This window comes from Acinetobacter gyllenbergii CIP 110306 = MTCC 11365, assembly GCF_000413855.1.
Taxonomy (GTDB): Bacteria; Pseudomonadota; Gammaproteobacteria; order Pseudomonadales; family Moraxellaceae; genus Acinetobacter; species Acinetobacter gyllenbergii.
The window spans coordinates 57,672-115,342 of record NZ_ATGG01000017.1 but is presented as its reverse complement, the minus strand read 5'-3'; the positions used below and the strand labels follow the sequence as shown (position 1 = coordinate 115,342).

The window sequence follows — 57,671 nt, the reverse complement described above, 5'->3', positions numbered from 1 at the left end:
CGCCTTGTGGTCGGTGGTTTTGAACGTGTTTTTGAAATCAACCGTAACTTCCGTAATGAAGGGGTTTCAACACGTCATAATCCAGAATTCACCATGATTGAGTTCTATCAAGCCTATGCTGACTATAAAGACTTGATGGTACTGACTGAAAACATGCTGGAAAAATTGGCAGTTGATATCTTAGGCTCTACTGATGTGCCATATGGTGAAGAAGTCTATAGCTTCAAAGGTCCATTCAAAAAAATCTCAATGTTTGATGCGATTCTTGAGCATAACCCAACATTTACACCTGAAAATGTCAATGACCGTGAGTTTTTGGCGAAGTTCACTCAAGATGTGTTGAAAGAGAAAGTAAAACCAGGATTCGGTTTAGGTAAGTTACAAACCATCGTATTTGAAGAAACTGTAGAAACGCAATTACGTCAGCCAACATTCATTACGGAATATCCAGCGGAAACTTCTCCATTGGCACGTCGTAATGATGATAACCCACATATTACAGATCGTTTCGAATTCTTTATTGGTGGTCGTGAGTTGGCAAATGGCTTCTCCGAGTTAAACGATCCGATTGATCAAGCTGAGCGATTCCAAGCACAAGTGGCCGAGAAGGATGCGGGTGATGATGAAGCCATGCATTACGATGCCGACTTTATTGAAGCGTTGGAATATGGTTTACCGCCGACAGCTGGTCAGGGCATTGGTATTGACCGTTTGGTGATGTTATTTGCGAATGCACCAAGTATCCGCGATGTCTTGTTATTCCCGCATATGCGCCGTAAAGATTAAGCTTTAGATGTATTTAAAAAGCCACTTCATTGAAGTGGCTTTTTTTCTTTACCGTTAAAAAATGTAATTGTTTCGTTTGACGATTGAAAAGTATGCATAAACCAACGATCATGTGTGCATAAATATATTTGAGAACAGTTTGGACATGTTTTTAAAAAAATCGCTTTATATGGCGTTATTTGCCTCTCTTTCTTCTCCTGTATTTGCTCAGGGTCTGGTGTTAAATGATCAAAATTTAAGAACGGACCTGAATTGGTTAAACCAACAAGGTGTTATACAAATCAGTACATCGACTTGGCCAATGAGTGGTGACGAAATTCAACGTGCTCTATCTCAAGCTAAGGTGAGCAATACGACTCAACAAAAAGTTATTGATTCAGTCGTGCATGCACTGCAAGCGGATAACGCAACTGTAAAAGCTGGTTTACATGCAGGTACTGATCTTAAAACGATTCCTCAAGCATTTGGTGATAATCAAAAATCACAATATCAAATTGCCGCTGAGTTTAATGCAGGCGGTGAAAACTGGGATGCTAAACTCCGTGTGAATGGTGAGAAAGATCCACTGATCGATAATGGACATGATGCCAATGTTGAAGGCTCATATATCGCAGGTAAGCTTTGGAACCAGTGGGTCATTGCGGGTCAAATTCCAACCTACTGGGGGCCAGGTCATGACGGCAGCTTGATCCGTGGTGATGCGAGTCGTCCAGTGTATGGTGTCACTGTTCAACGTGCTGTTCAAAATGCCTTTGAGACCAAATGGTTGTCTTGGATTGGGCCTTGGCAATATCAACTATTTGGAGGGCAGCTAGATGATTATAAAGCTGTTCCTGATGCAAAACTGCTAGGTTTACGTGTTACCGCACAACCTTTTCCTGCTCTTGAGCTTGGTGCTTCCCGTGTCTTACAATGGGGCGGAGAAGGGCGTTCAGAAAGCCTTGACTCACTTTGGAATGCCATTAAAGGGAATGATAATCTTGATTATGATACGGATAAATCGAATCAAATTGCAGGATTTGATGTTCGCTTAAATACACAACAATTATTGCAAGTACCTATCGGTTTGTATGGGCAATATGTGGGTGAGGATGAAGCTGGGTTGTTACCTGCTAAAAAAATGTATTTGGCTGGTATAGATTTCTCATCTGCTTATAAAAATATGCCATATCAACTTTATGCTGAATGGGCAGATACTCGTACAAATGGAAAAGTAGATGCTGTGTCATATAACCACTATGTTTACACAGATGGTTATTACCAACATGGTTTTTCATTAGGCCATGCTATTGGTGGGGATAGTCAGATGTATTCGGTTGGTGGAGATATTCGTTTTGATCTCATGAACCGTTTAAATGGTCGTGTGATTTACGCCAAAGTGAACCAATCTAACTTATCTATTAACGCAGCATTTCCAAAAGAAGATACCGTAAAAGGCCTCGATTTGACTTGGACGCATTATTTAAAACCGACTATTCCTTTAAAAGTGAATGGTTGGGTCAGTGATTCTGATCTAAATGGGCGTGATGGTGGCGTTTCTGTTGGTGTAGAAATTCCATTAGAGCGTAAAATGTTTGGTTTTTGATAGAAGCTAAATGATTGAAAAAAGAAGCCTTTAGGCTTCTTTTTTTGTTTTTGATTTATGTGAAATTGGTTGTATTGATATTCCAGAATCTTATTTTCATATCATAATTTTGCATATTGATATGAAAAAACAAGCTAAAGAACTCAATCTAAATTATTATAATGAATAACCTTTACTCAGTAGCAAATTCTACTGCAAGTAAGAATATCGATATCATGAAAAATTGGAGTTGTTATGGCACTCGTTCCTCCACACAGTCTTCAAAGTGGTGGTTTAATATCACTTATAGATTTTATGGATAGCATGGATAAGGAGGAAATTGTACATGACTGAAAATAGATTGACTCACCTCAAACAACTTGAGGCAGAAAGTATTCATATTATTCGTGAAGTTGCAGCTGAATTTGAAAACCCTGTGATGCTTTACTCGATTGGTAAAGATTCAGCGGTGATGCTGCACTTGGCATTAAAAGCATTCTATCCAGCAAAACTGCCATTCCCGCTACTGCATGTAGATACCGGTTGGAAGTTTAAAGACATGATTGCGTTCCGTGACAACATGGCGAAAACGCATGGCTTTGATTTGATCGTGCATCAAAATGTAGAAGGTCGTGAGGCTGGGATTAACCCGTTCGATCACGGCAGTTCAAAATATACTGACATCATGAAAACCCAAGGTTTAAAACAAGCTTTGGATAAGTATCAGTTCGATGCTGCTTTTGGTGGTGCACGTCGTGATGAAGAAAAATCTCGTGCCAAAGAACGTGTTTATTCTTTCCGTGATAATAAGCATCGTTGGGATCCTAAAAACCAGCGTCCAGAACTTTGGAATCTTTACAACGGTAAAGTGAACAAAGGCGAAAGTATTCGTGTATTCCCATTGTCGAACTGGACTGAGTTAGACATCTGGCAATATATCTACTTAGAGAATATTCAAATCGTTCCGCTTTATTTCTCTGCCGTTCGTCCTGTGGTAGAACGTAGTGGTACGTTGATCATGGTGGATGATGAACGTATGCGTTTAAAAGAGGGTGAAGTTCCACAAATGAAATCGGTACGTTTCCGTACGCTTGGCTGTTATCCGCTAACGGGTGCAGTTGAGTCTGAAGCAGATACCTTGCCTGAAATTATCCAAGAAATGCTTTTGGCCACGAGCTCAGAGCGTCAAGGTCGTATGATTGACCATGATGAGGCGGGCTCGATGGAAAAGAAAAAGCAAGAAGGTTATTTCTAAGCTGCTTGGCAAATTCGATTTCAAAAATTTTGTGGAGTTTTGAGCAATGTCTCATCAATCAGATCTTATTAGCCAAGACATCTTGGGCTATTTAAAACAACATGAGCAAAAAGATTTATTGCGCTTTTTGACTTGCGGTAACGTCGATGATGGTAAAAGTACCTTAATTGGTCGTTTACTTTATGATTCAAAATTGATTTATGAAGATCAATTGCAAGCGGTGACCCGTGACAGTAAGAAAGTGGGAACCACAGGTGATGCGCCTGACCTTGCCTTACTGGTCGATGGCTTGCAGGCTGAACGTGAGCAGGGCATTACCATTGATGTCGCTTATCGTTATTTCTCTACAGAAAAGCGTAAGTTCATCATTGCAGATACACCAGGACATGAACAATATACGCGTAACATGGCAACCGGTGCATCGACAGCTGATCTTGCGATTATCTTGATTGATGCGCGCTATGGTGTGCAAACACAAACGCGCCGTCACTCATTTATCGCAAGCTTGCTCGGTATTAAAAATATCGTGGTTGCGATTAACAAGATGGACTTGGTGGAATTCTCTGAAGCGCGCTTCAATGAAATCCAAGTTGAATATGATGCTTTCGTCAGCCAACTTGGTGATCGTCGTCCTGAAAATATTGTGTTCGTACCGATCTCGGCACTGAATGGCGATAACGTGGTGAATCCATCAGCAAGTACGCCGTGGTACAAGGGTCAAACCTTGATGAGCATTCTTGAATCAGTGGAAATTAAACGTGAATCAAATAAACATGAATTCCGTTTCCCTGTTCAATATGTGAATCGTCCAAACCTCGATTTCCGTGGTTTCGCGGGAACCATAGCGTTGGGTGAAATCAACGTTGGTGATGAAATTGTTGCTTTGCCATCTGGCAAAAAATCAACGGTGAAAGAAATCGTCACCTTTGATGGCAATCTTGAACAAGCTGTTGCTGGTCAAGCCGTGACGTTAACTTTAAACGATGAAATTGATATTTCTCGTGGTAACGTTTTGGTCCGTGCAGGCGAGCAACCTTTGATTTCACGTAGTGTACGTGCTTCAGTGGTGTGGATGAATGAACATCCGTTGGTGAAAGGTAAGCTGTACAACGTTAAAATTGGCACGCAAACTGTTCCAGCAAAAGTCACTGCAATTAACTTCCGTGTTAATGTGAATACATTGGAACATACGCAAGTTGAAGAGCTTGAGTTGAATGCAATTGCGGATGTTGTGGTTGAGTTTGATGCGCCAGTGGTCTTCGATCAATATCAAGATAGCCGTTACACTGGTTCATTTATCTTTATTGACCGTCTCAGCAATGTGACTGTTGGTGCAGGTATGGTTGAAGCTGCAGTTGAATGGACGGCGCATAGCAATCCTGTGACTGCAGAAGATCGTGCGGCACGTTTAGGTCAAAAACCTGCGGTAATTGGTGTGTCTGCATCGTTGATCGAGAAAGCTCAAGCATTAGAAAGCTTATTGATTCAACAAGGTGTAGTTGCCATTGCAAAAGCAAATTTAACGGTTGAGCAGATTGCCTTGTTACGTGAAACGGGCGTTGTTATTATCACAACGACTGTGGATGGTACAGATACAGAGATTGCTGCTGAAACGGTTGAAGAAGCCGCTGAGAAAGTGGTGGAGTTAGTTCGTCTTTAATCGACTGAATTGATTTTGAAAAACCCGCGTAAGCGGGTTTTTTTATCTTTACATAAATCATCTGATGACGTTTGTGAGGTTGAGAGTTGATTGTTTGTGTCTGTTTAGATAATTAGGGTGAAGTATCTTTGGAGCCTTCTAATGCTACGATATTATTACTTTTAATGGTTTTTCGGTATACCAAATAAACCCCACTCAATATTGCGATAATTCCAACATAGTCAAACCCAGAGAGTTGAGTGCTAAAAATAATAAAGTCGAGTACTAAGGTCACAAGCGGTACAAGATAGAATAAGCTGGTTGTATTCACCAGATTGCCTGATTGTAATAATTTATAAAAAATGAGTTGAGCAATAACAGAAACAATAATGCCTTGATATAAAACAGGAATCCAAAAGCCCCAATTCATCTCAAAATTAAATGATTGAAAAGGAATGATAAAAATAATGAAAATCAAAGAAATGGCATATTGTAGTGGTAAAACATGCCATGGTTTTTCAGAAATTTTTCTTTGTAGAATCACACCTGTCGTAATACATGCTAGGCACATAATTGAAGCAAGCGTTGCCCATAAAGATAATTTATTGATAAACATATTGTTATAAACCAAACAAATGATTCCAAAAAAACTAAGCAGTAGCCCTATAAGCTTAACTTTGGAAAAACTTTTCTCAGTTATAAAAAAGGTCAAAATAGGCTGTAATGCAAGGATGGTGGAAAGGAGGCCTGGGGAAATTCCAAATTCAAGCGATAAAAAATAAAACAGGGTATAACCTGTAATTAAAAAGCAACCGGTAAGAATGACATATTTAAAAGAGGTATTTTGTGGATAAAAAGGCTGTTTTGAAATTGCACAAAAGAATAAAATTAACGCTGTAGCAATTAAAAAGCGGAAAAACAGGAAGGGGATTGCTGCACCATGATGAAGTCCCCATTTGGTAAAAATTGCAGCACTTCCCCAGAGCAAAACAAATAGACCAATATAAAGGAAATTTTCATTCTTAAGTTTGGCCATTGAACTTGTCCTTTTTATATCTCTATTTTTAGATCTTTGAATAGAATTTTTATATGACGACTAAATAATGATTGTCATTAAATGTTTGTAAAATGCTCTACCATTTGAAATGAGTAGAGCAAGTTATTTTAACAGATGATAAAAAGAATGCATTTAGAAAATATGACGTGTTTTGAAAACTAAATATTCTTTTATATCTTTAGGATAATCTTTAATTAATTTTAAGAAAACCTCTTGATCCCCCTGATATAAAGCACGGGTTGCTTCTTCATAATTTGGCATATTGCCTAACATCGCAGACATAAAGCGGTCAGTAGCTTGTTTGGCAAGCATGATATTACTTTCAGAATTAGGATCATTCAGCTCTTTATCAATCAACTTGCGGATCACAGCCGATGCGCTGGCACTTTGTTGATCTAACCAATCCCAATGCTTCTTCTGTAAAGTGATTTCACGAGAAATAACCCCAAGTTTAGGCCTTCCAACTCGTTTAGTTGGCTCAGGTTCGCTATAGCGTTGTAATAACTCTTGTTCAGAACCCGAAAGGTCAAGATCAATTTGTTGACCTGTTTGATCATTAAAAATCAAAATATTTTCATTTGCCTGAGATAGATGTCTGATCTTGATCGCAAGCTCAGTCGGCTGGCCAGTTGCGACCTGTGTACTGCCATTAAATGCAGTGTAGGTGGTTTGAGTATTCATTTTAATCACATATTTTTATCTGGGTAAAATAATATTATCGGGGTAAAATGTATTTGGCAAATAAATAAACAATAATTAAAAAAAGATCTGATTTCATAAACCTGAATTCTAGAGTAAGTGCCACAAATACAGTAAAGACGGCAAACCATTTTAAATTTTTATTCTGCTTTAATATTGCTTTTATGAGACAATACTTTTTTATTTTTGTGTATTAGGACTCCCATGATTGAGCAATCTCCTGAATCTTTAAGCGATATCGAAATTTTAGACATTTTACAGTCTATGAAAAAAGATAAGCTGGATACGGAAGCAAATGAGATGATCCGTAGTGGGGGAAAAGCTGGTCGCCAAGAAGCACATAAACAGGCTTTGGTTGCACTCAGTACGAGCTTTGAAGAAAAATTTGTCGAAGCAGTGACACTGGCATTGGGCTTGAATGCAGGTCAGGCAAAAAAGATCCGTTATAAAAAAGACCGTATTCGTATTCTCAAAGTGCGTGGTATTGATTATTTAGCAATTGATGGTGCTGAAACGGCTCAGGTATTAGCACAAGTTGCACAAGCCATCGGCCGTGAAGATGCGACAGTTACACACGATTTGCATAATATTTTCCCATTCTGGAAAGAAGGCTGGCCGATGGTTCAGTTTGATAATGCTTATAAAATCCTAGCAGAAGATATTGGTATTCATTATCAAGCCGTACTTGATGAGTTGATTTCATTGTATGGTGGAAATTAAGCGATTCTAAACATCCTGCTCTGATGTGGTTTCCAATAGAAAATAACAAGGATTGTTAATTTTATGACCTTAGCACCGAAGATTCCGCCAGAAGCGCTCAATGTGCTTAGAGCAGGGCAATTGATTGATGCCATTAAGATCACGCGAGAAAAAACAGGTTTAGGTCTCAAGGAATCTAAAGACTTAATTGATCAGTATCTGCAAGATCATCCACAAGAACAGGCACAGATCCAAGAGCAATTGGTACAGCGTAGTCGTGGTGGAATTAAAGTCTTGGTTTTGATCTTCTTAATTTTGGCTGCTCTGATCTGGTTTGCCATGAAATAAAAAAAGCCCATTGTTGGGCTTTTTTTATGAACTGTTCAGCTTAGTCTTCTTGCATCGCAGATGTGTCATTTTCCAGACTAGGGATAATTTGTGTGACCAGCAATTGGTCAATTTTATAGTGGTCGATATCGACTACTTCAAATTTAAAGCCAGCATATTCAACCGCATCTGCAGGGCGTGGGATCTTGCGCAGACGATACATGATAAAGCCAGCAATGGTTTCGTAATTTTCATTTTCTGGGAATTCTTCAATTGCCAGCGCATGTTTTACATCTTCAATTGGAGTGCTGCCATCAATCAGCCATGAATGATTATCACGTTTAATGATCTGTTGTTCTTCATCCATCGGGGTCACCCAGTCGCCCATAACCGTGATCATAATATCACTGAGGGTAATCACACCGACCACTAAGGCATATTCATTGATTACCACTGCAAACTTCTCTTTAGTTGAGCGAAAACGGTCAAGAAGTTCTGATAGCGTAAGGCTGTCTGGGATAATTAAAACGTTGCGGATAATCGATTCATTCAGTTGCGTAAAGGACTGATTATTTAAAATACGGACTAAAATATCTTTGGCATCGACATAGCCAATAACTTGGTCGATATGTTCATTACAAATTAAGAATTTTGAATAAGGATGATCAGCCAGCTTTTGACGAATACTATGCTCAGCTTCATTCAAAGTGAAATAAACAATGTTTTCTCGTGCTGTCATGCTGGATGGCACGGTACGCTCTTCAAGCTCAAATACATTTTCAATGAAATGATGTTCTTGTTTTTGTAAGACACCTGCTTGCGCACCTGCATTTACGATGGCAGAAATATCATCAAAGGTCATGCTGTCGTCGCGCTTGGTATCAATTTTAAAAATTCTAAAAATTGAATTGGCAATGATATTAATAACCCATGCTAAAGGTCTACAGATTTTAATGAAAATGGTAATGGGATTGATAACTTTGATTGCCAGTTTTTCTGGGAAGATCATTGCCAAGCGTTTTGGCATTAAGTCAGCAAATAAGATAAAAAGGGAGGTAACGGTTAAAAAAGATAAACTAAATCCAATCGTGTCTGCCCAAGGTCCTGGATAAAGTTCAGTTGCCAAATTGTGGAAGTAAGGACGTAATGAGGATTCACCGACAATACCGCCCAAGATCGCAACAGCATTAACACCCACTTGGGTTGATGCAAAAAAGTCTGCTGAGTTTTCTTGTAACTCAATGACTTTATTTGCACGTTCTTCGCCACTTTCGGCAATGAGTTTCAGTTTGAGTTTTCGTGATCCAGCAATCGCGATTTCAGATAAGGATAAAAAGAATGAACATGCGACTAGAATTACTAGAATCATCATGCTTTGGAAAATATCCATACATCACCTTTGTTGGTAGGACACAGCCTATACGTTCGCTTATGCAAATAATTGTCGGTTAGGCATTATTTCACTCGCTTATTCTTTAAGAGAATATAATCTATCAATAAGTAAAAGAAATAAGTTTTTATTGATATTATTATTAAAACAATCAGCCACACCTAAGATATGGCTGAAATTTCATCTAGCTAATCCGCTCAATTAAAAAAAGCTATGCGGTAATTGTGAATTGCCATTATTCAACAAATACTCGCGGTTTTCTTCCTCGATCATTTGACGTGCAACAAAAAGAATTAATTGTCTGAGCCAACGATGCGCAGGATGATGGTGTAATAATGGACACCAAGCCATTTTTAATTCAAATTCTGGAATATAGAACGGTGGATCCTTTATAACCAGTCGTGGATTCTGAGTTTGCAAACGCGCCATACGGGTTGGTAAGGTTGCGATTAAATCTACATTTTGCGCCAGTAGTGCTGGCATTTGATAATGGCGGGTAAAGACCGAAATTTTGCGACGTTGGCCAATACGTTCCAAAGCCTGATCGATCCAGCCTAGACCTGCTTGTTTCTCAGGATTGACACCAAAGCCTACACCCATACCCGTTTTAGACACCCAAATATGTTGTGCATCTAAATAGCTTTTTAAATTAAGGTGAGTTACTGCAGGATGTTTGTCGTTCAGAATACAGCTAAAACTATCGCGCCATACTAAAACTTGATGGAAGCTTTGCGGGATTTCATTGAAGCGGTTAATGGCTAGGTCAACTTTGCCTTGCTCCATATCGCGATAAGACACATCACTAGGCGTCAGAAAGTCTAAAACGACATTCGGTGCTTCTGAGCGTAATGCTTTCACTAAGCGTGGAACAAGTGTGGCTTCAGCATAATCGGATGTCATAATCCGGAACACACGATTACTGGTATAAGGGCGGAATTCGGTACGTGGCTCAAGAATCATTGAAAGGTCTGACAATGCATCTCGAATACGCGGTTGTAATTCTAATGCACGTTCAGTTGGCGTCATGCCTTCAGAAGAGCGAATGAGTAGGGGATCATTAAACAAATTACGTAATCGACGTAAAATATTACTCATTGCAGGTTGGGTAACACCCAATTGCTCCGCTGCACGGGTGACATTTTTTTCACGAAGAAGTACATCAAGATAAATTAATAAATTGAGATCGACCCGCTCCAGATTCATAAAAAAAATACCGAAAATAAAATCCTTGAATTGCCTTGAATTATGACATATCCAAAGGGATTTGTGTAACTTAATCCTACATAAAAGCAACAGCGACAATGCTTATGCTGCAACTTGGCACATTCTGTTGATTTATTTAATTTAGCCAGTTTCTTGGAGGGTATCTACTGGGTGTAAATTAGACAAAAGCGCAGAAAAAAATTGGCATTTTTTAGGGTTTGAATCGTCAAAATTTAGGTTTTTATGAACTGATGAGTCTAGAAAATAGGTCTAAAATTTGATGATCAACTTAAGTTGTGTATTTTGTAAGGTTAATAAAAACAAATATTTATATGGTGTTTTTTGCATTTTTGAAAAATGGTTATGCATATATTTTTTTAGAAAATACTGAAGATTAAGCCAGAATATTGGATAAATCGCTTGCCAAAGACTAAGCTTTGAGACATGTTGATGGGGCGCTTGAAATCTAGACTAACTAAAATCAGGATTTCCTAGCCCTCATTCGATGCCAATCCTCAAAGGAATATATCATGACTACATATCAAACAGCGATTGATGCAATCCGCGAATTAAAAGCAAAATTTGGCAACACTTGGGCAGATATTAGTCCTGAAGATGCTGCTCGTATGCAATTGCAAAACCGTTTCAAAACTGGTTTAGACATTGCTAAATATACAGCTGCGATTATGCGTCGTGATATGGCTGCTTATGATGCTGATTCTAGCAAATATACTCAATCATTGGGTTGCTGGCACGGTTTTATCGCGCAACAAAAAATGATCGCGAATAAAAAATACTTTGGTACAACTGAACGTCGTTATATCTACCTTTCTGGTTGGATGGTTGCTGCACTTCGTTCAGAATTTGGTCCACTTCCTGACCAATCTATGCACGAAAAAACATCTGTTCCAGCATTGATCGAAGAAATCTACACATTCTTACGTCAAGCTGATGCGAAAGAATTAAACGATTTATTCCGCGCACTTAAAAAAGCAAACGAAGCGGGTGATACGGCTAAAGCTGCTGAAATCACTGCTCAAATCGACAACTTTGAAACTCACGTTGTGCCAATTATTGCGGACATCGATGCAGGTTTCGGTAACGAAGAAGCAACTTACTTACTTGCTAAGAAAATGATCGAAGCGGGTGCTTGTGCACTTCAAATCGAAAACCAAGTTTCTGATGCGAAACAATGTGGTCACCAAGCTGGTAAAGTAACTGTTCCACACGAAGATTTCATCGCTAAAATCCATGCATTACGTTATGCATTCTTAGAAATGGGTCTTGATGATGGTATCATCGTTGCGCGTACTGACTCTGAAGGCGCTGACTTGACTCAAAAAATCCCAGTGGTTAAAGAGCCAGGCGACATCGCTTCTCAATACATCAGCTACTTAGATACAACTGAAATCGACATCGCTGATGCGCAAGAAGACGAAATCCTAATCAAACGTGATGGTAAATTACACCGTCCTAAGCGTTTAGCTTCTGGCTTGTATCAGTTCCGTGCTGACACTCAAATTGACCGTGTTGTACTTGACTGTGTATCTAGCCTTCAAAATGGTGCTGACCTTCTTTGGATCGAAACTGCGACTCCAAACGTAGAAGAAATTGCTCACATGGTTAACCGTGTACGTGAAACAGTTCCAAATGCGAAGCTTGTTTATAACAACAGCCCATCATTCAACTGGACTTTAAACTTCCGTCAACAAGCTTACGACCGTTGGGTTGCTGAAGGTAAAGACGTTTCTGCTTACGACCGTGCTAAATTAATGAGCGCTGAGTACGATGCGACTGAATTAGCGGCTGATGCTGATGCTAAGATCCGTACTTTCCAAGCTGATGCTGCTCGTGAAGCGGGTGTGTTCCATCACTTGATCACACTTCCGACTTACCACACTGCTGCGCTTTCTACTCATGAACTTGCACAAGGTTACTTCGGTTCTGAGGGTATGTTGGCTTATGTTGCTGGCGTACAACGTAAAGAAATCCGTGGTGGTATCGCTTGTGTTAAACACCAAGCAATGGCGGGTTCTGACATCGGTGATGATCACAAAGAAATCTTCTCTGGTGACAACGCTCTTAAAGCGCACGATGATGCTAAAAACACAATGAACCAATTCGCTGCTCACTAAGCACTGAACTGATTCAAAAGAAAACCCTGCGAAAGCAGGGTTTTTTTATTGCTTAAAAATTTGATGTATTGTGGTGATTTAGAGCTAGTGCTAGGGGTGGCTGAATTTAAGTTTATTATTAGGGCGGGGGCTTTTGCGAGCTGAGATAAGAGGGCGGCTTTTAAAACAATTGAACGGTGTGAGTATCAATTAAACTTAAGTTTTTCATTCTAATTGTAGTCAGGTTGGTTTGCTCTGATGGATGCTAAATCGCATCGCAAAAAAAACTGCTCATCAAGAGCAGTTTTTTATTCAAGAAATAATCAATTATTTCTCAACACCTGCTGGTTGACCTGCAAGTTTTGCATTTGCATAGTCCCAGTTTACTAGGCTTTCTAAGAAAGTAGCGATGTATTTTGGACGTAAGTTACGGAAGTCGATGTAGTAAGCATGTTCCCAAACGTCGATGGTTAATACTGCAACTTGACCATGAGCAAGTGGCGTATCTGCATTGGCAGTTTTAGTAATCGATAATTTACCGTTTACTTCATCAGCAACTAACCAAGCCCAACCTGAACCGAATTGAGTTGTTGCAGCAGCAGTGAATTCTTCTGCAAATTTTTCGTAGCTACCAAAAGCTTCTTCGATTTTAGCTGCAATCGCACCTGTTGGCTTACCACCACCATTTGGTTTCATGCTGTTCCAGTAGAATGTATGGTTCCATACTTGCGCAGCATTGTTAAAGATACCTGCTTTAGATGCATCGCCAGCAGATGCTTTGATGATTTCTTCTAAAGTTTTACCTTCAAGGTCAGTACCTTTGATTAGGTTGTTTAAGTTAACAACATAAGTATTGTGGTGTTTATCGTGATGGTATTCTAAAGTTTCGCGAGTGATGTGTGGCGCTAAATCATCATAGCCATATGGAAGTGCAGGTAAAGTAATGGTTGTCATGTTTCATTCCTTGCAAATTTGCTGGGTTTTACATTAAGTGCCTTTATTGTAAATGATTCTATAGACAATAGGGCAGTCTTTTAATACACAAAATATGCAAAAAATTTCTTTATGAGACATATAGCATACAACAATGATTAGAGTTTTTAGCTCAGTTGGTGAACGTTGCAAAAAACTCTAACTTATTTTTGTAGAGATGCTGATTTAACTTGGACTACTATGAAAATTACTGAGTTTTGGCTTGTAATGCATCATGATAACGACGATTGACTTCATCCCAATCAACCACATTATAAAAGGCAGCAATATATTCAGGACGACGGTTTTGATATTTTAAGTAGTAGGCATGTTCCCATACATCTAAACCTAAAATAGGGGTATTACCATGCATCAAGGGCGAGTCTTGATTGCCGCTACTTTCGACCACTAATTTGTGTTCAGGTGTGACACTTAGCCATGCCCAACCACTGCCAAAACGACTAATCGCTGCCTTGGTGAATGCATCTTTAAATGCATCGAAACCACCCAGTTGTTGATCAATTGCTTCAGCAACAGCTCCTGTTGGTTGTCCACCCCCTTGTGGGCTCATGATCGTCCAAAAAAGTGAATGATTGGCGTGTCCGCCACCATTGTTAATCACCATATTTTTAAGACCAGCAGGGACGTCATTCACTTTGGCAACCAATTCTTCTACAGGGAGTTTTTCCCATTCTGTTCCTTCAATTGCACCATTGATATTATTGATGTAGGTCTGATGATGTTTGCTATGGTGAATTTCCATGGTTTTGGTATCAATATTGGGTTCAAGTGCATCGTAAGCATAAGGAAGCGCTGGTAAAGAATAGGCCATGTGTTTGATTCCTTTTAATCAAAATGATTTTATTAGCATAAGTTAAAGCGCCTTCATTATTTATTTAAAAGCAAATGAGAATCAATATCTTTTAATTTGCTTTTATCTATATAAAAAGGGATAAAAAATAAATTTTATTTATCATTGCTTTTATTAGGTCTTGAATTGGCTGAGCAATACGAACAAGTCTTTGATTCTTAGTCTATTAAAAGTAGACAGAGGTATTGCAGTGAGAAATACTTGATTATTTCAATCACTCAAGTTACACAGGTATTGGTTTAAATATTGAGTTGAAATATAAAGGGAAGGAGTGAAACGAACTTCACTCCATTCAACATTGGATCGGGTTAAATCGGGTTGTTGAGCTCAAAATACTCAGTTTCGATTGAAAATTGTTGGGCAATGGCTTGTGCCAAACGCTGCACGCCATAACGTTCAGTGGCATGGTGACCACAGGCGAAATAATGTACCCCCAGTTCTTTTGCCTCATAGAAGGTACGTTCGCTGACTTCACCAGAAATATAAGCATCACAATCTGCTTGAGCTGCTTTGGCGATAAAGTCTTGCGCACCACCTGTGCAGAAGCCTACTTTTTTGATTAGCGTTTTATCACTCGGCAGATGAATCACATTAAAGTCAAAAATGCTCTGTAACTTCGCTTTAAATTGTTCAGGACTCAGTGAATCGCCTAAATAGGCGATATTACCGATAGGGTGTTTTTCGCTTGGATCTAATGCTTCTAGATCGTGTAGACCAATCAAATCGGCAATAGCGATGTTATTGCCTAAAGTTGGATGTGCATCCAAAGGTAAATGATAGGCAATCAGGGAAATATTATTTTGAATCAGTTTCTTGATGCGATTGCCGCGCATTCCTGTAATTGGGTAGGGTTCACCTTTCCAAAAATAGCCATGATGAACCAATAAGGCATCTGCTTGTTGGGCAATTGCAGCATCAATCGCATCTTCAGATGCAGTCACAGCACATACAATTTTATTGACTTCGGGCTTGCCTTCGATTTGTAAGCCGTTTGGTGCATAGTCTTTAAATTCATTGGCTTTTAAAGTCTGGTTACACCATTGCACAAGGTCATGCAAATTTGCCATGTGATTCCTCAATTTTTTTACATCTTTTCTCAGCAACCATAAGAACATATTTTTAAATGTAACTAAAGCTAGACAAAACTTTTTTAACTTTTGCATTGATTTTAAGCAATTTACTTTACAATAGTGGAAACTTCCAGTTCTTCAATAAATTACGTTCATCACATAATTTCGCCTAGAGGATAATAGACGTGCGCCGTGCATTTACATGGTTACCTTGGGTATTACTCATTCTTGTTATTTTTAGTTTTCTGGCTTGGCAGAAATCACATCAACCGAAGCCAACAGTGGCTGCTGACGGGGTGAAAATGCCCGCAGAAAAGGTTGAGCCACTGATTGATACCACGCGTACGGGTGGGGTGGTTTCATATAGTGCTGCGGTGAAAGTGGCAGCGCCTGCTGTGGTCAATATTTTTACCACGCAAAAAGTGAAACAGATGAATCATCCATTGCTGAATGATCCTGTGTTTCGTGAGTTTTTCGGCAATCAAATGCCGCAGCAACCTCAAAATGAAAACAGTTTGGGTTCAGGCGTAATTGTACGTGCGGATGGTTATATTTTAACCAACAATCATGTGATTGCACAGGCTGAACATATTGTTGTGGCTTTACAAGATGGACGCCGTGCTGAAGCGACCGTGATAGGAACTGATCCAGACACCGATTTGGCGGTAATCAAAATTGAATTGGACAAATTACCAGTGTTGCCATTTAAGCTCAGTGGCAATGAAGTGGGTGATGTTGTGCTTGCGATTGGTAACCCATTTGGTGTTGGTCAAACCGTAACGCAGGGGATTATCTCCGCAACTGGACGTTCGGATTTGGGTATTAATACCTATGAAGATTTTATTCAAACGGATGCTGCAATTAACCCAGGTAACTCGGGTGGTGCATTGATTGATGTTGCGGGTAATTTGATAGGGGTCAATACGGCTATCTTCTCGCAATCTGGTGGCTCCCTTGGGATTGGTTTTGCGATACCAGCCAAAGTGTGTCAGCAAGTTCTTAATTCAATCTTGAAAGATGGTCGTGTGGTACGTGGCTGGTTAGGGATTAGCTTAATTCCAAATAACCTTGATGAAGATGTTTTGACCGCTAAACCGATTGGTGTCACTGTTGCCGATGTCTTACGTGGTGGACCATCTGATTCTGCAGGTATTAAGCGTGGCGATAAGATTATTCAAGTGAACAATGAGCAAATTTCATCGGCATCACATTTGATTAATTATGTTGCGTTACAAGCACCAGAAAGTTTAATTGATGTGGTGATTGAGCGTGAAGGCAAGCAACAAACTTTACAGGTTAAAGTTGGAGAGCGTAAAGTGCAGCAGAATGCACAATCGCAATATATTCCATTGCCTAAGCGTCAACAACAGTAATGTCGCTTGGATGATAAATAAAGGCTGCCGATGCGCAGCCTTTATTTATTTGAAGGCATAAAAAAAGCTTGTTGACCAGTTGATCAACAAGCTTTTTGCATTTTATCGAATTTTTTATTTTTTATTAAAGCATCGAAATTTGATGGTTTGATGACAGAGCTTTGATGTTTATATGACAATGATAAAGCACGAGCTGTCTGCTTCAATGCGCACAAAATGCTTGATTGAAGTACTCAAATAAATCAGGGGTTTGAAACCAGATTAAGATCGAAAGACTCATCAAGCACAGAAGCGTGACAAACAATACCCACTTAAAATGACGTTCTATATTAGTCATGAATCACAGCCTCTTCATTCACGAAAAGATGGATAACCACACCAAAAGCACTCAGTACTAAACAGGCAAGCCAGATCATATTGTAGTTGCCTGCAATATCATGATTGACCCCACCAAGCCAGCCGCCAAAGAATGAGCCGATTTGATGGGTAAAGAACACAATACCACTGAGCATGGATAAATATTTGACCCCAAACATATTGGCCACGATCCCGTTAGTGAGCGGGACAGTGGAAAGCCAGAGTAGTCCCATAATGACCCCAAAACTATAAACGGTCAATGTACTGAGTGGGAGCAAGAGAAAAGCAATAATGGCAATGCCACGTAAACCATAAAGCAACATCAGCAATCTTGGTTTTGAGTAGCGATCACCTAACCAACCAGCACCATAGGTGCCCACAATATTAAATAGACCGACCAGTGCCAAGAATATCGTACCTGTTGTGGCATCAAAGCCATGATCAATTAAATAACCAGGTAGGTGTACCCCTAAAAATACCACTTGGAAACCACAGACCAGAAAGCCGAGGGATAACCACCAAAACGGTTTGTGTTTTCTTGCGATGTGTAAAACCTGTTTAAAGCTTAGACTTGGCTGATTCAGCGCTTTCGGTGCTGTAGAAGAAGGGGATTTCAATAACCAAGCCAAGGGAACAATGAATGCAATAGCAAAGGCACTCACCAGTAAAGCAGAAGACCAACCGATGGTTTTAAGAAGTAACAGAGTTGAAGGCAGCATAATAAACTGGCCAAAGGAACCCGCAGCACTGGCAATCCCCATCACCATACTGCGTTTCTCTGGTGGCGCAGCGCGACCAACTGCAGAAAGCAATACTGTAAAAGAGGTCGCAGATAGGGCAAGTCCAATCACGAGCCCTAAGCTGAGGTTAAGTAATAGTCCCGTAGAGCTAAATGCCATAAGGACTAATCCAATAGCATAGAGTACGCCCCCCGCCATCACGACTTTCTTAGTACCGTACTTGTCAGCAATCGCACCGGTAAAGGGTTGTGCTGCCCCCCAGATCAGGTTTTGCATGGCAATCGCAAAACTAAAAATATGATGGCCCCAACCAAAACTATCGCTCATGGGCACCAGATATAAACCAAAGCCATGGCGTACACCCAAGGAAAGTGCAAGAATCAGCGCACTTCCGATCAGCATATAGACCAATTGTTTGGAAAATTGAGCGTTTGACATTGTTGTTGTAATCTTGGAATAAGTGAAAAGTATTCTAAAATACTTCGACCAATATTTCGATTCTAATCAAAAATAATTGTACTTCAATGCTCAACAATATAAGCGGAACAATAGAATATTGACCGCTTATATTGAAAATCTAAATTGTGTTTAGAACTTCAATTCCAAACCGAGCCCGACAACGGGTTGCTTGTCTTTTTTATCTGCTTGTTCAAGTGTTAAATAACCTGCATAACCATAACTTTTCACCTGCTTATTAAAGGCATAGTCAGCCCCAAGCATGATTTGCTTGGCTTTAAAATCAGCTGTGTTATTTTTAAAACGGGTATCATTCTGGCTATATTGTGCTTTCAGCATCCATTTTTTTGCGCTTGGAAGAATATATTCGGCACCCACTAACCAGCCTTGAGCATCATCAATACTATTGGCTTTTGTGGCCCATTTTGTTGCTTCCGCGGGGTCTGCATAGTTGCTTTCTTCAATATCGGAACGTTGATACAAGCTTTTAATCGCCAAGCCTTCAATCGGATTTAAACGTCCGATGGCACGTATGGTATTTGCTGCGGCAAAAGCTTGTGTGTCGGCTGTATAAGCCTGTCCTGTGGCAACATTGAGAAAACCACGTCCTGCAAAAGTGCTTGGAATGGCTTTGTCATAGCCAAGTCCTGCGACAAAAAATGGATGTTCATAAACCAGACTGGCAGACCATGCATCGCCTAAGCCACGACCAGCAACTTTTGCACCACCACTCGAACTTTTAATTCCAGAGGATTCTCCACTGGCGAGCAAAGCATTGAGTTTAATCATACCTTTCGAGAGGCGAATGGCTGGCGACTCATAGAGCACAACATTATCAATTCGATTTTCTCCAGTCAGAATACCGCCGATATCTGCTTTATTGGCCACATAATTGTTGAAAATATCAACTGTACTTGAGAGCTGTTTAACTGGGGTATCATGTTTCCCCACTTTGAGCGTACCGAATTGACTATCCTTTAAGCCGACAAAGCGGTTTCGTTGTGTCCAGTCTGTTCCATCACCATCAGCACTCAATCCCCATTCAATTGCATAGACCGCACTTAGGCGCTCAGTCAGTTTCTCATCTCCTTTAAGACCGAGATAGGAACTATTGGAGCTCACTTCCCAGACATCTTTATCCGAACGATGAGCATTTTTTTCTGGTAAATAATCGATACTTGCATCAATTTCCCCATAAAGTGTAGGTGCTGCAAAAGTAGTCGTGGTTAAGCATCCAAGCATGGCAAAGCCAAGAAGATTCAATTTCATATTGAGACCCCTGAAAAATGGTGTTGAAGTATTTAATTTGGAAATCGTGTGGGAGGGTTTATCCCACACAAAACGTGTTGTGATTACGCGAGAGAATTACGTTCTAATACAGCTTGCTCGAACAATTGTTGTTCTTTGGCTTTATGTTCGACAGAGAAGCGAATAAGGATGACACTGAATGCGGCTACGGTCACCAACGCACCTAAAATCATCAGGCAGGTTTGTATATCCAGTAAACCTTTGAGTAAGAAGCCTGCAGCAACAGCACCGACATTACCGCCTGCACCAATGATACCAGCAACACCACCTAGAGCATTGCGATCAATAAATGGCACAAGCGCGTAAGTTGCACCACAAGACATATGGGTAAACAAGGCAAAAACGGTCATGCTAATAATGGCAAGCGTTAATGTATTCATTTGTGAGAATAGAATTAGAAATAAACCTTCACACAAAATGAGAATAAACAAGATTTTAGTACGACCATCTAAACCTTTAGTGATCGCAACTTTATCTGAAAGATAACCTCCGAGCGCACGGGCAAACAGGGCGAGCAGACCAAAAATACCTGCAGTTAAGCCGGCTTCCTTTAACCCCATATTGAAGTGATCGACATAGTACATTGCGGCAATGTTGTGAATAAAAATCTCGATACCAAAGCATGCAGCATAAGAGACAAATAGAATCCAGACACGATAATTACGTGCAGCTTGCATCAGAATCGCAACGCCGCCTTTTTTGCCAGCACCAACTTCGATACCTTGTTCACGAAGCTCTTTAAAGTTTCCTTGAGGGCAATCTTGAGTGAGTTTCCAGTACAGTACGCCAACGATTAGCATCATGATGCCTGGCACAAGTAATGCAATTCTCCAACCCATCGCTTGTTCAACACCAAACATGACAATCGCACCTAAGATAAGCGGCATAATTGCTTGAGTCGCACCACCACCCGCATTGCCCCAACCCGCTGAAGCTGCATTGGCTGTACCCACAACATTGGGTGCAAACATCACACTGGTATGGTATTGGGTGATGACAAAGCTTGCACCAATTGCACCAATCAATAAGCGGAAGAACAGGAAGGATTCATAGGTATTGGCCGCAGCAACACCAAAAACAGGAATACTGCCAAGCAGTAAAAGAGCAGTGTAGGTCTTGCGTGGGCCGTATTTATCACAGAGTGGGCCAACGATGAGGCGAATTAAAATAGTAATCGCAACCGCAGCAATGTTGATATTGGCGATTTGGTCTTTGGTTAAATTGAACTCGCCTTTGATGACTGGCATGAGGGGAGCACAGGCAAACCATGCGAAGAAACAGACAAAGAATGCCAGCCATGTCATATGGAAGGCACGCATGGCAGGCGTAGAAAAGCTAAATAATTTTATTTCTGTGGCTTTTTTTGCATCAATATTTATTGGTGAAGACATAACTTTCTCCTGAACTGCACGTCATTTATTTTGCTTAGTCATTACGCTGATTAAGCAAATCGAACAGAACGGACGTCGTTGGCCGTCATCAAATATGTTTATGAATCGTCGTTGATTCCATGTGTTTGATATATAGCAAGTGCCGTGCCAGAAAAATAAATTAACCAAATGAATAATTTAAAATGTTAATCATCAAGGTGTTTATGCGTAGATTAAGTTAATTAACAACATTGTGATTGATGTACAGGAAGCAAAAGGAGTGTCTATGTCAGACAAATTAATAAAAACTGCTTATTCATAGTGCGTGATTTTTGATCGTAGTGCTTTGAGAGGTTGCATAATAAAAAAAGCAGCGAGTGCTGCTTTTTTTATTAAATAGAGTTTAGAAACGGTAACCGACACCGACATAGGTAATGAGTGGGTCAATATCAATTTTAGTATTGGCACGAATCAATTCTTTACCTGTGTTAGAGTCTGAAATGGTAATTTTTGCATCACTACTCATTGGTGCATAGGTTACAGAGCCAACGGCGAACCAGTTAGGCGTGAAATCGTAGGTTGCACCTAATGTTGCCATTGGTGCCCATGCATCATCTGCTTCGACCTTAATTTTAGGGTTTGCCGATGATGTTTTACCGTCAAGAGCTGCACCTGCTTTGTTATCAAGTACATTCTGAATCATATGCCCAGCAGCGACTAAGTCATTACTGACATTATCTTCTAGTTTGAGATGGGTAAAATGAGCATACATTACACCGACACCAATATAAGGTCGGAATTTATTTACACCTGACTTACCAAATTGATAATGAATTTCTGCTGCTGGTAACCAAGCAGTTGCAGAAGCGGCTTTTTTATTCTGTGATAAATTCGTAATTGGAATATCTTTTTTAAGAGGTAAATCTCCACCAATAATCAGCCCAGCATCGATTATTCCTGCAACTTTTCCTGGTTTATCTGTTCCGCTTAAGGGTGCTGAAATTTGTCCCTGTCCCTTTATGTTAACCTTGGGTGGTATGCCAGCTTTAAATTCTAAAGATACGTTATCAGTAAAGTGGTAATTAGCCATTATGCCTAGCGTATCAACATTATCAGCGGTTAATCCCGTTCCTTGGGCTTGCCAACTAGATAGGCCATTAATAGTTGCTTCTCCAGCGACTTCACCGTTTAAATATCTTTTCCCGTCTGAACCTTCATGAGTGATAATCGGTTTCGTGATTATGTTGTTGACCAAACCCTCTAATTTATCGTGTTTTGTCTTACCATCTGCGGTGGATTGATCTATAGCGCCAAGAACAGAGTCTACAGTGATATCACCAACTTTAGATTTTGTTCCTTCAGCTACACTGGTATTGATATTAATTGGATTACCATTTCCTTGTGGCATGGCATGTAACCAGCCTGCAGAAACCGAAAAGCGTTTAAACCCATCTCCATCTTTCAAACTAAAATAAGGTGAGTCTGCGAAAGCAAGTGTCGGTAGGGCACATACGCCTGTAATCAGGCAAGCGAATGATTTCTTCATCATTTTGGGACTCCATGTCCAGAAGTTTGTTAGGATTTTTCTTGCGCCCACCATAACGCTATTTTTACGCAGGCTTTGTTTAGTTAAATTTTATAATTGTTATGCTTATGAATATTTTTGTTTGATTTAAATAAATTGATGAAGAAATTGTGAAGAGATAAAAAAAGCCACCGAAGTGACTTTTTAAAAATAATTCAAAGATTATGAATTACATAAAGCGTGACAGATCTTCTTCAGGGCGAGCGGTAAGTACTTCGATCCCTGTTTGTGTTACCAAAATCGTATGTTCATATTGAGCAGATAACTTGTGATCTTTTGTGACAACCGTCCACTTATCACCTAAAAGTTTAGTCTGCCAAACACCTGCGTTTACCATTGGTTCAATAGTAAAGGTCATGCCAGCCTCTAGACGCATACCTGTACCTTTTTGCCCATAATGTAAAACTTGTGGTTCATCATGGAACACATTGCCAATGCCGTGACCACAATATTCACGCACCACACTAAAGCGTTCAGACTCAACATATTGCTGAATAGCATAACCAACATCGCCAAGGTATGAACCATCTTTTACCGTTGCCATACCACGGTACATGGCTTCTTGTGCGACTGAACATAAACGATTGGCAAGAATCGATGTTTCACCACCAATGACATACATCATATTGGTGTCGCCGTGATAACCATCTTTAATCACAGTTACATCAATATTTAGAATATCACCGTTTTTTAAGATTTTATTTTCAGATGGAATACCATGACAAACCACGTGGTTCACCGAAGTACAAATAGAATGTTGGAACGCAGGGCGCCCTGGGGCAGCACCATAGCCTACGCATGCAGGAATTGCCTGTTGAACATTTTCAATATGATTACGACAGATTGTATCGAGTTCTAGTGTGCTCACACCCGCTTTAATATGCGGTTTAATCATGTCTAGAACTTCAGCCGCCAATTTCCCTGCAACACGCATCTTTTCAATTTCTTCAGGTGTTTTGATTAATCGACGAGGCGCTGTATAAGTTGTATTCATGATCTCTAAAAACTTTTGGTAATTTGCAAGCGTCTATGGTATAAATAGCCGCCTATTTTATCAAATGCTTTTCGTGACTATCTTTTATTATTTATGAAAAGATTTTACGAAGATATCTGATAACAATAGTCGTAAAAAAATCCGCACATATATCGACACATTACTCTGGGTGCCTAGCAATAGGTGGAGAATGCGGATATATGGAGGCCTAACCCAAACTTTAAGGTAAAGAAAATGGCAGATTACAACGTAAGCATGCGCGACCTTCTTCAAGCAGGCGCACACTTTGGTCACCAAACTCGTTTCTGGAACCCAAAAATGCGTCAATACATTTTTGGTGCGCGTAACAAAATTCACATCATCAACCTTGAGCACACTGTTCCTGCGTTAAATGATGCTTTGAACTTCGTTAACAACTTGGCGAGCAAAAAGAACAAAGTATTGTTCGTTGGTACAAAACGAGCTGCTTCTAACATCATCCGTGAACAAGCTCAACGCGCTGGTCAACCATATGTAGATCACCGTTGGTTAGGTGGTATGTTGACGAACTGGAAAACACTTCGCCAATCTATCAACCGTTTAAAAGATCTTCAAACTCAATCTCAAGACGGTACTTTTGCTAAGCTTACTAAACGTGAAGCTTTAGAGCGTACTCGTGAGATGGAAAAACTTGAACGTGCTTTAGGCGGCGTTAAGAACATGGGTGGTTTACCTGACGCATTATTTGTAATCGACGTTGATCACGAAGCGATTGCAATCAAAGAAGCGAAAAACTTAGGTATTCCTGTAATCGGTATCGTTGATACAAACTCTAACCCAGACAACGTTGATTACGTTATTCCGGGTAACGACGATGCGATCCGTGCAGTAACTTTATATGCTTCTGCTATGGCTGATGCGATTCTTGCTGGTAAAGAATATGCTCAATCACAAGCAAATGCACAAGCTAAAGGCGACGACGCTGCTAAAGACGCTTCTGAGGCTTAATGCGTTTTGACGCAAGCTTGTCATTTTTGCGACATGTAATGGTGGCAAATTAAAGCGTCGAGATTGCAAACGGCCCAGAGATTCTTTGGGCCGTTTTTGTTGAACAGATTTATTTTCTACCGATTTTAGGAGATCAACATGACTGCAGTTACTGCGAGCATGGTAAAAGAATTACGTGACCGTACTGGTCTTGCAATGATGGAATGCAAAAAAGCATTAACAGAAGCAGGCGGTGACATCGAACTTGCGATTGATAACCTTCGTAAATCAGGTCAAGCAAAAGCTGCTAAAAAAGCAGGTAACATTGCTGCTGATGGCGCGATCACTATTATTCAAAACGGTAACAAAGCAATTCTTGTTGAAGTTAACTGTCAAACTGACTTCGTTGCTAAAGACGAAAACTTCAAAAACTTCTCTGATAAAGTTGCTGCTGCTGCACTTGCTGCAAACGAAACTGATGCTGCGAAAATTGCTGAACTTAAGCTTGAAGACGGCGCAACTGTAGAAGAAGCTCGTGTTGCATTGGTTCAAAAAATCGGTGAAAACATCCAAGTTCGTCGTGCTCAAATCGTTGAAGGCGAAAACTTGGCTGTTTACAAACACGGTTTAAAAATCGGTGTTGTTGTTTCTTACACAGGTGATGCTGACACTGGTAAAGGTATTGCAATGCACGTTGCTGCGTTCAACCCAGTTGCTGTAAATGCTGAAGCTGTTCCAGCTGACTTGATCGCTAAAGAGAAAGAAATTGCTGAAGCGAAAGCATTAGAATCTGGTAAGCCAGCGAACATCGTTGAGAAAATGGTAACGGGTTCAGTTGAAAAATACTTGAACGAAGTTGCGCTTGATCGTCAAATGTATGTTATCGACAATGACAAGAAAGTTGCTGATGTATTGAAAGCAACTGGTACTGTTGTCGCTCAATTCGTTCGTTTCGAAGTGGGTGAAGGTATTGAGAAGAAAGCTGAAATGAGCTTTGCAGAAGAAGTTGCTGCTGCTCAAGCTGCTGCGAAGTAATTCGTATCTTCTAAAAAAACCCAGTCATTTTGACTGGGTTTTTTATTGCCTGTAGAAAAGTCCACTATATTGAGTGGGCTTTTATCGGTAGAAATAACTTATTCAGCTTCTTTCTTGAGTTCGTATTTGTCAGCTAATTCGCCTGTAATCTCTTTGCCTTCTGTGTCGAGGGCTTTTAAATAGCCTTCAGCAACAAAGTATTTACGGCCATCACCGGCTTTGTCGAGTTCAATAATAGAGGTGTTTTTGCTGTCAAAAGTAAAGCTACCTTTGCTTTCAAATGCTTTACCATCACCTTTGCCAAGATAAGTCTCTTTGAGCTCGTAAGTTTTATCTAGATTAAGTTCAAGTTCGGTTTCAATTCCTTCGCAATCTGCGCAAGGGAGTACACCTTTATATGTGCCATTCCAATCTAATGAGTTTTCTGCTGTATGTGCGCTATCAACAACTTCAGTGCTGTTTTCTGTGCTCGTTGCAGCTGGGGTTTGTTCATCAGTTTTTGGTGTTTCTGCTTTATTGCATGCAACTAAAAAAATAGAAGCTAAAGAAATGGCGATAATTGATTTTTTCATCTTAGATATAACCTTGTGAAAACATTAATACCCAAGTTATTAGATTTTAAAAAGAAATGGTAGTAAGGGAATGTAAGGGTTATTTAAGCTTTGGTAAAGCAAGACAAGTTAACCTTGTTTTGCTTTGAAACGAGGGTTTGATTTATAAATGGCTGGCCACAACGCTAAATAATCTAACAATCATGAGGATGCTGTTGGGCGTTTTTATTGGTGGGCATTAGTGTGATCACATTTGTAGCAACGTTCTCGTTTTTGCAGTAAATCCAACTGATGTATTGATGATTTTTGAAGTTAAAAAACGGGATGAGTCAAAGTCAAAACTAGAGGTAAATCATTGTACATTTTAAGTTTTATAAGCCCTAATTTTGGTTTTTTTAATATAAGTCAGTTGATAAAACCCCAAAATTCACGAATAAAGGCATTTAATAAATGGCTGATATTTGTGGGCTTTATAGTTTTATATATGTAAATTAATTTACCAATTGATTAGTTGTTGCTGGTTTTTCGATTTAATTGATTGAAAATAAACAATAAAAAAATGATTTTATTTTCATGATTGTAAATTCTGCATGAAATCCAATTTTTTTAAAAAAGATGAGCTCATGTCACTGGGGTTTCTTTGTTAATTGTTGTTAATAATTGGTTAAATTATGTAATTTTTAACTTTTGATAGAAATTTCAAATAAAAAACTTGTGATCTAGTTCGAATTATTTATGTATTATGCGCTTTATAGGGTAAAAAAAAGATGCTTTGAAAATACAGTCAGGAAGGCTAGTGATTGTGATGGGGAAGGCTAGTTTTTACATCTATTAAACTAATTCTTGTAATGTAAAAAAAGGTTTTGACCATGAATAAGTCTTTCATTTGTTTGTCGGCACTGGCTGCTGGTTTCATCTCTATTAATGCTGCAAATGCTGCATCTGCAACAGGCACCCTGACTGTTAAAGCAACAATTACGAATAGCTGTGTATTGAACACTTCAGCTACGGGTACGGCAGCGAATGCGGTTTTAGATTTTGGTACTTTGAGTTCACTTGCTAGCAACGTAGATGCGGATACGACAACGACAGGTGGTACTTCAATCAAGGTTTTATGTAACAACACTGTACCATGGACTTTGGCGTTTGATGCAGGAAAAAATGCTCAAACGACTCAACGCCGTATGATTGGTGGTGCAACAAGCAACGAATATATTCCATATAACCTTTTCTCTGATACAAACCGCGCAACTGCGATTGGTATCGCAACAACAGCTTATAGCGGAACAGGCACTGGTGCAGTACAAACTGTGAATGTGTATGGTCGTATTCCAGCTGGCTCAACTTTACCGAGTGCAGGTAGCTATTTAGATACTGTAACTGTAACAGTGACTTATTAATTTTTTAATAAACTAGGCAGTATTGCTAGCTCTTTTTTTAAGAGCTAGCTTAATTTGAGAAAAGTACAACTGGGCAAATCATGAAAAAACATCTTTTTGTTATTACAAGTTTATTGTTATCTTTGCCTAGTCTGTTAAACGCTGCATCTATTCGTCTTTCGCCTGTAAGTATTGAAATATTAGCAGATCAAGCAGCGTCCTCTATCAGTTTGTATAATCAGTCAAATGAAAGCACTGATTTGCAAGTGCGTGTATTTGAATGGAGCCAAAATGCAGGGCAAGATCAATTACTACCCACCGATGAAATTGCAATTAGTCCTCCTTTTTTAAAACTACAACCTAATGATTCTTATAACTTACGTGTTGTTAGAATTAATCCAGGACCAGTTTCTGGTGAAAAAACCTATCGTATTATCATAGATGAATTACCTAAGCCCGTTGATAGCCGTAAAGCAGATCAAGGGGTTAACGTACTATTGCGCTCATCATTGCCTGTATTTGTCGTGAATAAGCAGGCGATCACGAAACTAGAGTGGGCCATACAAGAAGAGCAAGACAATTCATATCTTAGAGTTAGTAATATTGGGGACCGTCATGCTCTCTTGAATAATTTGACACTCAACGATACAACAACCAGTCAAAGTTACCCAATTAAGGTCAATACAGTGAATGGTTACATTTTGGGTGGGAAATCAAGAGATTTTAGTCTTTCTAGTGACTTTAAATATGATAAAAATCATAAGTATACAATTAGTTTGACGGTTAATGGTAAGCAAGCTACGCTTTAAGAGGCTTAGATGAAATATATTATAAGTGTCTTATGTGTAACTTATTTTCCAGTTCACGCATTGGCTGAGTCATTGCAAGATCGCACAAATATTTTGATACCCGCCATTCCCGATTTAGTGGATCTAAGTAAGCGTAATGAAAAAAATAGTGAAGACAAACTAACCGAAGATTATACCCAGCTATTTTTAAATGTATATATCAACTCTAATAGTTCTAATGATTTGATTTCTGTAAAAAAAGATCAAAATGGAAAGCTATATATTCGTTCTGGTGACTTAAAGAAATTAAGATTAAAAATAGCCAGTGAAATACCTAATACAAAGTGGGTCTGCCTCAATGACTTGGATCAAATTAAACTCGATTATCTAGAAAAGGATCAGTCTTTAAATTTAAGTATTCCATCAAGTATGCTGGACGGCTATACGGTAAATTTGCAAGAGCAAGAAATTCCGAACTCTAATCTGCTTAAACTTAAACCTTTAAATGCTGCAATTCTAAACTACGGTTTATATCAAACCATAACAAATGATGAGGCTGTTTTTTCTGGTTCGGCTGAAGGTATTTTTAACAGTGCTGTTGGTAATTTTTCTTCTGGGGTGTTGTATAACGGAAATAATGAAAAGACTTATAGCCATGATAAATGGGTGCGTCTGGAAAGTAAGTGGCAATATGTAGATCCTGAGAAGATTAGGATATTTACCTTAGGCGATTTTATCTCTAATACGCCTGATTGGGGGAATAGTGTACGTCTTGCGGGTTTTCAGTGGTCAAGTGCCTATACTCAACGTGGTGATATTATCACCTCGGCTCTACCGCAATTTTCTGGCTCGGCTGCACTGCCTTCCACGCTGGACTTATATGTCAATCAACAAAAAATTTATTCAGGTCTTGTTCCGTCGGGGCCATTTGACATTAAGCAGTTACCATTTATTTCCGGAAATGAGGTTACTCTTGTAACCACCGATGCGACCGGTCAGCAGAGTATCACTAAAAAACCTTACTATTTCTCTTCTAAGATTTTGGCAAAAGACATAAATGAGTTTTCTGTAGATGTTGGTGTGCCACGCTATAACTATGGACTGTATTCAAATGATTATGATGATGCTACTTTTGCCTCAGGCGCGATTAGATATGGTTATAGCAACTCACTAACCTTAAGCGGCGGTGCAGAGGCTTCGTCAGATGGCTTAATCAATTTAGGAACTGGTTTTGCTAAGAACTTGTTTGGTTTGGGGGTTGTGAATGCTGATATTGCTGCGAGCCAATATAAAGATGAAAACGGTTACTCTGCCTTAGTTGGTTTAGAGGGACGTATGAGCAAGCGTATTTCGTTTAATACGAGCTACCGTAAAGTATTTGATAACTATTTTGACCTCGCCCGAGTTTCTCAAGTCAGATATTTAAGAGATAACGGGATTGAAGCTGAATCACAAAACTATCTTAATTATAGTGCATTCGCAGATGAGATTTTCAGAGCAGGGATTAACTATAACTTTCTTACTGGCTATGGTCTTTATCTGGGGTATAACCAGATCAAATATACCGATAGTTCGTATAAGTTCTTATCTGTAAATTTAAGTGGCAGTATGAATAAGAACTGGGGATTTTACACCTCGGCTTATAAAAATTATGAGGACAGCAAAGATTATGGTATTTACTTTGCACTGCGTTACACACCGTCTACCAAATTCAATGCCATTACCAGTGTTTCTAATGACAGTGGTAAAACGACTTATAGGCAAGAAATTAATGGATTCACCGATCCGCAGATAGGTGCATTTGGTTGGGGTGGGTATGTAGAGCATGCAGCGGATATGAACGATAATAATGCATCAATCTATGCATCATATCGGGCTCGTCCAGCGTATCTTACCGGACGATATACTCGATTTGGAGATAATGATCAGGTTGCACTTTCAGCGACAGGGTCTCTGGTTGCGGCAGCAGGGCGTATATTTGTAGCCAATGAAATTGGAGACGGTTATGCGATTGTGAATAATGCCGGACCACGAAGCCAGATTCTAAATGGTGGGGTGAATTTAGGCGAGACAGATAAATCTGGTCGATTCTTAATTGCGAATTTAAGACCTTATCAGCCGCATCATATCTATCTGGATCCATCCTATTTACCTTTGCAGTGGGATGTTAAATCTACAAGTCAAACTGCGCTCGTCGGTTATCGTCAAGGAACTTTGATTGACTTTGGTGCTCATCAGACCATTTCAGGATTGGTGAAAATTGTTGATCGGAACAATTCTCCTTTATTGCCTGGTTATACGGTTCGAATTAATGGGCAACAAGATGCAGTGGTGGGCTATGATGGTGAAGTATTTGTTGCCAACCTTTTGCAGCAAAATAAACTTGAAGTAGACCTTCTTGATCGTGGAAGTTGCCAAGTCGATTTCACTTATAACAGTAGTCAATACACTGTCAGAAAATTGGGGCCTTATATATGTCAATAGATATTGCTAGCAATAGACAAGAACAGAGATTGGCAACTTTCTTATCTGTTCTAAAATATTTTATTGGGGTTCTTTTACTTTTTATCTTTTATGCTTTTTTTAGTTCAGCATATGCTGCTTGTACTATAACAGGTTCAACATCAAATACTTATACCTATACAGCAGCAACAATTAACAGTGACGCAACCATTACTTATACAGGAACCATTCGTTGTACCAATACGGGAAGTACTGCTCAAATATCACAGTATATGTGTATGAAAACAGTATTTACTGGCAATACAACATCAAATAATAGTGTTTCATTGCCGTACACAGTAACGGCAACTGTTGGAGGGGCTGGTTCTGCGACCACTAATCAGAGCTCGAATGTTTGGTATGGGCCAGTTAACACGGTAGCGACTAATAATCTTGTGAATTATTCGGTGAGCATTAAAGTGCCAGCTCAGTCAGGTTCATTAACCGCTTACCCTATAGGTACTTATACGGGTACGGTCCAGTTATTTTGGGATATGCAAGGAAATGCCAGTAGTCGATGTGAAGGCGATAGTGGTGGAGGTTGGGATTCTGGAAACACCACGATAACAGCGAATTATGTGGTACCGAGTTTATGCCAATTAAACTCAACCTCTAATGTTGATTTTGGCAATATTGGTGATATTGGTACGACTAGCCGTGATTATCCAGCCCAAGGTGCAATTAACACCACCTGTAATTATGGAACCCCATATAGTATTTATTTGGGAGATGGGAATAACCGTATTACTGGCGGATTTAGGCGGATGACGAATGGCAGTAGTCAATATATACCTTATCAGCTTTATCAGAATGCTTCATATAGTACGGTATGGGATGCCACAGGAGGTGTAACTGCTGTAGGTGGTTCAGGCGGTGTTTCTAAAACAGGAACTGGTAGTGCCCAAAGTACCGTAGTTTATGGGAGGATTCCTCAAGGAACCGCTATTTCAAGCACCCCAGGTAATTATTCGGATACAGTAGTTGTTACTGTTACTTATTAAAATAAGTTCGGTTTTTGAATAGAAAACTTTAGACAGGACAAAATGTGTCCTGTTTTTTTACGCTATTGGTCAATGGCGAGGTAATTTTAGTATTTTTGAACGCAAGCAACTTTGGCGTAAAGCCTTTTTCCTTATTTTTATTAAAATAAGATTTATGGTAATAACTCATGTTTAGATATTGAGCATTTTATTTAAGTTATACATAAAAAAGCCCTTATCTTTCGAAAAGGGCTTTTGAATCTGGAACGGGAAAGGAGATTCGAACTTACGGTCTCAGTCTTGGCAGGGTTTAAGCCCTGTTTAAATTATTAACTCTTTTGTTGAGTTAAACGATTTTTTTTTGAGTTAGCAAAATATAAGAAAAAATTTATATTTATATAGATATATCAACTAATTGTAGGTTTATATTTGTTGTTGGTAACTTAGATTGTATGCAAAACTTCATAAAATATCATTCGGTCTTAGCGAAAAGTTGATATGTTCACGGACTAAGGTTTGCATGGTTGGAATAATATTTCGAATATCCCCGCGTCTCCATTGAAAAGCGTAATGGAGTGGGGCTAATGGTGGATTACTTTCAAGTTGAATCAGTGAGGTACCTACGCCATTTTCCATCCAGCCTTTAGGTAAAAAACCAATACCAACACCTTCTCGAATCATTCCAGCAACAGCACTCCAATGATTACAAGTGATACGCTTAATTTCATGAATATTCTGACCTAATAGCCAGTCATCCAAAATACGGGTTGTTCCCGCTCCAGCAGGTAGGGTAACGAGTGTATGTTGAGTTAATAGGCTTATTAAATCTTGAGCTGAGGTCTGATCGAGTAATGGCTCGGCGATCATCCATACAAAATCAGCTTTCATAATCGACTGGGAGAGAATGCTACTTTTAGACGATCGACCAGCCATAATAGCAAAATCTAGTTCACCAGCCTCTAATTTCCGTTCAAGTACTGCACCAACATCAACATAGGGTTCCAAATGTAAGAGCGGGTGCTCTTTCTGGGCAATGGCAATAAATTTGGGTAGCCATGTTAGTGCTGATAACTCTCCAACACCAAACTTTAACCTGCCATTCAAGCCTTTTTGTTTATCCGTAAAGGTTGTTTGTAGTGTTATGACAGCTTCAAGTACTTTGCTTGCCATACTTAATAAGCGTTCTCCATCCTCAGTTAACACAGCTCGATGTCCACTACGATCAAAAAGTTGATGATCCAAAATGCCTTCTAATTCATGAATTCTTTGTGATAACGACGAAACTGATATATGTAGACGTTGTGCTGCGATAGCAAAATTATCACACGTTGCTGCCCAATAAAAAGCTTCCAATTGCTTAATGGTAGGAGATGACATTGTTCGATTTTTCCGAATAACCTTGTTTGAATAATACCGCTTTTATTTATGTTCCTCTATCACTATAAAGTAGATTGTGGAAAATGGATGAGCGACTTTTATGGATGCACATAAGCAAAATATTCAAGGAGGAAAGATGTCTTCTAAGAACATACCTAAAGTGCTGGAAGATATTTTATGCTTACAAGATTTTGAGGAAAAAGCACGTCGAAAACTACCTCGGCCAATCTTTGGTTATATTGCTGGCGCAGCAGAGGAAAATACGAGCCTTCAGGATAATCGTAGCGTATTTAAAAATTATCGTTTTATCACGCAGGTCTTAACAGATGTTTCTAAGCGAGATCAAAAAGTAGAGCTATTTGGAAAAACTTATCATTCACCTTTTGGCATCGCTCCTATGGGCTTAAATGCATTGTCAACCTATCGGGGAGATGTGGTTTTAGCACGTACTGCACAAGCTGCCAATATTGTTTCAATTATGAGTGGTTCATCCTTAATCCCCTTAGAAGCGGTGGCAAAAGCCGCGCCAGATACATGGTTTCAAGCGTATCTTCCTGGAGACACACCGCGCATTTTGGCATTGCTGGAGCGGATAAAGAACGCTGGTTTTAAGACACTGGTGATTACGGTCGATATACCCGTTTCTGCAAATCGGGAAAATAATGTGCGTTCAGGCTTTTCGACGCCATTACGTCCAAGTTTGCGTTTGGCTTGGGATGGGCTGACTCGACTTTCGTGGTTATTTGGAACCTTCTGTCGGACATTTATGAAGTATGGAATGCCTCATTTTGAAAACTCCTTTGCGACGAGAGGGGCGCCAATCCTATCTGCCAATGTGCTGCGTGATTTTTCTGCCAGAGATCATTTAAATTGGGAACATTTCAAACAAATTCGTGACTATTGGCAAGGACATTTGGTGATTAAAGGGGTGCTCAGTGTTAAAGATGCTCGTCTTGCCAAAGAAATGGGGGCAGATGGCATCATTTTATCTAATCATGGCGGTCGTCAATTGGATGGAGCAACTTCTCCCATGCGAATTTTACCGGATGTCGTTCAGGCATTAGGCTCAGATTATCCTGTCATGATTGATAGTGGTTTTCGACGGGGTTCAGATGTGCTTAAAGCGGTTGCTTTAGGGGCAAAGATGGTCTTTGTTGGACGACCATTTAATTATGCAGCTGCTGTAGCAGGCGATACAGGCGTAGAACATGCGATTAGCCTGCTACGTGATGAAGTCGATCGTAATATGGCAATGTTAGGTGTCAATCGTTGTCATGAGCTGAATCCCAGTATGCTCATCAATTGTCGATCTTCAGATTAGAGTGTCTTCTTACTTTTAATTATCCGCTTAAATTATGACCTGTCTTATAGATGGAAACTATAGGCGATAGGGGTCATGCGCCTTAAATAAAGGATTATTCGTATGCAAAATGTTCATGAAACAGAACAAGAAAAAGCCAAACGTTTAAAGAAAGTTGCAACGGCCACCATTGTGGGTTCAATGTTGGAATGGTACGACTTCTACTTATATGCCACGATGGCATCTATTGTTTTTAGTAAAGTTTTTTTTGATAAATCTGATCCTAGTACAGCAGCGATTGCCGCCTTTGCGACCTTTGCAATTGGATTTATTGCTCGACCATTTGGCGGTATATTTTTTGGTTTTTTTGGTGATCGTTATGGTCGCAAAAAAATGCTTTATATTACCTTTTTGCTGATGGGGCTATGTACTGTATTTATCGGACTCATTCCTAGTTATGACACGATTGGGATTTGGGCTCCCATACTTTTAGTTTTTTTTCGGATTATTCAGGGGCTTGGTGCAGGTGCGGAATTCGCGGGAGCGGCAATTACTTCTTATGAGCACGCATCGGATGAAAAACGTGGTCGTCAAGGGGCTTGGCCAGCATTAGGTTTAAACTTGGGCTTATTATTGTCCTCACTGACTATTTTTCTACTCACTTTAAATGGAGATGAATTTTTATTAAATGGCGGTTGGCGTATTCCATTTCTATTAAGCTTTGTATTGGTCCTTGTCGGGGTTTGGGTCAGAAAAAATTTACCTGAAACGCCAGATTTTGAACAAAAAATTAATGACGATTCAAAAGTGAAGATTGAAAATCCTTTTAAAAGTTTACTTAAAGCGAATCTAAAAGGGGTGTTGGTTGTTTTGATTGTGGCAATTGGATATAACGCACTAAGCTACATTTTTAAAACCTTCTCTTTAGCTTATTTAACACAATTTAAAGGGGTGACAGCACATGTTACATCTTTGTCGATTACGATCGCCAGTTTAGTCGCCATCGTAACCGTGCCTTTGTTTGGATGGTTGTGTGATTATTGGAGTAGTAAAAAAGTACTAATCTTAGGTGGGCTTTTATCCTTATTATTTGCGTATCCTTTTGTGAAATTACTGGAAACAGGTCAGGATATCTTTATCTATATTGCAATTGCGATAGGAACCGGTATTTTGGCACCAATGATGTTTGCTTCACAAAGCTCATTTTTATGCCGACAATTTTCAGTGGAAAATCGTTCTACTGGGGTGAGTTCTAGCCGAGAAATTGGTACGGCAATTGCAGGTGGTCTAGCTCCATTGGGTGCTTTGAGTATGGTTGCAGCCTCACCTACACACTCAACAGCCAGTGTTATCATGATTTTAATCGCCGCAGCAGTTTTTGTTGTGATTGCCGCATTATGTGATCAGGGCTACCGATTCTCTAAACATAAAAATTAATATCAATCACCTAAACTCAATTGATATTAAGATCTGAAGAGTGATGTGGAAAAGTCATATAAGTTGTTCGTTGTGGGTGTGCTCTGCACACTCAAATATGATGAGGTTGAGTCTAATCATACTGAACTAAGCTGATACTATAACGAGGAACAAATAAAAAGCCCTTATCTTTCGATAAGGGCTTTTTTGAATCTGGAGCGGGAAAGGAGACTCGAACTCCCGACCCCAACCTTGGCAAGGTTATGCTCTACCAACTGAGCTATTCCCGCAATAGGACGCATTATAGAGAGTTTCATTCAAGTGTCAACTCTTTATAATGCTGAGTGTTTAATTAATCAGCACGGCGCCAGATTGTACCTTGACGCGTATCTTCCAAAACCACACCTTGATCGAGTAAAGATTGGCGAATGCCATCGGCTCTCGCAAAGTCTTTGGCTTTTTTCGCATCAACACGTTGCTGAATGAAGTTTTCAATTTCAGTATCAGACAGTGTAAGTGCTTCCTGACCAATATCTGACTTAAGGAATTCATCCACATCATGTTGAACTAAACCAAGAATGTTGGTTAAGTGACGTAGGGTAGAGTAAAGCATTACCGCTTGTTCTGCTTGCTCTTCTTTCACCGCGCGATTCAGTTCTTTGTTGAGCTCAAAAAGTACCGCCATAGCTTCAGCAGTATTAAAGTCATCACACATTGCACTGTTAAAACGTTCAACAAAGTTTTGCTCTAATGTCTCAACCGTTTTTTGACCATACAGCTGTTGATAGGCTTTAAATGAATGATAAAAACGACTCAGAGCAGTTTTTGCTTCTTTTAAGGCAACATCAGAGAAGTTGACCGGGCTACGGTAATGAGAAGACACGATGAAGTAGCGAATTACCTCAGGGTGGAACTTCTCCATCACATCGCGAATGGTAAAGAAATTGCCTAATGACTTAGACATTTTCTCTCCATCAACATTGATGAAACCAACATGCATCCAATAATTGACATATTGTTCACCAGTCGATGCTTCACTTTGTGCGATTTCATTTTCATGGTGCGGGAACATCAGATCTGAACCGCCCCCATGAATATCGAAATGATTGCCTAGGCAGCAGGTTGACATCGCAGAACATTCAATATGCCAACCTGGGCGGCCATTGCCCCAAGGTGAAGCCCATGCAGGTTCATTTGCTTTGGCATGTTTCCAAAGAACAAAGTCAAAGGGATGTTTCTTTTCAACTTCAACATCCACACGCTCAGATGCACCGGCTTGCATATCATCCAATTTACGACCAGATAAACGACCGTATTTATTGAACTTGCTCACCTCAAAATAAACATCGCCATTGGCAGCAGGGTAAGCAGCCCCTTTATCAACCAAGGTACCAATCATATTTTGCATTTGATCAATATATTCAGTTGCTTTGGGCGCTTCATCAGGTTCAGCACACCCTAAGTTAGCCGCATCTTCATTCATTGCTTGAATAAAACGAGCAGTGAGTTGTTGGATGCTTTCGCCATTTTCATTGGCACGTGCAATGATTTTGTCATCAATATCAGTAATGTTGCGAATATAGCGAACTTTCCAACCTTGGCTGCGTAGAAAGCGAATGATGTAGTCAAATGCAACCATAACCCGAGCGTGCCCAATATGACAGTAATCGTAAACCGTCATACCACAGACATACATATCGATTTGACCTTCTTTACGTGGGACAAATTCAACTTTTTTACGTTGCTCAGAGTTATATAGAACAAAAGGTTGCATAAGGGTTTTCAAACACTCTACAAAAATCGTTATTCATCATAACGTATGCACCATATTTCATAAAGTTATCAGTAGAAAAAAGATGGCTTTCATTTGCAATATTTCATGATTCAAAACCAATTTGACTTGTCATTCGAAGTTGAGCTTTTTTTGCGAAATAATAATAAATCACAGCCGTTGCCAGAATGCCGACCAACCAAGAGATATCGATACCCCCTAACATGGTCGCGATGTGACCCGTGTAAACTTTGCTATGAATAAAGGGGAGTTGTAGTAACACGCCCATGATATAACACCCAATGCCGATACTATTCCAGCGACCATATTTTCCATTCGGATCGTATAAGGCAGCGACATCACATTCTTCTTTAGAGATGAAATAGTAGTCTACGAGGTTAATTGCACTCCAAGGAATAAAGAAGGTGAGTAAGAACAAAATAAATGCTTTAAAGGTATTTAAAAAAGTGTGCTCACCCAGAATTGCGATGATTGTAGAAATGGCGACCATCGCAAGGACGATAACTAAACGTGTCATTCTTGAAATTTGATAATGTGGTTTGAAGCTATTCCAGATGGTTGCAATGCACATGAAGCATCCATAGGCATTTAGCGTGGATAGCGTAACTTTACCGAAAGCGATACTGAAATATAAGAACGTAATGATCAGCGCTACAGCGTTCATACCCACCACATATTGCACTTCATTTCCGACAAAGCCGCCTTGTGAAATCTGTGCAATGAATACCCCTAAAGTCATTGAGATTTGTGAGCTGAGCAACGACCCCAAACCGACTGCCAAAAAGACGCGAGTCGAAGAGGTATTTGAAGGGAGGTATCTGGAATAATCAGCCACATAAGGGCCAAATGAAATTTGCCAAGAAGCAGAAAGCGAAATTGCTAATAAGAATGAGGACCAGCTAAACTTTTGAACGGCCATTAATTCAGAAAAATTGGAATGGGTTAAAATTTGAGTCAAAATAATGATAAAGGCAACTATGCCAATAACGCTTGCAACTTTTCCCACCCAGTGGATTAAGCGATAACCAATGGTGGCAAAGATCACAATAAACGCCGCATAGATTAAAATTCCAGCGCTATTGCTGACATTGATGAGTTGTGCGATCGCTTTACCTGCGAGGACTTCGCCTGTGGCAGTAAATCCGATGTACATCAAGCAAACTAAGAAAATCGGAATGCAGGCACCATATACGCCAAATTGAACACGGCTTGAAATCATTTGAGGCAGGCCAAGTTTGGGGCCTTGTGCTGCATGCAAAGCCATGACGATGGCACCGAAGCATTGTCCAATGAATAAACCAATAATCGACCAAAACACATCACCACCTAGTACAACCGCCAAAGCACCTGTAACGATTGCTGTGATTTGTAAATTAGCACCAAACCATAGTGTAAATTGACCGAAAACACTGCCGTGCCTTTCATGTTCTGGAATAAAATCAATACTGCGGTTTTCAATAAATTGATGTTGTTCTTTCTCATCCAGTGAGTTCATCTTTTTACTCCGTATCCTTGAAGCATTTATCGTCTTAAATACCTAATTGGGTGCTTAGGTCTAGTCATGTATGATCTTATTTGTATATGTATATACAACTTGAATTAATAATAAGCAAGTTTTTTCTATCAAGTAAAGAGGGGGCGCATGATGAAAGATGGCTCTACATAGGCTGAACTAAATAGGGATTTAAAATATGGATGTTTAGCCAAATATAATGTGTCTTATTTTTATACTTCATCTCTTCATTTTTCATGAAAACTTATACATTTAGAAACGTGTAATATTTGCAGATATGCTAGAATCTCCACCATTCTTTTGATTAAAATCGTCTACCGTACAGGTGGATAGAGTATTATTTTGAGTCAAACTCATATGTCACAAACCATAGATTTCCAAAAAAGCGCATTAGAAACGTTGCGTGTCGAACAACAAGCGATTGAGGTTCTTGCTGCCCAGATTAATGAGCGTTTTGACCTTGCATGTGAGATCCTGTTGCAATGTCAAGGACGTGTTGTTGTGACAGGAATGGGTAAATCAGGGCATATTGGTCGTAAAATGGCGGCTACCTTTGCATCGACAGGAACCCCATCCTTTTTTATGCATCCTGGTGAAGCTGGGCATGGTGATTTGGGTATGTTGGTGCGTGGAGATGTACTGATCGCGATTTCAAACTCTGGTAAAAGTGATGAAATCATGATGCTAATGCCATTGATCAAGCATTTAGGTGTGCCTTTAATTACCATTAGCCGTGATGACAAGGGGCCAATGCCGCAAAATGCGGACGTTGCCTTGACCTTGGGACAAGCAGATGAAGCTTGTCCTTTAGGCCTAGCACCAACCTCAAGCACCACTGCGACTTTGGTGTTAGGTGATGCCTTAGCAGTGGCACTATTAGAAGCACGTGGTTTTACTGCAGATGATTTTGCCCGTTCACACCCCGCAGGCGCTTTAGGTAAACGGTTACTTTTGCATGTCAAACATTTGATGCATATCGGGGTTGAGTTACCCAAAGTTCGACCAGATACGCCGATGAACAAAGTGTTATATGAAATTTCTGACAAGCGTCTGGGTTTAACCACAGTTGTGGATGAAAATGATACCTTATTGGGTATTTTTACCGATGGTGATTTACGTCGTATGATTGACCAGCAACAAGGTTTTGATGTGAATTTACCAGTGTCTGCAGTCATGACTAAAAACCCATTGACGATTTCTCAGGAAGCTCGTGCGGTGAAAGCTTTAGAAAAAATGCATGAGAAAAAAGTCAATCAATTTGTGGTTGTTGATGAAGCCAATAAAGTCATTGGTGTGATTAGTATGCATGACCTCATTCAGGCAGGAGTAAATTAAGCCATGGCATCTTATGCTTTACAAGAACAAGCTCGTCATTTACAAGCCCTTGTGCTTGATGTAGATGGGATCTTAAGCGATGGCTTTGTCACTTTAACCAATTCAGGCGATGAAATTAAATCATTTGATATTCGTGATGGCTTGGGCATGAAATTGGTTCAGCAAGCAGGAATGAAAGTGATTATTATCACTGGGCGGAAAAGTAACATTGTTGAAAAACGAATGTCTGATCTTGGTGTAGATTTGGTGTTCCAAGGACGTGAGGATAAAGGAACTGCATTACGTGAAGCGTGTGCACAATTGAATCTTTTACCTGAAGATTGTATTTATATGGGTGATGACTGGCCTGATTTATCTGCCTTTGCGATTGCAGGTATGAAAGTCACTGTGCCAAATGGCCATGAAGAGGTACGCCGTCGTGCGAATCTAGTAACCCAAGCAATGGGTGGCCGTGGGGCAGTGCGTGAAGTTTGCGATATGTTGTTGATGGCAAAAGGTGTTTACCAAGAACTGCTTGAAAAATATCTTGCTGTACCACATTAATATAGTGTTGATTCGCTCAAAGGTTAGGTAACCCTGTTTATGGATACCAAAGTTTTATATGTTGTTGCTGTTGTGGTCGCTACGGTGAGTGGTGGCTATTACTATTACAGTGGCAAAGCAAAAAAGTTGGATGTTGATTCAGCCAAGAATATGACCTATTCAGCGCAAGGTGTTCATTTAACCCAAACCGATGAACAAGGGAATTTGTATATTCGTGCTCAAGTCAAACAGCTAGAACAGAATATGCAACAAAAAACCTCTCAGTTTGATCAATTGAATGCGGTGATGTACAAACAGGGCAAACCTGATGCAACATTTTATGCCAAGCAAGCACAAGGTTATGATGATAATAGTAAAGTTGTTCTGCTGGGTGATGTTGTTGCAACGAAATTGTCTGATCAGGGTAATAAAATGGAGTTTCATACCGATGAACTCACGGGTTATCCAAAAACAAGAGAGCTTGAAACACAACATGAAGTCACGGTGCAATCACCATCAGCTCAGTTTGTGAGTCAAGGCCTCAAGGCTAATTTAAATAATGGTCAATATGAATTTTATAAAATTCGAGGAAAGTATGCGCCTAGCTCTTAATTCTAAATCTCGTTCTACTTTCCTGAAACAAGCCACTTGTGCTGCTGTGCTTGTATTATCTTCTGCCGCAAGTTTTGCTTTGCCCTCAGATCGTAATCAACAGCTTTCTTTAGTCGCTGATCGCGCAACCTATAATGATAAAACAGGTGTAACCACCTACACGGGCAATGTGGTGATTGAGCAAGGTACGATGAAGCTGCAAGCAGATTCAATTGTTGCAAATTTAAATAGCAAAAAAGAGATTCAAATCATCACTGCAAAAGGCCAGCTTGCAAAATTTCAGCAGCAAATGGATGCAAATAAGGGTTTAGCTCGTGGTGAAGCACAAACCATCGTCTATAACGCAGATACGGGTATTATTACTTTAACGGGTAAGGCCTATCTGTATCAGGATGGCTCAAGTATTCGGGGTAATAGCCTAAAATATAGTATGAATAAAGGGGATGTAGAAGCACAAGGTTCTTCAACCAATCGCGTGCAAATCATTATTCCACCTTCAAGTTCAAAAAGTTTCCCAGGGGCGCGTGATTAATGGAACAATCAGTGCAACAACCACAAACGCTTTGTATTAAGCATTTGGCTAAAAACTATAGTAAACGTTGGGTTGTGAAAGATGTTTCTTTTACAATGCAGAGTGGACAGATTGTGGGTCTACTTGGGCCAAATGGTGCAGGTAAAACCACAAGCTTCTATATGGTCGTTGGTCTTGTTCGCATGGACAAAGGTGAGATTTACTTAGACAATCTTGATTTGTCCGATCTGGCAATGCATGAACGTGCGCGTAAAGGCATTGGCTATTTACCGCAAGAAGCTTCAATCTTTAGAAAGCTGACCATTGCCGAAAACATTATGGCAATTTTAGAAACGCGTAAAGATTTAAATAAACAGCAGCGTCAACAACGCCTCAATGAATTATTAAGTGATTTTAAAATTAATCACATTAAGGACTCTTTGGGAATGAGTGTATCGGGTGGTGAGCGTCGCCGTGCTGAAATTGCACGTGCTTTGGCTGCTGATCCGAAGTTTATGTTGCTGGATGAACCTTTTGCGGGCGTGGATCCAATTTCTGTTGGTGACATTAAAGATATTATTCAGACACTCAAAGATCGTGGCATTGGCGTGTTGATTACCGATCATAACGTTCGTGAGACCTTAGCCATTTGTGAGAAAGCTTATATTGTGAGTGAAGGTTCTGTGATTGCAGAAGGCACACCGCAAGAAATTCTGGATAATGAACAAGTTCGTAAGGTATACCTCGGCGATGATTTTGTTGTTTAATCTGCAAAATCTGTTTTAAGAAAAGAACCAAGAGGTTCTTTTTTTATGCAGAAAAAAAATGATGAGCGGTGAAAGATTAGACAGATAATAAAATGTTTGAGCAGGGGTTTAGTTAATTTATTGATACCTATTTATTTTATTTATTCTATTACCAAGGCATAATCTATTAAAATGTGAACTGTTTTACAAAAATATACACATATCTATGTGGGAATTTATGTGGGGAACATAGTGTTTTTTATAAAAAAATGCTTAAAATGAAAATGCTGAAATGATAACAATACGAAAAAAATATGAACTTGCACAACGATATAAAAGTGAATAATGGAACATGGAAAAAAAGTATGGATTTTAAGTGGTTACTCTATGTAGCAACACTGTCTGTGCCAATGACACATGCAACACCACCGAGTGAACAGTATCACACTTTAAAAAACAATATTTCTAAGCTTTTTGTCCCAAAAAGTAGTGATGAGTTCAAAGTGGCACAAATGCAGAAATTAAGTAATTTTTCTGTAGATACTTCATTGGGGCGTGATTTGCCTGTGGTGGGGTCTGGTCGCCCTCAAGTCGATACGATTCCAACTGCTTTTTGGCAAAATCAACGCAAAGTGCTTACGGATGCAGTACAGATTGCAGTACAGCGTAATCCTGAAATTTCTCAAACTATTGCAGCATTAGCTTCACAAAATGCCAATATTGATGTCGCCAAGTCTGGTTATTATCCACAGATTGGTGGTGGGGTCAGCACAGGTGATTTAGGCAAAAAAAGTACTCGAGGGCAGCAGTTGCTGACGTTAAGTGCAACGCAAATGCTGTATGACTTCGGCAAAGTAAAGTCGGGTGTTGATGTCGAAAAAGCTAAAGTTTTGGTTGGTCAAGCCAATGTTTTGGTCAAGATTGATGATATTTCTTTAGACGCCGCCCAGACGATTATCAATATTCAGCGGTATCAAAAACTGATCCAGATTGCGAATCAGCAAATTGCAGGGATTAAACGTATCCAAGAGATGGCGAATTTGCGTGCCAATGCGGGGATTAGTAGTCAGGCGGATCCGATACAAGCACAGTCTTATTTGCAATCAGCACAATCGGCGATGATCGCGCAACAATCTTTGCTGAGTCAATATCAGCAGCATTTGTATACATTATTGGGCTTTGATACACGAAATGTACAATGGGCCATTTCAGAAGATTATGTAAAACAATCAGATTTATATGCGGCACCACAGTTCAATACCATTCCACAAATGATTGCAGCACAAGCTGGGATTGAAGTTGCACGTAATCAAAAATTACAGACACAGGTGAGTAATTATCCGACACTAGCTGTAAAAGGTGAACTGAGTCAAGCTTTACATGGCAGAAACCCAAGCAATGATAAAGAGGGCGGGTTTGATAGTGCCATCATGTTTGAAGCTAGCAGTCAGTTCTATCAGGGTGGAGCAACCGCCTCAAAAACCCGAGCGGCGAGTTTTGCTGAAGAGGCAGCAAAAGCACAGGTCAATGCCGTGTATTTAAAAGTGTTGGATCAAATTAGAACCAGCCGTGAACAAATTGAAAATAAGCAACGCCAAATGCAGGTTTTGGCAGGGCAACAAGCGACAACAATACGAACTAGAGAACTTTACCAAGAACAATATAAGTTAGGGACCCGAACTTTGGTTGACCTGCTCAATGCAGAACAGGCAATTCATAGTGCGAATTCAGAAGCAGAAACGGCACGTTATGACATTTACAGCAGTATTGCACAATATATTGCTGCGACTGGACGTTCTCGCCAAGCCTATGACCTCAATAATATAAAAATCCAAGGATTTGAGGTACAACCATGATGACTACAAAAATAAATTATCAGCCTTGGTTACAGGCCATACTGACGATTGCAAAACATTATCGCATTGAACCTTCTGAGGAGCGAATTCGCTTACAGCTCGATTGGAACCAAAATCAAAATCTAGATGAAGTATTGGTTTTGATTAGTCGACAGGTTGGTTTGAATGTCAGACGGGTTGCTTTTAGTGATGACGTGATTAACCCTTGGCGTTTACCAGTACTGGTAGAATTAGCCGACGGGCAAGTTGGTGTTATTGATAAAGCCGACGGTTCAGGCCACGTCAGTGTTCAACTGAGTGGTGATCAAGGTTTATCACAAAAGTTTGCAGTGGGTGCATTGAAGCACATTATTAAAAATGTATATGTGCTTCGTCCAGAACAGTCAGTGCCTGATGCACGTATTGATGAATACATTAAACCGTATGAACCAAGCTGGTTCTGGTCAATTGTCTTACAGGATTGGAAACGTTATATCGATATCATGTTGGCATCGATGATTGCCAATATTTTGGCTTTGGCCACGATTATCTTTTCGATGCAGGTCTACGATCGTGTAGTTCCATCTCAGTCTATTCCAACGCTTTGGGTACTTGCTGGTGGAGTGCTGATTGCGGCTATTTTTGAGTTTGTATTAAGACTATCGCGGGTCTATATCTCCGATATTATAGGTAAACGTGCAGATTTAAGGATCTCTGATCGTGTCTTTGGCCATGCATTAAGAATTAAAAATAGTGAGCGTTCTAAGTCAACGGGAACCTTTATTTCTCAAATCCGTGAGTTGGAAGGTGTTCGTGATCTGGTGACGTCAACCACAATGGGAGCAATTGCTGATCTCCCTTTCTTTTTCTTATTCCTGATTATTTTTGCAATTATTGGCGGCAATCTCTTTTGGGTGATGCTGCTGGTTGTTCCCTTGATGATTTTGCCTGCAATTTTGGCCCAGAATAAATTGGCACAACTTGCACAGGAAGGGATGCGTGAATCTTCAATTCGTAATGCCATTTTGGTAGAAGCAGTACAAGGCATTGAAGATATTAAGTTATTGCGCGCAGAGTCACGTTTCCAGAATCAATGGAATCATATGAATGAAGTGTCTGCTGATATTAGTATGCAGCAGCGCAAGATCGTAGGTGTATTGACTGCGTGGACACAAAAGATTCAGGGTTTAACATATGCCGCGGTGATATTAGTGGGCTGTTTTGCGGTGATGAAAGGTGACATGACCACAGGTGCTCTGGTCGCCTGTTCGATTTTATCTTCACGTATGCTTGCGCCGATTTCACAGATCACTGGGATTTTGGGACGTTTGCAACAGGCAAAAGTCGCGAAGAAAAGCTTAGATGAGTTAATGCAGAAACCTGTAGATCAACCAGATCAAGCACATTTAGTACACAAAGAAGTGTTGCATGGCGATTATGAGTTGAAAAAAGTGGTGTTCCAATACACGGAAGAGGATCCACGCCCAAGTTTGGTGATCCCACAACTTAAGATTCGTGCGGGTGAACGTATTGCAATCTTAGGACGCAATGGTGCGGGTAAATCTACTTTATTACAGATTTTATCTGCAATGCAGTTCCCTAATTCGGGTTCGGTGTATTTGGATGATTTGGATATTAGTCTGATTGACCCTGCCGATGTACGTCGTGATATGGGCTTACTTAATCAGAATGCTCATTTATTTTATGGCACAATTCGTGAAAATCTGACACTTGGCGCACCTTTAGCGCGTGATGAAGATATTCTTAAAGCGTTAAAAGTAACAGGTGCCTTGAGTTTTGTGCATGAAAAGAAAGAAGGACTCGATCATTTGGTTTTGGAAGGTGGTGTTGGTTTTTCTGGAGGGCAACGACAAGCCTTATTGTTGGCGCGCTTATTGATTCGTCAACCGAATATTCTATTGCTAGATGAGCCTACAGCGGCAATTGATGATGTTGCAGAGAAGCAACTGATTGATCACTTGAAGAGTTGGCTCGGTTATCGAACTTTAGTGGTTGCAACACATCGACGTGCTGTTTTGGAGTTGGTGGACCGAATTATTGTTATGAATGAAGGTAAGATCGTCATGGATGGACCAGTAGATCAAGTTTTACAACAATCATCAATAAAACAAAAAATAGTTTAATACTTCGAGGAAATTTTATGAGTGAACAACAACAGAACAGCAGTCGTCCCATGAACGTAACTTATAATGAACCAAGGTTACCTCGTTCGACGCTTGTTGTTTGGATGATCGGGATTGGTTTACTTTCACTCTTAATCTGGGCATGGTTATTTAATCTGGAAGAAGTTTCAACGGGTACGGGGAAAGTGATTCCCTCTTCAAAAGAGCAAATTATCCAGTCACTTGAAGGGGGAATTCTCACAAAACTTGATGTCAATGAAGGGGATGTAGTTGAAAAGGGGCAAATCCTTGCTCAACTTGATCCTACACGTTTTGCATCGAATGTTGGGGAGTCAAAGTCTTTATTGATTTCTGCGCAGGCAACAGCTGCACGTTTACGTGCTGAAGTGACGGGTTCGCCTTTAAGTTTTCCTGAAGATGTGCAAAAGAGTCCTAAATTGGTACAAGAAGAAACGGCCTTGTATTTATCACGACGTGCCAATTTAGAACAGTCAATTGAAGGTTATGAACAAGCTGCAAAACTGGTACGACAAGAACTGGCAATGACTGAGCCATTGGTTGCCAAAGGGGCGGCCAGTGAGGTTGAAGTCTTGCGTTTAAAGCGTGAGGCCAATGATTTAAACAATAAAATCAATGACACGCGTAATCAGTATTACGTCAAAGCACGAGAAGAATTGTCTAAGGCCAATACTGATATTCAAACTCAGCAGCAAATTGTGAATGGTCGAAATGACAGTCTGGAACGTGCAGTGTTTAAAGCCCCTGTACGTGGCGTTGTGAAAGAAATTGATGTTACGACTTTAGGTGGTGTGATTCCTCAAAATGGTAAGCTCATGACCATTGTACCTTTAGAGGATAAGTTACTGATCGAAGCGCGTATTTCACCACGTGACATTGCTTTTATTCGTCCTGGTCAGGAGGCCTTGGTTAAAATCACGGCCTATGATTATTCAATCTATGGCGGTTTAGATGGTAAGGTGACTGTAATTTCACCAGATACCATTCGTGATGAGGTCAAGCAAGATCAGTTCTATTATCGTGTTTATATTCGGACGGATTCAGACCGCTTATATAACAAGGCGGGTAAAGCCTTTAGCATCACACCGGGTATGGTGGCAACCGTGGATATTCGTACGGGGCAAAAAACCATTATGGATTACTTGTTGAAACCGTTTAATAAAGCCAAAGAAGCATTGCGTGAACGCTAACTTGTGCTGATTGAAAACCTCGCTTGATGCGAGGTTTTTTATTTGGGTGCTAAAAAGCTATAATTGCGTTTTAAATTTGTATTTATGTTTTATGCCATTCACCATTGCCAATACGGTTACTTTTGAAGAAGAAATTAAAAAAAGTCGTTTTCAGGCGATTGCAGCTGTTGTTGAAAATGAACAGCAAGTTAAAAACTTTTTAGAAACGCATAAAGATCTGTCGACGACGCATCAATGTTGGGCGTGGAAAATTGGACATCAGGTTCGATTTAATGATGATGGTGAACCCTCTGGCACAGCAGGGCGCCCTATACTTGCGACGATTGAAGGCAATGAGTTGACCAATGTCATTGTATTGGTAAATCGTTGGTATGGTGGGATTAAGTTAGGCACAGGTGGATTGGTTCGTGCTTATGGTGGCTGTGCAGGTCAATGTTTGCTCTTGGCTGAAAAAATTGAATTGATTGAAAAGAAGGAAATTCGCTTTGCTTGTTTATTTAATGAATGGGCGATTATTCAATATGAGCTGATGCAGCAGCTGATCGAATATCAAGAACAATATACCGAAACAGGGGTGGTCATTGAGGCACGTGTTCAAGTGCATCAAATTGAACCTTTAAGACTTAAACTTCAGGATGTGAGTAGAGGACGTGAGAAATTACATGTATGTGATGATTGAAATGTATTTGTCCTCTCTTGCGAGGCGATGCCTCTCAGGACGTGAGCAAGTGGTGTTGCTCGAGGAACAACAAGACGATGAATGATCCTTTATTGAAATACCGAGAGCAGCATAAACAGCGTCTGAATTATATGCCTTGGCTGTATTGGACACTGAAACCCAAACACCGTGAATGGGCTGAGGCATGGCAGGCAGAGTATCAAGCCTATTTGATGGAGATGGAAACCGTTGAAATTGGTCAGAATTGTTTTATTTCACCATTAGCCCATATTTTTGCTGAACGTGGTCGAAAGATTAGTATTGGCGATAATACTTTTATTGCGGCTGATTGTACTTTGCATGGTCCTTTAGAAATTGGCAATGAAGTGGCCATTAACCACCATTGTATTTTAGATGGTGGTCGTACCGGAATTAAGTTGCATGATCAAGTTCGAATTGCGGCCTATAGTCATCTCTATGCATTTGATCATGGGATGGATTTGGATCGCCCTATTTATCAACAGCCCGTGACTTCCAAAGGTATTGAGATTGGTCGAGATGTGTGGCTAGGAGCGCATGTCGGGATTAAAGATGGAATTAAAATTGGCGATCATGCGGTGGTGGGAATGAACAGTATGGTGACTAAAGATATTGAGGATTATGCGGTAGTTGCAGGCAACCCTGCCAAACTTATTCGTTATCGAAGCGAATAAAAAGCGTATGAGATTCGATACATAAATTTAACCCACCATGCTTTTATCTATGTTAAGTTAAAAATAAGTAGAAGACCTAAGGTATATACCTAGAGAGAGGCGAAAATGAACCGTGTAATTGCATGTATTGATTCTTCACCCTGCATAGATGCTGTTGCAGAAGCGGCAGTATGGGTTGCGAAACAAACGCAAAGAGAGTTGGTATTGTTGCAAATCTTGGACTATTACCCAGCTAGTTATCATTTAGGTGAAATCAGTGGCGTGATTGGCTTTGAAAGTAATGCCATGCTACTTAAAGAACTCGCGGAGTTGGAACAAAAGCAAAGCGAGCTAGCACTCGATTATAGTAATAATTTGCTGAATCACATTTCTGAGTTGATCGAAAAGCAATATGGTTTAACCAGTACTAAAATTCAGGAAAAAGGCGATTTTCTTGAACAAAGTTTTAATATCCTCAATGAAAATGATGTCGTGATCATGGGGCGGGTTGGTGAGCGCGCCGCCGAGAAGAATAAAGCCATTGGCAGTAATGTCGAAAACTTTATCCGTGGGGCGAATTGTACCGTCATCACAGTCGGCGAACATTTTCAGCCACCGAAACGTTTCATCTTTGCTTATGAATATTCACCAACTTGCCAGAAGATGCTGCAACGCATTGCACAAAGTGATCTGTTGAAAAAACTACAATGTCATTTGCTTTATGTGGGTGATCATCCAGAAATGTTGGCGGAACCTGAAAAGTATTTAACGGATGCGGGTTTAGAGGTGGTTTCTGTATATCGTTATGGTGATGTCGCACAAAATATTCTTGAATATCAAAGAGAACATGATATTCAACTAATTGTACTCGGTGCATTCAGCCACAGTAAAATTCATCAATTTTTCTTAGGCAGTATCACAACAACCATTTTTCGTAATGCCAATGTTCCTCTATTAGTTGCTAAGTGATTCATTTTGTTCCATATAGTTATCCGCAATTCCTGTGGATAACTGTATGGAAAAGCATAGCAGATAAATATAATTTATTGATATTACACAACTAAATTAAATAGGTTGTTTTTTAACCTTTATTTTACAATGGCAATGGCAAAACCATCATGGCCTTTTGAGCCAACGGTTTGCAAAGCTGTGCAAGAAAGCAACTGAGGATGATCTTTCAATGCAGTGAAAGCTTCACGAATTCCTTCAATACTAGGTTTCTTGTTATTCTCGTCTAAAATTGCGCCTGCACGGATCACATTATCCAAAACGATAATGGTGCCTGAATGCGACAGTTTGAGACTGAGTTCAAAATATTCACGGTAACTTTGTTTATCTGCATCAATAAAAATCAGATCAAAGGGTTCACTGCCATCTGCAATGAGCTGGTTCATAATATCTGCACCACGACCTTTTTTGAGCTCAATATGGGTGGGCATATTGGCATAATCAATATTTTCTTGGGCAATGAGCACGTGAGTATCACGTCCTTCAACCGTCAGCAGATAACCATCATCAGGTAGGGCTTTAGCAAGCCAAATAGTACTGTATGCTCCAAACGTACCGAGTTCCAATACACGTTTGCATTGGTTCATTTGAATCAACATTTGCAAAAACATGCCTTGATTAGGCGCAACAGCCAAATGATTAGAAAAACCCTGAGTATCAGTATTGTCTAATGCATGTTGAAGTCTTGGATCTGTGGGAATTAAATGTGAATTGATATAGTCATCAATCTCGGTCCACATCTGTTGCATAATCAAGTTTACCTACCAATTTGTTAGCTCTGCATTTTAAACGTTTATGCTGAGAGTGCAATTTTATTGCTGATTGAATCTATAGGATTAAAGCAAAAAAGAGATCATTTTGATCTCTTGTTAAGAATGTGATCTATTTTTAGAAATTACACATTGAGCTGTTGCGGGTAAGATCAGGGCCCCAAGTACGATAGCCTTGGGTATCAATATGAATCTGACCAGAACTATATAAGCCAATTCCCAAGTCTAGGCTTTGGCCATGCTGTGCCCAGAACTGACATAATTTAAACTTGGTTTGCTCAATATAGGCATAATCTTGAGGTTGAGGATATTCAGGCCCAATACGGAAATCGATGGCTGAGTTGAATAAATGTTTGGAAGAACCCGCACCACCCGCACATTGGTTGAGTGGCAAATCACGATAGACAGAAGTCACTTCAAAATCGGTCAGGATTTTGGCTGCGATTAAATACTTAAAGACCCGTAAGGTCGAAAGGGAATTGTTCCATAATTCACGGTTAGGCACCATATATTCGGTACGACCACATTTTTGCCAGTCGCGAGCAGTACGAAGTAACTCAAAGCTTGGAATAATATGCGCCACATTATTACGTGTCAGAAATTGTTCATATTCCCGAACACGGGCATAATTTTCACCTTGATTCAACCATTGGCGATAAGATGCAGGTTCAACTTTGTTTGGGATCGGGCGGGTAATCGTGACTTGTTCTTGGGGAATGTAAATTCTTTTACCTTGCTGCTGATTTACTTTTGTCGTTGAGCTGGTACAGCCCGCCATCATCACAGGGATGATAAATAATGATAATAGACCCTGTAATTTATTTCGCATCATAAAAAGGCAGTTCAAAATCTGTAGGCGTACTATTTTAATGCAAAATAGCGCATGAATAATGACGTAATTGCAAAGAAATGTGTGGTTCAGGTATAAAAAAGACCAGTAAACTGGTCTTTTGAATTATTTTTCTAAATATTGTAGCTTGTCTGGCTTACCATTCCATTCTTCACGGTCTGCTGGTTGTTCACCAATTTGTGTGATGTTATTACCTGCCCATTTTTCTGATAATTCAGCATTGAGTTCGATAAAGACTTCTTGACCTTCTGGTAATTCATCTTCAGAGAAAATTGCATTTGCTGGGCATTCTGGTTCACAAAGTGCACAGTCGATACATTCATCTGGATTGATAACGAGGAAGTTCGGACCTTCGTAGAAACAGTCTACAGGGCAAACTTCAACACAATCTTGATATTTACATTTAATACAATTTTCAGTGACAACAAAGGTCATGGCGACAGCTACCTAAAAATACGGTTTTTTGTTTGGAATGAGGTATTGTAGGCAAAAAAGGGGTAAACAAACAATTGCTTTTATTGATATTGTTTATTTATACATATGAAAAATAGATTAATATATTGATAATAAAGAAAATATTGCAATCATTTTTGGTTTTTTTGACTAAAAATAAAGTCATAGCCTGCTTAATTCGCTCATTCATTGCAACTGAATCTTATTTTTATTCTCAATTAAAACAGCTAATTAACAAGGCTGAATCAGCTTTAGTTTTTTATTTCTACTGAGTTGTATAAAAAGTTAAAGTGTATAGAGCAAGTGAATGTCTTCTGGTTCTCGTTCAAACAGCTGTTGATCAGGTTGTGCGATCAGTTGAGCACCTTGTTTCAGGTAAAAATCCACTGTGCGCTGACTCGGGGTGGCAGAAATATAGAGTTGTTTGGCATTCAGTTGTCGTGCTGAGTTAAGAGCTGATAACATCAACTGAGTGCCAATCCCTAAACCTTGATGATCAGCATCCACATAAAAATATTGCAGTAACTTGGCATCAGGATAGTCAGCAATATACTGATTGGAAACGACCTGTATCGCAATCAGCTGATTGTCTGAATCAAATCCACCTACGCATAGCGCCCCTTGTTGATGCAACTGTTTGAGCAAAGCTGGGTCATTTTCCAAATGATAGGTATCCCAATTTTGCACATCATAAAAACAATCAATGAGTTTCAAATCTAAACCCTGTTGGACATACATTTGAGTGATCAGTTCACGCCGACTAATCTGTTGCCAGATTAGATCAATTTCTGAAAATTGTAGGATTTTAAACTGAATATTAATGGTTTTGTCCTTAACTTTTATATTGAATCAGAAGGTGAGTCAACATCATCTCATTGGTAGAGGAATAGATGAAGATGGCTCAAACAGATTTAACTGATTTGAGCCTGCTATCTCATGATTTCAAAGCTGCTTTGAGTGAATAGAGCTGTTCCAATGCCTGACGCGGTGTTAGATCATCGACATCAATCTGCTGTAATAAGGTTAGTGCAGGAGATTGGGTTTCAACTTCAATAATTCTCTCGACCACTTGAGTTTCGATCTCATGCTCAACAGCGCTGAATAAGTCATTTTGTACACTACTTTGCAAATGTTGATGCTGTTGTTTTTCCAGAATCTTTAAACGCTTCTGTGCTTCTTTAATGACATTGGCAGGGATCCCCGCCAATTTGGCAACCTGTAGACCATGACTTTGGCTGGCTGGACCATGTTGAACTTTATGCAGCAAAATCAAATTGCCATTTAGTTCTTGTGCGGTAACATGATAGTTATCAATGCCAGCTTCGCCACCCAATTCAGTCAACTCAAAGTAATGTGTTGCGAATAGACAGAGGCATTTCACCCGTTTGGTTAAATCAACCACACAGGCCCAAGCCAATGAAAGACCGTCATAGGTACTGGTACCGCGCCCCACTTCATCCATCAGTACGAGAGACTGACTGGTGGCATGGTGCAAAATCTGAGAGGTTTCAGTCATTTCTACCATGAAGGTAGATTTACCTGTCGATAAATCATCAGCAGAACCAATACGAGTAAAGATACGGTCAATCGAGCCTAATTTTGCAGCTTTGGCTGGTACGAAACTACCGCAATAGGCCAATAGACTGATTAAAGCCGTCTGACGCATAAAGGTCGATTTACCCCCCATGTTTGGGCCAGTAATGATTGCCATACGATGTTGCGAATCTAAAAAGGTATCATTCGGTGTGAAAGGGGCTTTATTTAAGGCTTCAACCACTGGGTGGCGACCAGCCTGAATTTTGATACTGGTTTCAGGTGTGTATTCTGGTCTTGCCCAATTGTTGAGGCGTGCTTGATGGGCAAAATTTGCCAATACATCAATCGATGCAATCGCAGCACTCATCATCTGCAAATGTGCAATGTTCTGACGTAACTCATCCAGTAATGATTCAAACAAGAGTTTTTCACGGGCGAGGGCACGAGATTCGCTGGACAGGACTTTATCTTCAAAGCCTTTCAGTTCTGGTGTGATATAGCGCTCGGCATTTTTGAGGGTTTGACGACGAATATAATCGGCAGGTGCTTGTTCTGCTTGGGCACGGGTTAACTCGATATAATAACCACTGACACGGTTATAGCCGATTTTCAGTGTATTAATACCTGTACGTTCACGTTCTTTGATCTCTAAATCAATTAGGAATTGTCCAGCATGATCACGAATTTTACGCAGTTCATCCAACTCATCATCATAACCTTCTGCAATTACATTGCCATCACGAAGTAATACAGGTGGACTTTCAACAATTGCAGCCATCAGATGTTGATGTAGGCTCTTGAAGTCGCCAAGCTCTTCATCTAATTGAGTTAATAACTTAGATTGCTGTGTTTTTAAAACAGGATCTAAGGCATGGCGAAGGAAAGGAATTTGTGCGCAAGCTTGACGCAATTGCACTAAGTCACGCGGACGTGCGCTGCCTAACGCAACTCGACTGAGTACACGTTCAATATCGCCAATTTCTTTTAAAACTAAACGAAGTGGCGACTCATGATAGCCTTTTAACAATTGCTCAGTTGCATCGAGACGCGCATCTAAAATCGCGGTGTCCCGAATTGGCTGCATCAGGGTACGGCTCAGTAAGCGTCCACCCATTGCAGTTTGACAGTCATTAATTAATTGGAATAATGATGTGCCATGATCAAATAGTGGCTCAATAATTTCTAAATTGCGACGAGTAATAGGATCCAGTGCAATAAAGTCAGTGCTTTGCTCAATTTGAATGGAGCGGATATGTGGTAAGGCAGTTTTCTGTGTTTCTTTGGCATAGTGAATCAACGCAGCAGCAGCGGCTTTTGCCAGTGGTAATGGGTCTAAACCAAATCCTGATAAGGTTGAAACACTAAACTGATCGCATAGGGTTTTTTGTGCATTATTTAAATTAAAGTCAACATTGGGACGTTTAGTAATAGGGCAGTCTAGATTTTTCTTAATCTGCTCAATAATATTTTGATCAATAAGATCTTCATCAATCAAAATTTCACTGGGCATTAAGCGAGCCAGCTCGATTGGCAGTTGTTCAGGTTTATAGTCTTGTTGTTGAACTTTAAAAATACCTGCACTTAAGTCGAGTAAGGCAAAACCAATTTGATTTTGTTGGATGCAGAGTGCGACCAAATTTGAGGATTGATAGCTCCCCAGTAAAGCATCATCAGTTAATGTACCAGGGGTTAAGATCCGAACCACTTTACGTTCAACAGGCCCTTTGCCTGTGACTTCTCCGACTTGTTCGCAAATCGCAACTGTGCGACCAGCTTTGACTAAACGAGCAAGATAGCCTTCTGCGGCATGATAAGGCACACCCGCCATAGGAATCGGTTGACCGCTGGCCTTACCACGATGCGTCAGAGTAATACCTAAAAGTTTAGCCGCTAAATGTGCATCTTCGAAGAATAGCTCATAAAAGTCACCCATACGGTAGAACAGCAATGCATGCTGATAGTCCGTTTTGACTTTGAGATATTGCTGCATCATCGGCGTATGAGATGAAAGATCAGCCATGATTTCAGCGCTATTCATGTATATTAAATCCTTAAATTTAAATAATAAATAAGTTTAATTTAAAAGTTTGGCTGTCTCGCCAATTCTAACAGCCACTGTAAAATTCGACTTAATTGCCAAGCAAAGTATACCTTTCTAAGGACTTCTTTTCTGTCAAAATTGAGTCAACAGTGTATGAGAAATTGAATGACTTCCTCATTAGCTCATCTTAACAAATTGAGAAAGATTCACAAAAAGGAATCCGTGACGTGTGAAGAAATAAACAGCAAAAGAATATGACTCGATCAACTTGAGAAATCGGTCAAGTGTCGCTATAGCATTCAAGTTGCTAAGCAAAAAGAACGAAGATTGTTTGCTCAGGTCTTTTTTTAATCTGAAAAATAATGTCCTTAGTTGTTTGGTTTTCTGGGTTTTATTGTGAATCTAATCGCTTAAAATATGTAACAAATTATTGAGAATCCAATTAAATTATAAACTTTAAATATAGATATCATATTGATATTTAATTGCTTTGTTTGGTTTTGTTTCACCTGTATCTGAATCTTAAAAAATTAAACCAAATTTTTTAAAGATTAGGCATAATCGGAGCAACTATTGTAAAAAAGGTCAACATAGATGGATCCCTCGCCGGGTACAAATTTAAACTACAGTTTCATGACTCCTTGTTTTTGTTTAAGGAGTAAATAATGGAATTTTTATTAGATCCAGGGATTTGGGTAGGTTTGCTTACTCTGATCGTTCTAGAGATTGTTTTAGGGATTGATAATCTCGTCTTTATTGCTATTTTGGCAGATAAACTTCCTCCTTCCCAGCGTGATAAAGCCAGAGTCATTGGTTTATCCCTCGCATTGATCATGCGCTTGGGCTTGCTGTTCGCCATTTCGTGGTTAGTCACCTTAACCAAACCGCTCATTTTTATTTTCGACTGGTCTTTTTCGGGTCGAGATCTGATTCTTTTATTCGGTGGCCTATTCTTACTTTATAAAGCGGTCAGTGAATTACATGAACGGATGGAAGGCAAAGCGGAAGTCAAAATTACCACCAATGTGGTATATGCAAGCTTTACTGCGGTCGTCGCCCAGATTGTGGTACTGGATGCTGTATTCTCTTTAGATTCGGTTATTACCGCCATCGGTATGGTAGACAATATCTACGTCATGATGGTCGCGATGGTTGTCGCCATGCTGGTGATGTTGCTTGCTTCTAAACCATTAACTGAATTCGTTAATCGACACCCAACCGTTATTATTCTCTGTCTCAGCTTCTTACTGTTAATCGGTATTAGTTTAATTGCCGAAGGTTTTGGTTTCCATATTCCGAAAGGTTATATCTATTCGGGTATT

49 protein-coding genes and 1 tRNA gene (2 of these 50 cut by a window edge) are annotated in these 57,671 nt (G+C 39.9%); 28 read left to right on the top strand and 22 right to left on the bottom strand.

The window, feature by feature from the left end; all coding sequences use genetic code 11:
- From lysS to cysN, 4 genes are all read left to right on the top strand, one after another.
- Window positions 1-786, top strand: partial view of a lysine--tRNA ligase gene (lysS, locus tag F957_RS09065; RefSeq protein ID WP_016540521.1) — the 3' portion only. The gene continues 741 nt to the left of window position 1, outside the view; the window shows 786 of its 1,527 coding nt (coding positions 742-1,527); its start codon lies beyond the left edge, outside the window; the stop codon is at window positions 784-786.
- 145 nt (window positions 787-931) lie between these two features.
- Complete coding sequence (locus F957_RS09070; protein ID WP_016540522.1) at window positions 932-2,371, top strand: capsule assembly Wzi family protein; 1,440 nt, start codon at window positions 932-934, stop codon at window positions 2,369-2,371.
- A gap of 325 nt (window positions 2,372-2,696) precedes the next feature.
- Entirely contained in the window at window positions 2,697-3,605 is a 909-nt protein-coding gene (gene cysD / locus F957_RS09075) for a sulfate adenylyltransferase subunit CysD (RefSeq protein WP_005243206.1), read from the top strand.
- A gap of 46 nt (window positions 3,606-3,651) precedes the next feature.
- On the top strand, window positions 3,652-5,265 hold the full coding sequence (cysN, locus tag F957_RS09080; RefSeq protein WP_016540523.1) for a sulfate adenylyltransferase subunit CysN: 1,614 nt from the start codon (window positions 3,652-3,654) through the stop codon (window positions 5,263-5,265).
- Between the two features lie 112 nt (window positions 5,266-5,377).
- Here cysN and F957_RS09085 read toward each other — a convergent pair whose 3' ends face one another.
- Both F957_RS09085 and F957_RS09090 read right to left on the bottom strand, forming a co-directional pair.
- Entirely contained in the window at window positions 5,378-6,280 is a 903-nt protein-coding gene (locus F957_RS09085) for a DMT family transporter (protein ID WP_016540524.1), read from the bottom strand.
- A gap of 153 nt (window positions 6,281-6,433) precedes the next feature.
- On the bottom strand, window positions 6,434-6,991 hold the full coding sequence (locus F957_RS09090; protein WP_171068292.1) for a DUF2239 family protein: 558 nt from the start codon (window positions 6,989-6,991) through the stop codon (window positions 6,434-6,436).
- A gap of 213 nt (window positions 6,992-7,204) precedes the next feature.
- Here F957_RS09090 and F957_RS09095 point away from each other — a divergent pair, with 213 nt between their 5' ends.
- Window positions 7,205-7,720 carry a hypothetical protein gene (locus F957_RS09095; RefSeq protein ID WP_016540526.1) on the top strand — a complete coding sequence of 172 codons (516 nt, stop codon included), beginning with the start codon at window positions 7,205-7,207 and terminating at the stop codon, window positions 7,718-7,720.
- Between the two features lie 63 nt (window positions 7,721-7,783).
- Entirely contained in the window at window positions 7,784-8,047 is a 264-nt protein-coding gene (locus tag F957_RS09100; RefSeq protein ID WP_016540527.1) for a hypothetical protein, read from the top strand.
- A 40-nt stretch (window positions 8,048-8,087) separates the two neighbouring features.
- Here the strand turns inward: F957_RS09100 and paeA are convergent, their stop codons facing one another.
- Together paeA and F957_RS09110 are read right to left on the bottom strand one after the other, a co-directional pair.
- On the bottom strand, window positions 8,088-9,416 hold the full coding sequence (gene paeA, locus F957_RS09105) for a polyamine export protein PaeA (RefSeq protein WP_016540528.1): 1,329 nt from the start codon (window positions 9,414-9,416) through the stop codon (window positions 8,088-8,090).
- Window positions 9,417-9,617: 201 nt separating this feature from the next.
- Complete coding sequence (locus F957_RS09110; RefSeq protein WP_004652708.1) at window positions 9,618-10,619, bottom strand: LysR family transcriptional regulator; 1,002 nt, start codon at window positions 10,617-10,619, stop codon at window positions 9,618-9,620.
- 530 nt (window positions 10,620-11,149) lie between these two features.
- On the opposite strand from F957_RS09110, the gene F957_RS09115 reads away from it, so the two are divergent.
- Window positions 11,150-12,754, top strand: coding sequence for an isocitrate lyase (locus F957_RS09115; protein WP_016540529.1), 1,605 nt, complete (start codon window positions 11,150-11,152; stop codon window positions 12,752-12,754).
- Between the two features lie 306 nt (window positions 12,755-13,060).
- On the opposite strand, the gene F957_RS09120 is transcribed toward F957_RS09115, so the two are convergent.
- From F957_RS09120 to F957_RS09130, 3 genes are all read right to left on the bottom strand, one after another.
- Window positions 13,061-13,687, bottom strand: a complete 627-nt coding sequence (locus tag F957_RS09120) for a superoxide dismutase (protein WP_004652711.1) — start codon at window positions 13,685-13,687, stop codon at window positions 13,061-13,063.
- Between the two features lie 226 nt (window positions 13,688-13,913).
- Window positions 13,914-14,537 carry a superoxide dismutase gene (locus F957_RS09125; RefSeq protein ID WP_016540530.1) on the bottom strand — a complete coding sequence of 208 codons (624 nt, stop codon included), beginning with the start codon at window positions 14,535-14,537 and terminating at the stop codon, window positions 13,914-13,916.
- 347 nt (window positions 14,538-14,884) lie between these two features.
- Window positions 14,885-15,643, bottom strand: coding sequence for a Nif3-like dinuclear metal center hexameric protein (locus tag F957_RS09130; protein ID WP_016540531.1), 759 nt, complete (start codon window positions 15,641-15,643; stop codon window positions 14,885-14,887).
- A gap of 188 nt (window positions 15,644-15,831) precedes the next feature.
- On the opposite strand from F957_RS09130, the gene F957_RS09135 reads away from it, so the two are divergent.
- Complete coding sequence (locus F957_RS09135) at window positions 15,832-17,019, top strand: trypsin-like peptidase domain-containing protein (RefSeq protein ID WP_016540532.1); 1,188 nt, start codon at window positions 15,832-15,834, stop codon at window positions 17,017-17,019.
- Between the two features lie 329 nt (window positions 17,020-17,348).
- On the opposite strand, the gene F957_RS09140 is transcribed toward F957_RS09135, so the two are convergent.
- The 5 genes from F957_RS09140 to map all read right to left on the bottom strand — a co-directional run bounded on the left by F957_RS09140 (window position 17,349) and on the right by map (window position 23,829).
- The gene (locus F957_RS09140; protein ID WP_016540533.1) at window positions 17,349-18,554 is read right to left on the bottom strand and encodes an MFS transporter; all 1,206 of its coding nucleotides are present in this window, start codon (window positions 18,552-18,554) and stop codon (window positions 17,349-17,351) included.
- A gap of 150 nt (window positions 18,555-18,704) precedes the next feature.
- Window positions 18,705-19,841 carry a porin gene (locus F957_RS09145; protein ID WP_016540534.1) on the bottom strand — a complete coding sequence of 379 codons (1,137 nt, stop codon included), beginning with the start codon at window positions 19,839-19,841 and terminating at the stop codon, window positions 18,705-18,707.
- A gap of 83 nt (window positions 19,842-19,924) precedes the next feature.
- Entirely contained in the window at window positions 19,925-21,271 is a 1,347-nt protein-coding gene (locus F957_RS09150; protein WP_016540535.1) for an MFS transporter, read from the bottom strand.
- A 382-nt stretch (window positions 21,272-21,653) separates the two neighbouring features.
- Window positions 21,654-22,796 carry an OmpW/AlkL family protein gene (locus F957_RS09155; RefSeq protein WP_212749883.1) on the bottom strand — a complete coding sequence of 381 codons (1,143 nt, stop codon included), beginning with the start codon at window positions 22,794-22,796 and terminating at the stop codon, window positions 21,654-21,656.
- 208 nt (window positions 22,797-23,004) lie between these two features.
- Window positions 23,005-23,829: a type I methionyl aminopeptidase gene (gene map / locus F957_RS09160; RefSeq protein ID WP_016540537.1), complete on the bottom strand. Its 825-nt coding sequence runs from the start codon at window positions 23,827-23,829 to the stop codon at window positions 23,005-23,007.
- Window positions 23,830-24,063: 234 nt separating this feature from the next.
- On the opposite strand from map, the gene rpsB reads away from it, so the two are divergent.
- Together rpsB and tsf are read left to right on the top strand one after the other, a co-directional pair.
- Window positions 24,064-24,816 (top strand): 30S ribosomal protein S2, encoded by a 753-nt coding sequence (rpsB, locus tag F957_RS09165; protein WP_004652723.1) that lies wholly within the window; start codon window positions 24,064-24,066, stop codon window positions 24,814-24,816.
- Between the two features lie 138 nt (window positions 24,817-24,954).
- Window positions 24,955-25,830 carry a translation elongation factor Ts gene (gene tsf, locus F957_RS09170; protein ID WP_004652724.1) on the top strand — a complete coding sequence of 292 codons (876 nt, stop codon included), beginning with the start codon at window positions 24,955-24,957 and terminating at the stop codon, window positions 25,828-25,830.
- A 98-nt stretch (window positions 25,831-25,928) separates the two neighbouring features.
- On the opposite strand, the gene F957_RS09175 is transcribed toward tsf, so the two are convergent.
- Window positions 25,929-26,402: a copper resistance protein NlpE gene (locus tag F957_RS09175; RefSeq protein ID WP_016540538.1), complete on the bottom strand. Its 474-nt coding sequence runs from the start codon at window positions 26,400-26,402 to the stop codon at window positions 25,929-25,931.
- Window positions 26,403-27,250: 848 nt separating this feature from the next.
- Between F957_RS09175 and F957_RS09180 the strand changes: the two genes are divergently transcribed.
- The 4 genes from F957_RS09180 (at window position 27,251) to F957_RS09195 (ending at window position 32,051) form a co-directional block, all read left to right on the top strand.
- Window positions 27,251-27,781 (top strand): Csu type fimbrial protein, encoded by a 531-nt coding sequence (locus F957_RS09180; RefSeq protein ID WP_016540539.1) that lies wholly within the window; start codon window positions 27,251-27,253, stop codon window positions 27,779-27,781.
- Between the two features lie 80 nt (window positions 27,782-27,861).
- Window positions 27,862-28,569, top strand: a complete 708-nt coding sequence (locus F957_RS09185; RefSeq protein WP_016540540.1) for a fimbrial biogenesis chaperone — start codon at window positions 27,862-27,864, stop codon at window positions 28,567-28,569.
- A gap of 9 nt (window positions 28,570-28,578) precedes the next feature.
- On the top strand, window positions 28,579-31,032 hold the full coding sequence (locus F957_RS09190; protein ID WP_016540541.1) for a fimbria/pilus outer membrane usher protein: 2,454 nt from the start codon (window positions 28,579-28,581) through the stop codon (window positions 31,030-31,032).
- Window positions 31,023-32,051 carry a Csu type fimbrial protein gene (locus tag F957_RS09195; protein WP_016540542.1) on the top strand — a complete coding sequence of 343 codons (1,029 nt, stop codon included), beginning with the start codon at window positions 31,023-31,025 and terminating at the stop codon, window positions 32,049-32,051. Before F957_RS09190 ends, F957_RS09195 begins: the two co-directional genes overlap by 10 nt.
- Window positions 32,052-32,492: 441 nt before the next feature.
- On the opposite strand, the gene F957_RS09200 is transcribed toward F957_RS09195, so the two are convergent.
- Window positions 32,493-33,407, bottom strand: coding sequence for a LysR family transcriptional regulator (locus tag F957_RS09200; protein WP_016540544.1), 915 nt, complete (start codon window positions 33,405-33,407; stop codon window positions 32,493-32,495).
- A 136-nt stretch (window positions 33,408-33,543) separates the two neighbouring features.
- Here F957_RS09200 and F957_RS09205 point away from each other — a divergent pair, with 136 nt between their 5' ends.
- Window positions 33,544-34,728: an alpha-hydroxy acid oxidase gene (locus F957_RS09205; RefSeq protein WP_228129626.1), complete on the top strand. Its 1,185-nt coding sequence runs from the start codon at window positions 33,544-33,546 to the stop codon at window positions 34,726-34,728.
- 102 nt (window positions 34,729-34,830) lie between these two features.
- Window positions 34,831-36,144, top strand: coding sequence for an MFS transporter (locus F957_RS09210; RefSeq protein WP_016660377.1), 1,314 nt, complete (start codon window positions 34,831-34,833; stop codon window positions 36,142-36,144).
- A 193-nt stretch (window positions 36,145-36,337) separates the two neighbouring features.
- On the opposite strand, the gene F957_RS09215 is transcribed toward F957_RS09210, so the two are convergent.
- From F957_RS09215 to F957_RS09225, 3 genes are all read right to left on the bottom strand, one after another.
- Window positions 36,338-36,413, bottom strand: a tRNA-Gly gene (locus tag F957_RS09215).
- A 62-nt stretch (window positions 36,414-36,475) separates the two neighbouring features.
- Window positions 36,476-37,897, bottom strand: a complete 1,422-nt coding sequence (gene cysS, locus F957_RS09220) for a cysteine--tRNA ligase (protein WP_016540546.1) — start codon at window positions 37,895-37,897, stop codon at window positions 36,476-36,478.
- A 103-nt stretch (window positions 37,898-38,000) separates the two neighbouring features.
- Window positions 38,001-39,410 carry a purine-cytosine permease family protein gene (locus F957_RS09225; protein ID WP_016540547.1) on the bottom strand — a complete coding sequence of 470 codons (1,410 nt, stop codon included), beginning with the start codon at window positions 39,408-39,410 and terminating at the stop codon, window positions 38,001-38,003.
- A 375-nt stretch (window positions 39,411-39,785) separates the two neighbouring features.
- Between F957_RS09225 and F957_RS09230 the strand changes: the two genes are divergently transcribed.
- The 11 genes from F957_RS09230 (at window position 39,786) to F957_RS09280 (ending at window position 50,660) form a co-directional block, all read left to right on the top strand.
- Window positions 39,786-40,763 carry a KpsF/GutQ family sugar-phosphate isomerase gene (locus F957_RS09230; RefSeq protein ID WP_016540548.1) on the top strand — a complete coding sequence of 326 codons (978 nt, stop codon included), beginning with the start codon at window positions 39,786-39,788 and terminating at the stop codon, window positions 40,761-40,763.
- Between the two features lie 3 nt (window positions 40,764-40,766).
- Entirely contained in the window at window positions 40,767-41,306 is a 540-nt protein-coding gene (locus F957_RS09235) for a KdsC family phosphatase (protein ID WP_016540549.1), read from the top strand.
- A 39-nt stretch (window positions 41,307-41,345) separates the two neighbouring features.
- Window positions 41,346-41,897 (top strand): LPS export ABC transporter periplasmic protein LptC, encoded by a 552-nt coding sequence (gene lptC, locus F957_RS09240; RefSeq protein WP_016540550.1) that lies wholly within the window; start codon window positions 41,346-41,348, stop codon window positions 41,895-41,897.
- Complete coding sequence (gene lptA, locus F957_RS09245) at window positions 41,881-42,429, top strand: lipopolysaccharide transport periplasmic protein LptA (protein WP_016540551.1); 549 nt, start codon at window positions 41,881-41,883, stop codon at window positions 42,427-42,429. The genes lptC and lptA overlap by 17 nt, the downstream gene beginning before the upstream one ends.
- Window positions 42,429-43,175, top strand: a complete 747-nt coding sequence (gene lptB / locus F957_RS09250) for an LPS export ABC transporter ATP-binding protein (protein WP_016540552.1) — start codon at window positions 42,429-42,431, stop codon at window positions 43,173-43,175. Before lptA ends, lptB begins: the two co-directional genes overlap by 1 nt.
- A 344-nt stretch (window positions 43,176-43,519) precedes the next feature.
- Entirely contained in the window at window positions 43,520-45,010 is a 1,491-nt protein-coding gene (locus F957_RS09255) for a TolC family protein (RefSeq protein WP_016540553.1), read from the top strand.
- Window positions 45,010-47,133, top strand: coding sequence for a type I secretion system permease/ATPase (locus F957_RS09260; protein WP_032860526.1), 2,124 nt, complete (start codon window positions 45,010-45,012; stop codon window positions 47,131-47,133). The genes F957_RS09255 and F957_RS09260 overlap by 1 nt, the downstream gene beginning before the upstream one ends.
- Before the next feature lie 17 nt (window positions 47,134-47,150).
- On the top strand, window positions 47,151-48,341 hold the full coding sequence (locus tag F957_RS09265) for an HlyD family type I secretion periplasmic adaptor subunit (RefSeq protein ID WP_016540555.1): 1,191 nt from the start codon (window positions 47,151-47,153) through the stop codon (window positions 48,339-48,341).
- A 91-nt stretch (window positions 48,342-48,432) separates the two neighbouring features.
- Window positions 48,433-49,020 carry an IMPACT family protein gene (locus F957_RS09270; RefSeq protein ID WP_016540556.1) on the top strand — a complete coding sequence of 196 codons (588 nt, stop codon included), beginning with the start codon at window positions 48,433-48,435 and terminating at the stop codon, window positions 49,018-49,020.
- A gap of 77 nt (window positions 49,021-49,097) precedes the next feature.
- Window positions 49,098-49,712 carry an acyltransferase gene (locus F957_RS09275; RefSeq protein WP_016540557.1) on the top strand — a complete coding sequence of 205 codons (615 nt, stop codon included), beginning with the start codon at window positions 49,098-49,100 and terminating at the stop codon, window positions 49,710-49,712.
- A 105-nt stretch (window positions 49,713-49,817) separates the two neighbouring features.
- On the top strand, window positions 49,818-50,660 hold the full coding sequence (locus tag F957_RS09280) for a universal stress protein (RefSeq protein WP_016540558.1): 843 nt from the start codon (window positions 49,818-49,820) through the stop codon (window positions 50,658-50,660).
- Between the two features lie 119 nt (window positions 50,661-50,779).
- On the opposite strand, the gene F957_RS09285 is transcribed toward F957_RS09280, so the two are convergent.
- The 5 genes from F957_RS09285 to mutS all read right to left on the bottom strand — a co-directional run bounded on the left by F957_RS09285 (window position 50,780) and on the right by mutS (window position 56,346).
- The gene (locus F957_RS09285; protein WP_016540559.1) at window positions 50,780-51,448 is read right to left on the bottom strand and encodes an O-methyltransferase; all 669 of its coding nucleotides are present in this window, start codon (window positions 51,446-51,448) and stop codon (window positions 50,780-50,782) included.
- A gap of 139 nt (window positions 51,449-51,587) precedes the next feature.
- A complete protein-coding gene (locus F957_RS09290) occupies window positions 51,588-52,301 on the bottom strand; it encodes a D-Ala-D-Ala carboxypeptidase family metallohydrolase (RefSeq protein WP_016540560.1) in 714 nt (237 codons plus the stop codon).
- Window positions 52,302-52,424: 123 nt separating this feature from the next.
- On the bottom strand, window positions 52,425-52,754 hold the full coding sequence (gene fdxA / locus F957_RS09295) for a ferredoxin FdxA (protein ID WP_004652744.1): 330 nt from the start codon (window positions 52,752-52,754) through the stop codon (window positions 52,425-52,427).
- Between the two features lie 303 nt (window positions 52,755-53,057).
- Window positions 53,058-53,615: a GNAT family N-acetyltransferase gene (locus tag F957_RS09300; protein ID WP_045544708.1), complete on the bottom strand. Its 558-nt coding sequence runs from the start codon at window positions 53,613-53,615 to the stop codon at window positions 53,058-53,060.
- A 91-nt stretch (window positions 53,616-53,706) separates the two neighbouring features.
- Window positions 53,707-56,346, bottom strand: coding sequence for a DNA mismatch repair protein MutS (gene mutS / locus F957_RS09305; protein WP_016540562.1), 2,640 nt, complete (start codon window positions 56,344-56,346; stop codon window positions 53,707-53,709).
- 668 nt (window positions 56,347-57,014) lie between these two features.
- On the opposite strand from mutS, the gene F957_RS09310 reads away from it, so the two are divergent.
- On the top strand, window positions 57,015-57,671 hold the 5' end (the start) of the coding sequence (locus F957_RS09310; protein WP_016540563.1) for a TerC family protein. Its footprint extends 870 nt past the window's final position; the window shows 657 of its 1,527 coding nt (coding positions 1-657); it begins with the start codon at window positions 57,015-57,017; its stop codon lies off the right edge, out of view.

Excerpts from the sequence above, each read along its gene's own strand:
- F957_RS09205 (WP_228129626.1), top strand. The coding sequence starts at position 33,544 with ATGTCTTCTAAGAACATACCTAAAGTGCTGGAAGATATTTTATGCTTA.
- F957_RS09200 (WP_016540544.1), bottom strand. The coding sequence starts at position 33,407 with ATGTCATCTCCTACCATTAAGCAATTGGAAGCTTTTTATTGGGCAGCA.
- F957_RS09225 (WP_016540547.1), bottom strand. The coding sequence starts at position 39,410 with ATGAACTCACTGGATGAGAAAGAACAACATCAATTTATTGAAAACCGC.
- F957_RS09275 (WP_016540557.1), top strand. The coding sequence starts at position 49,098 with ATGAATGATCCTTTATTGAAATACCGAGAGCAGCATAAACAGCGTCTG.
- lptC (WP_016540550.1), top strand. The coding sequence starts at position 41,346 with ATGGATACCAAAGTTTTATATGTTGTTGCTGTTGTGGTCGCTACGGTG.
- mutS (WP_016540562.1), bottom strand. The coding sequence starts at position 56,346 with ATGAATAGCGCTGAAATCATGGCTGATCTTTCATCTCATACGCCGATG.
- F957_RS09180 (WP_016540539.1), top strand. The coding sequence starts at position 27,251 with ATGAATAAGTCTTTCATTTGTTTGTCGGCACTGGCTGCTGGTTTCATC.
- F957_RS09290 (WP_016540560.1), bottom strand. The coding sequence starts at position 52,301 with ATGATGCGAAATAAATTACAGGGTCTATTATCATTATTTATCATCCCT.
- rpsB (WP_004652723.1), top strand. The coding sequence starts at position 24,064 with ATGGCAGATTACAACGTAAGCATGCGCGACCTTCTTCAAGCAGGCGCA.
- F957_RS09195 (WP_016540542.1), top strand. The coding sequence starts at position 31,023 with ATGTCAATAGATATTGCTAGCAATAGACAAGAACAGAGATTGGCAACT.
- F957_RS09150 (WP_016540535.1), bottom strand. The coding sequence starts at position 21,271 with ATGTCTTCACCAATAAATATTGATGCAAAAAAAGCCACAGAAATAAAA.
- lptA (WP_016540551.1), top strand. The coding sequence starts at position 41,881 with ATGCGCCTAGCTCTTAATTCTAAATCTCGTTCTACTTTCCTGAAACAA.
- F957_RS09140 (WP_016540533.1), bottom strand. The coding sequence starts at position 18,554 with ATGTCAAACGCTCAATTTTCCAAACAATTGGTCTATATGCTGATCGGA.
- F957_RS09265 (WP_016540555.1), top strand. The coding sequence starts at position 47,151 with ATGAGTGAACAACAACAGAACAGCAGTCGTCCCATGAACGTAACTTAT.
- F957_RS09130 (WP_016540531.1), bottom strand. The coding sequence starts at position 15,643 with ATGGCAAATTTGCATGACCTTGTGCAATGGTGTAACCAGACTTTAAAA.
- paeA (WP_016540528.1), bottom strand. The coding sequence starts at position 9,416 with ATGGATATTTTCCAAAGCATGATGATTCTAGTAATTCTAGTCGCATGT.
- cysD (WP_005243206.1), top strand. The coding sequence starts at position 2,697 with ATGACTGAAAATAGATTGACTCACCTCAAACAACTTGAGGCAGAAAGT.
- cysN (WP_016540523.1), top strand. The coding sequence starts at position 3,652 with ATGTCTCATCAATCAGATCTTATTAGCCAAGACATCTTGGGCTATTTA.
- F957_RS09085 (WP_016540524.1), bottom strand. The coding sequence starts at position 6,280 with ATGGCCAAACTTAAGAATGAAAATTTCCTTTATATTGGTCTATTTGTT.
- F957_RS09155 (WP_212749883.1), bottom strand. The coding sequence starts at position 22,796 with ATGAAGAAATCATTCGCTTGCCTGATTACAGGCGTATGTGCCCTACCG.
- F957_RS09120 (WP_004652711.1), bottom strand. The coding sequence starts at position 13,687 with ATGACAACCATTACTTTACCTGCACTTCCATATGGCTATGATGATTTA.
- lptB (WP_016540552.1), top strand. The coding sequence starts at position 42,429 with ATGGAACAATCAGTGCAACAACCACAAACGCTTTGTATTAAGCATTTG.
- F957_RS09125 (WP_016540530.1), bottom strand. The coding sequence starts at position 14,537 with ATGGCCTATTCTTTACCAGCGCTTCCTTATGCTTACGATGCACTTGAA.
- F957_RS09145 (WP_016540534.1), bottom strand. The coding sequence starts at position 19,841 with ATGAAATTGAATCTTCTTGGCTTTGCCATGCTTGGATGCTTAACCACG.
- F957_RS09280 (WP_016540558.1), top strand. The coding sequence starts at position 49,818 with ATGAACCGTGTAATTGCATGTATTGATTCTTCACCCTGCATAGATGCT.
- F957_RS09210 (WP_016660377.1), top strand. The coding sequence starts at position 34,831 with ATGCAAAATGTTCATGAAACAGAACAAGAAAAAGCCAAACGTTTAAAG.
- F957_RS09190 (WP_016540541.1), top strand. The coding sequence starts at position 28,579 with ATGAAATATATTATAAGTGTCTTATGTGTAACTTATTTTCCAGTTCAC.
- F957_RS09070 (WP_016540522.1), top strand. The coding sequence starts at position 932 with ATGTTTTTAAAAAAATCGCTTTATATGGCGTTATTTGCCTCTCTTTCT.
- tsf (WP_004652724.1), top strand. The coding sequence starts at position 24,955 with ATGACTGCAGTTACTGCGAGCATGGTAAAAGAATTACGTGACCGTACT.
- map (WP_016540537.1), bottom strand. The coding sequence starts at position 23,829 with ATGAATACAACTTATACAGCGCCTCGTCGATTAATCAAAACACCTGAA.
- F957_RS09175 (WP_016540538.1), bottom strand. The coding sequence starts at position 26,402 with ATGAAAAAATCAATTATCGCCATTTCTTTAGCTTCTATTTTTTTAGTT.
- F957_RS09115 (WP_016540529.1), top strand. The coding sequence starts at position 11,150 with ATGACTACATATCAAACAGCGATTGATGCAATCCGCGAATTAAAAGCA.
- F957_RS09270 (WP_016540556.1), top strand. The coding sequence starts at position 48,433 with ATGCCATTCACCATTGCCAATACGGTTACTTTTGAAGAAGAAATTAAA.
- F957_RS09095 (WP_016540526.1), top strand. The coding sequence starts at position 7,205 with ATGATTGAGCAATCTCCTGAATCTTTAAGCGATATCGAAATTTTAGAC.
- F957_RS09285 (WP_016540559.1), bottom strand. The coding sequence starts at position 51,448 with ATGCAACAGATGTGGACCGAGATTGATGACTATATCAATTCACATTTA.
- F957_RS09100 (WP_016540527.1), top strand. The coding sequence starts at position 7,784 with ATGACCTTAGCACCGAAGATTCCGCCAGAAGCGCTCAATGTGCTTAGA.
- F957_RS09235 (WP_016540549.1), top strand. The coding sequence starts at position 40,767 with ATGGCATCTTATGCTTTACAAGAACAAGCTCGTCATTTACAAGCCCTT.
- fdxA (WP_004652744.1), bottom strand. The coding sequence starts at position 52,754 with ATGACCTTTGTTGTCACTGAAAATTGTATTAAATGTAAATATCAAGAT.
- cysS (WP_016540546.1), bottom strand. The coding sequence starts at position 37,897 with ATGCAACCTTTTGTTCTATATAACTCTGAGCAACGTAAAAAAGTTGAA.
- F957_RS09230 (WP_016540548.1), top strand. The coding sequence starts at position 39,786 with ATGTCACAAACCATAGATTTCCAAAAAAGCGCATTAGAAACGTTGCGT.
- F957_RS09260 (WP_032860526.1), top strand. The coding sequence starts at position 45,010 with ATGACTACAAAAATAAATTATCAGCCTTGGTTACAGGCCATACTGACG.
- F957_RS09255 (WP_016540553.1), top strand. The coding sequence starts at position 43,520 with ATGGATTTTAAGTGGTTACTCTATGTAGCAACACTGTCTGTGCCAATG.
- F957_RS09185 (WP_016540540.1), top strand. The coding sequence starts at position 27,862 with ATGAAAAAACATCTTTTTGTTATTACAAGTTTATTGTTATCTTTGCCT.
- F957_RS09110 (WP_004652708.1), bottom strand. The coding sequence starts at position 10,619 with ATGAATCTGGAGCGGGTCGATCTCAATTTATTAATTTATCTTGATGTA.